Source organism: Polynucleobacter sp. 78F-HAINBA, from assembly GCF_018882325.1.
GTDB lineage: Bacteria > Pseudomonadota > Gammaproteobacteria > Burkholderiales > Burkholderiaceae > Polynucleobacter.
In genome coordinates this window covers 1-44,711 of record NZ_JACVOQ010000012.1, presented here as the reverse complement: position 1 = coordinate 44,711, position 44,711 = coordinate 1, and the positions used below count along the sequence as shown (strand labels likewise).

Genomic DNA, 44,711 nt, shown 5'->3' with positions numbered 1-44,711 from the left:
GCTTTAAAACCACCCTTACCGGAGAGGTAATGCTGAATAACTTCTAGCTTGAACTCTTTGCTGTATTTGGACATGAGACTGACCCCCTTGAGTTGGATTTGGTGTCCAACTTTTGTGGGTCAGTTCAAATAGACCCTTTTTACTTTTCAAAATGACTACTCGCCTTATTTCTTAATGGCACTCTTGGGTCTAAAAGCCTTGATGATAGATTCATCCGTTTCGATATAGGGGCCACCGATCAAGTCGATGCAGTAGGGGACTGCGGCAAAGATACCGGGAACAATGGATTTACCTTCGGCATCCTTTAATCCTTCGAGTGTTTCTTTGATGGATTTAGGTTGACCTGGCAAATTGATAACCAGGGCGGTGTGACCATCGATTTCTCGTAAAACAGCCGTTTGGCGCGACAAAATGGCGGTGGGTACAAAGCGTAGGCTAATTTGGCGCATTTGCTCGCCAAATCCGGGCATTTCCCGGGTTCCGGCATCCATAGTGGCTTCAGGTGTCACATCTCTACGAGAAGGTCCTGTACCGCCTGTGGTGAGGACTAAATCACAGCCGAGATCGTCAGTCAGCTCCACGATTGTTTCGGTAATGATCTCCCGCTCATCGGCAATAAGGCGCTCATGAAAGACGCAGGGGGTGCTGATAGCAGTTTGTAGCCACATTTGCAGGGCAGGGATACCCTCGTCGGTGTAGACGCCCTTGCTCGCTCTGTCGGAGATCGAGATTAGGCCGATTTTGATTTCGTTTGGGAAGGATCTTTTCCAGGCTTCGGTATGCTTCATGTTTCTATTCTAGCTATTATTAGGGCATGTTTACATACTCATCAAATCAGTTTCAAGAAATCATTGATTTCATGCTCACGGAAGCCAAAAGGCGGGGTGCCTCGGATGCTGTGGCAGAGGTTTCAGAGGGGCAAGGCCTTTCGGTCACCGTTCGCAAGGGCGAGGTTGAAACCATTGAGCAAAGCTTGGATAAACAAGTTGGCGTCACAGTCTTTTTAGGTCATCGTCGCGGCAATGCCAGTACCAGTGATTTTTCTAAAGATTCTTTAAAGGCGACGGTTGAGGCTGCGTACCATATTGCCCAACATACAGCCGAAGATTTATGCGCAGGCCCTGCTGAAAAAGAGCTGCTTGAAAAACATCCGCGCGACTTAGATTTATTTCATCCATGGGATTTGGATTCGGCAACAGCAATTGATATTGCGCGCACCGCCGAAGGCGCTGCCTTTGCAGTCAGCAAACAAATTAAAAATAGCGACGGTGCTTCGGTATCGGCGCATCATGCGCATTTCATGATGGGGACAAGCCACGGCTTTATGGGGGGCTATCCATTCTCACGTCATTACATTTCGTGCGCACCAATTGCAAATGAAGGCGGTAAGAAGTCACTCATGCAACGAGATGACTGGTATTCCAGTTCGCGCATCCCTGAGGAGCTGGCTGATCCAGCTTCGATTGGAAAATATGCTGCAGAGCGTGCGCTCTCACGTCTCAAGGCAAGGTCATTAACTACTCGACGCTGCCCTGTGATCTTTGAAGCACCTTTGGCGGCTGGCCTACTAGGTGGATTGGTACAGGCTGTTTCTGGTGGTGCTCTTTATCGTCGTTCTAGCTTTTTATTGGATAGTTTGGGTAAACAAGTCTTACCAAAGCACGTTAGCCTTTTTGAAAATCCTCATCTGAAGTCGATGACAGGTAGCGCACCTTTTGATGAAGAGGGTGTAAAGACAAGCGCAAGGACGGTAGTTGATAAGGGCGTGTTGCAAGGCTATTTCTTATCTACCTACTCCGCTAGAAAGCTGGGTATGAAAACTACAGGTAATGCTGGTGGTTCTCATCACCTGACATTACAAAGTCGCAAGACACCTAAGGGTGGATTGCCTGCGCTCCTTAAAGAGATGGGTACAGGCTTGCTCGTGACTGAACTTATGGGGCAGGGCGTGAACTATGTCACCGGTGATTACTCTCGTGGCGCTTTTGGTTACTGGGTAGAGAACGGTGAGATCCAGTATCCAGTCGAAGGAATTACGATTGCGAGTAACCTGCGCGATATGCTGATGGATATTCAGATGATCGGCAGCGATTCATTAATTCGGGGAACCAAAGAAACAGGCTCTATTCTGATTGGATCCATGACGGTTGGTGGTAAATAATTTTGGAGGAGAAGAAGATGCAAAGACGTTCCTTTTTGAAGAAGGCCACTATTGGTGCAGGTGCAGCCGCATTGGCTGCCCCATCAATTGCGCAGAGCTTGCCAACCCTTAATTGGCGCTTGGTCTCGAGCTTTCCTAAATCATTAGATACTTTGTATGGCACCCCAGAGGTATTTGCCAATGCTTTGCGTAAAGCTACTGATGGCAAGTTCAATGTCAAAGTGTTTGCCGCTGGTGAAGTGGTCCCAGCATTGCAAGTATTAGATGCCGTGCAAAACGGGACGGTGGAGTGCGGTCATACCGCCAGCTACTACTACTTGGGCAAGAACAGTGCATTTATTTTTGATACGGCCGCGCCATTTGGTATGACGGCACGCCAGCAATCTGCTTGGATGTTGCATGGCAATGGCATGAAGTTAATGCGTGAGCTCTATGCAAGTTACAACATCGTGAACTTCTTGGGTGGCCAAACTGGCACTCAAATGGGTGGCTGGTTCCGCAAAGAGATTAAGTCTCCAGAGGATCTCAAGGGGCTTAAATTCCGTATCGCTGGCTTTGCTGGACAGGTGCTTGCGAAGTTAGGTGTAGTGCCACAACAGTTACCTGCTGGTGAAATTTATTCAGCTCTAGAAAAAGGCACGATTGATGCCGCTGAATTTGTGGGCCCTTACGATGATGAGAAATTAGGTTTAGCTAAAGTAGCTAAAAATTATTACTACCCTGCATTTTGGGAGGGGGCAGCTGGCCTCTCATTCTTGGTAAATAAAAAGCAGTGGGATTCATTGCCGCCTGCATACCAGGCAGCATGGCAGGCAGCCTGCTTTGAGGCTCACACTGATATGTGTGCCAAGTACGATGCTTTGAATCCACCGGCATTGCAACGCCTTGTTCAGGGTGGCGCAGTATTGCGTAAGTTCAATACCTCAGTCATGGATGCCTGCTTTAAGGCTAGCCAAGAGACCTATGCTGAGGAATCTGCAAAGAATCCCCAGTTCAAGAAAATCTTCGAAGATTATCGGGCCTTCAGAAATATGGAAGCGCAGTGGTTTAACGTGGCCGAGCAAGCATTTGCACAATACAGTTTTGCTAAGAAGCTGTGATGCTAAAAGTGCAATCAGTAGATTAGGAAAGGGCCCCTCAGGGCCCTTTATCTTTTAAAGCTCAGTCCGTCTAATTACTTGCGCTCAAGCGTAATGAAATTAAACGTAATTTCGCCTTCAGATGCTGGAGTACGCTCAATCTCTTTCCATTCGGATTGGTTTGGAACTTCAAAGAAGGTGTCGCCACCATCTACATCGATTTCAATCTCGGTGATGTAAAGGCGGTCCGCCTTGGGAAAAGCTTGGGTAAAGAGTTGTTCTCCACCAATCACAAATACGCGGGGGAATTCATTTAAAGTGACAAGTGCTGCATCGAGTGAGTTAACTACTTCTGCGCCGGTCAATTTGAGATCGGTATTGCGACTCACAACGATATTGCGGCGTCCAGGAAGCGGGCGACCGATAGATTCCCAAGTCTTGCGACCCATGATGACGGGATGGCCCATTGTTACTTTTTTGAAGAACTGCAAATCAGCAGAAATCTTCCAAGGCATTTGATTGTCACGACCAATCACGTGATTACGTGAGCGGGCAACAATCATTGAGATAGCGGGATGCTTGGCTACAGTCATGAGGATCTAATTTCTTAAACAGCTACAGGAGCTTTAATGGCGGGATGGGATTCGTAGCCAGCGATTTCAAAATCTTCGAATTCATAATCGAAGATGGAATCTGGCTTGCGTAGAATATTGAGCTTAGGTAACGGGAAGAAGTCTCTGGATAGCTGAAGATCAACTTGCTCTAAGTGGTTGCTATAGAGATGACAATCACCACCAGTCCATACAAAGTCACCCACTTCTAAATTGCATTGCTGAGCCATCATGTGGGTCAGTAGAGCGTAGCTAGCAATATTGAAAGGTACGCCCAAGAAGATATCCGCACTACGTTGATACAGTTGGCAAGACAACTTGCCATCAGCAACGTAGAACTGAAAGAAAGCATGGCAAGGTGCTAAAGCCATGCGAGGAATATCAGCTACGTTCCACGCAGAAACAACAATGCGACGTGAGTCAGGATTCTTTTTAAGGGTCTCTACAACCTCTGCGATTTGGTCAATATGCTCACCATTAGGTGCAGGCCATGAACGCCACTGGTAGCCGTAAATCGGACCTAGGTCACCATCTGGGGCTGCCCATTCATTCCAAATAGAAACGCCACGCTCTTTGAGCCAGTTGTTGTCGGTACTACCTTTGAGAAACCATAGTAGCTCCAAGATGATGGACTTGAGATGGAGCTTCTTAGTGGTGACCATCGGAAAGCCTTCTGCCAGATTAAAGCGCATCTGGTGGCCGAAGATAGATATCGTTCCGGTTCCGGTTCTATCGGATTTTTGGACGCCCTTTTCGAGGACTTCCTTCATAAGATTGTGATATTGACGCATAGGTATATTCAGCTAAATGATTCAGTGATATTAAGAGCTTACTCGAATGTTGGTGGACTTACCCCAAGCGCTTTATGTAGCTTTGGTGAGGTGGTGGTGTACTGGAGTTGAATCTGCTTTTCAGGGGCTAGATAGGCTGCTGCGGCAAAGGCTGCCAAGGCTGCCTCATGAAAGCCTGACAGAATCAGCTTTTTCTTGCCTGGGTAAATATTGATATCGCCAACGGCGTAAATACCGGGCGTGCTGGTCTGAAAGCAGGCCGTATCCACAGCAATTTGCTTGCGATCAATATCGAGACCCCAGTCGGCAATGGGGCCTAATTTCGGGGAGAGGCCATAAAACAATAAGAGCGCATCTAGACCAATGTCTTGCACTTCACCATCAATATTGGTGACGGCAATTTCCGTGAGAATGTCATTGGAGGCCTCAAGACCGGTAATTTGTCCAATGATGAGTTGCATCTTACCGGCCGCGCAAAGCGCGCGCATCTTAGTGATTGATTGAGGTGCTGCTTTGAATTCATCTCTGCGGTGAATCAGTATCACACTTGCGGCTTGATCGATAAAATGTAAGGCCCAGTCCAGAGCAGAGTCGCCACCACCACAAATGACGATGTGCTTACCAGTAAATTGCTCAGGATTTCTGACGCGATAGAAGACTTGTTTATCTACTAATGCCTCAATGCCATCCAGATTGAGTGTGCGCGGTTGAAAGGCGCCAACACCAGCAGCAATGAAAACCGTTTTTGTTAAAAACTGCTGATCTTGGGAGGTCTTAATTAGAAAGCGGCTATCAGCTTGCTTCTCAAGGGTGGAGACCTCTTGATTTAGGTGGAACTGTGGCTTGAACGGCTCAATTTGTTTGAGCAGATTGCTCACCAGCTCACGACCAGTACAAATCGGAATCGCCGGAATGTCGTAGATTGGTTTGTCTGGATACAGCTCGATGCACTGACCGCCTACTTCAGGTAGGGAGTCAATGACATGCGCTTTGATTTCTAGGAGTCCAAGCTCGAAGACTTGGAAGAGTCCCACCGGACCGGCGCCAATAATGACTGCATCGGTTTCAATGGGGGAGTGCAATTTACTTTACCAGTTGGTCGAGTTTATTTTTAACGTCTTTCCACTCTTCAGCTTCTGGCAATGCAGCTTTGGATTTAGTGATGGATGTCCATGATGGAGACAACTCAGCATTTAATTTAATGAATGCCTGTTGATCTCCTGGCACATCATCTTCAGCATAAATTGCATTGACTGGGCACTCAGGTACGCATACTGCGCAATCGATGCACTCATCGGGATCGATTACTAAAAAGTTAGGACCTTCGCGAAAACAATCGACTGGGCAGACATCAACGCAATCGGTATATTTGCAGCGGATACAAGCTTCGGTAACAACGTAAGTCATGATGGTTAACAGGTGAGGAGTCCAGATCAATGGACTGCTAAGTTATAAAACTCAATTTTAGCCGAATCAGCCTATTTTTCAGGCAAAAGCATCAATTTACTTGAGGTAAAGTCACGCTATGAATACATCAGCCATTACCCCCACAAGCACCTCCAAACCGAAGATTTTGGTTGCAAGGGCCATATTTCCTGAGGCATTAGCCAAATTAGAGGAATCCTATGAGGTTCACTCCAACCAGTCCGACAAAATTTTGACCCCTGAGGAGCTTCAAAAGGCACTTTCAGAGGTGGAGGGCGCCCTGGTGGCGGGAAGTGATCGAATTGATGCTACAGCCCTTGCTCAGGCTAAGAATTTGAAAGTGGTCGCTAATATTTCTGTCGGTTACAACAATTTTGATGTCCCAGCGATTACTGCTGCTGGCGTCATGGCTACTAATACCCCTGATGTTCTTACGGATACAACAGCGGATTTTGGTTTTGCATTGTTGATGGCAACTGCAAGGCGTATTACAGAATCAGAGCATTGGGTTAGGGCGGGCAAGTGGGATCAGTGGTCGATTGTGAATAATCCATTAGGCATGGACCTGCATCACAGTACTGTTGGCATTATTGGCATGGGCCGTATTGGTCAAGGGATCGCTAAGCGCGCTTTGGGTTTTGGTATGAAAGTGATTTATCATAACCGCAGCCATCTCTCTGATGCTGATGAAAAAGCGTGTGGCGCCACTTATGTTTCAAAAGAAGAATTACTCCGCACTGCTGATCATGTGGTGTTGGTACTACCTTACACCGCACAAAATCATCACACGATTGGCGCTGTAGAAATTGCGATGATGAAACCGTCTGCAACCCTGATTAACATTGCCCGTGGCGGCATTGTGGATGATGCGGCTTTGGCACAAGCATTGCAAAGTGGATGGATCTTTGCAGCCGGCTTAGATGTTTTTGAAGGTGAGCCTCAAGTACATCCCGAGTTACTCAAGTGCAGCAATATTGTGCTGGCTCCGCACATCGCGAGCGCCACAGAAAAAACGCGTAGAGCGATGGTAGATCTCGCAGTAGAAAATTTACGAGCAGCGCTTGATGGAAAAAAACCGCCAAGCTTAATTAATGCTGAAGTGCTAGAGGGTAAAAGTCAGACTTAAGAAATGAAACGAAGTCGACTGAATAATTAGTCGGCTTCGATTTCTTCTGGGAGCTCGCGAAGAGCAAGCTCAATCCCACCAAATTTACCTGCTACCCAGTTGTAAACCTTGCAGGCAATCCAGAGCAAAGCGAAACCAAGTAAGGCATTAAGAATTAATGCGGAGAGAACGGTAAATCCAGGAATAGCGCCGTCACGAATGAAGGCTACAAACAAGGCCAACAACACAATCGGTACAGAGAAGCAGAGGTAAACCAAAACCAGGGTTTTGGCGGTATGCATTGGATCTACGAAGGCAATTTCTTTTTTGGTGAGTTTCATGAGGTGCAATCTTAAAGCAGTCCGTCGAAAAGCGCCACATCTACCCAGTCACCAGCTGCAACATTTCCTTGGTCGTGAGCCAGGATGACAAAGCAATTTGCCTCACTCATAGATCGTAAAATTCCGGCACCTTGGCTACCAGTCAGTTTGACTGTAGGCTTTCCATCTGGACCACGCACCAAGATGGCACGTTGATACTCTGTTCTTCCGGGACGCTTTCGAATGGGGGTCTCTGCAATCGCCTGCATCATTGGCGGCTCAGTCTGACTTGTACCATTGAGTTGCAATAATGCAGAACGGACAAACTGGTAGAAAGTCACCATGACCGCTACTGGGTTGCCAGGCAAACCAAAGAAGAGTGTCTTATGCTTTGACCCCTGAACTGGCTTCAATACTCCAAAAGCCATGGGGCGACCTGGACGCATGGCGATTTTCCAAAAACCCACATCACCCAGTTCTTGCATGATTTGCTTGGTGAAGTCTGCTTCGCCAGCGGAGACTCCTCCAGATGAGATGAGTACATCCGCTTTGCTGGCCGCCTCTATAAATGCCGCCTTGAGTGAGCTTGGATCATCTCGCACAATCCCGCAATCAATGATTTCGAGATCAAGACGTTTCAGTAGTCCGATTAAGCTATAACGATTGCTGTCATAAATATTGCCAGCCTCTAAAGCTTGTCCTAGTGGGCGCAATTCATCGCCTGAAGAGAGAATGGCGACCCGCAATTTTCGATGCACATGAAGTTCGGACAAGCCAAGGGAGGCTGCTAGACCCAGATCAGAAGGCCGCAATAAACGTCCTGCAGTAATTGCTGGCTTGCCGCTTTGTAAGTCTTCGCCACGCAAGCGACGGTTTTCTCCGCGCTTCACTCGGTTTTGCTTAAATGAAACGATCGAGCTATTGTCAGGAGTCTGGGGTTCTGTAAATTCTTGGGGAATCACGGTATCGCAGTCACTCGGCATTAGAGCGCCGGTCATGATTTTGAGACATTCGCCATGAGCAATGCTGCCTTCATAGGGCTTGCCAGCATAGGCAGTGCCCACCACCTTCAGGGTTACGAGATCCTCGCCATCGCCCAGGCAATCACCATTGAATGCAAAGCCATCCATGGCCGAGTTATCGGCGACCGGAACATCAATCGGCGAAAGCAAGTCTTTCGCAAGAATGCGATTAATTGCTTGATCTAGGGTGATGCATTCAATTGCATCAGACTCAGATCTCTCATGAGATTCTGCGATCAAGTCTTTTACTAAGTCGGAAATCGCTATGCGAGCTTGATCGACATGTAGTGAGCCGCTGATATAAATGGGGTCGCTTGGGGGAATACGCTTTAGGTCGGACATGGAGAAATTCTTTCTAAAGCAGCTAACTCTTCTGGAGTGTTGACGTTAGAAAATGCTTGCGGGTTTTCAAAAACCACTGTGCCCGAACGCAATTCCTTAAACCAGCGATCAATCTTTAAGTCGCCCTTACTTAAAAAGGTATTCAAAGAATCCTGCAAGCTACTTTTCATTAAGCAAAAAACAGGTTGTGACCAAATCTTTCCATCCTCTTCTTTTGAGGAGGCAAAGACGAGCTCTAAATTATTGCCTTCTAGTTCGGCTGCCATTTTTTGGGCAAGATCGAATGGCAATAAAGGGGAGTCGCAAGGCGATGTTAGTAGGTAGGGTGTTTTGCAATGCTTCAAGCCGACTGAGAACCCAGCTAATGGGCCAGAGAAGTCTGGGGTTTCATCCATGAGTACTGGATAGCCATAGTGCGAATACTTTGTAATGCTGCGGTTGGCATTAATCAAAATAGTACTGACCTGGGGCTTGAGTCTGCTAATAGCGGATTCAATGAGGGGTTTACCATGAAAGGGGATTAAGCCCTTATCTATGCCACCCATTCTTTGGGCGCGGCCACCTGCCAGAATAAGTCCAGTAATTTGTGCTGAAGTAATCATTAGCCGCCGATGTAGGACATCTCTACTTTGCGAGAAGATTTCGATCCTGCGGTATTGGATCCCCGAATTTCCGAATAGTGATCATTGCGTCCGGACCATGTTGACATGATGGCGTTGGCAATTTCTAAATCACTTCTATCGGAACGTAATAGCGTTTTGAAATCAAAACCTTCGTTTGCAAATAGGCAAAGATAGAGCTGACCATCTGTAGAGATGCGAGCACGCGTGCACTCGTGACAAAAAGTTTGTGTGACGCTAGAGATAAAACCAATTTCGCCGGAGCCATCAACATAGCGCCAGCGCTGAGCCACTTCACCTGGATAGTTGGCCTCAATAGGCTCTATCGGAAACATGGCATTAATACGATTTGCCACTTCTTGCGATGGAAGCACTTGTGACATATCCCAGCCGTTAGAGCTGCCCACATCCATGAACTCAATAAAGCGCAGCGTTACACCGCTACCTTTGAAATGCTTGGCCATACCAATAATCTCTTGATCGTTTGTGCCCTTCTTAACAACCATATTAACTTTGAGATTGGTAAAACCCGCCTCTTGAGCGGCTGCAATTCCGTCGAGCACATCCGTAACGGGAAAGTCGACATCATTCATTTTTTTGAAGACATCATCATTCAAGCCATCAAGGCTAATGGTTAAGCGATGCAAGCCTGCTGCTTTTAATGCAGCCGCCTTCTTGCGCAAAATGCTGCCATTGGTAGTGAGTGTTAGATCAAGGGGTTGATCTGCCGTAGTGCGAATCTTCGCTAGCATCTCAATCAGCACTTCGAGATTTTTACGTAGCAAAGGCTCGCCACCAGTGAGGCGAATTTTTTCCACGCCTAGAGAAGCAAAGATATTCGTTAAGCGAGTGATCTCTTCAAAGCTGAGTAATTCATTATGAGAGAGGTAGGGATAGTCTTTGTCGAAGATTTCCTTAGGCATGCAATAGGTGCAGCGGAAATTGCATCGATCCGTTACGGAGATTCGTAAATCACGTAGAGGACGTCCCCGAGTATCTTTGGTTGAAGTATTGGCGGCAACAAGCTGTCCAGGAATGGACGGCGTCAGGCCTTTGCCTTCATCTAAACGTATGGGGATTACTTTTTCAACCATGCCTAATTATGGCTGTGAAACGGTGTTTCTGCCAAACTGCCAAATATCCTTGTGGGATAAATAGCAGTCTGGAGAAATTGGATTAAACCGTTTTTTCTTGGCCGCCGGTTTCAACTAAAACCATTGGACCATTTTGCAAGCTAACTGGAGCTTTAGGAGTTCTGCCCGTAGGCAAAACTTCTGGCTCAGCTTTGATTTGCGATTGTGCTTCTTGATGCTTGCTGGAGTCTGTAGCTACCCAAACCATGCCAGCAGATTGAACTACGCTATGCAATGGAGTTTCCTCGAGTGCCTGGAAGGCAACCTTAGGAAGCTCAGGCATCGGCTTTGCAATTACCTCAATAGCTGGCGCTGGCTTAGCTGCTGCCTGTGGGGCAGGAGCTGCAGCAGCGTTATCAGGGCGATTGCTTTGACGTGGTGCACGTTGCTCCCTTGGCTCTCTAGGTGCGCGGGGTGCGCGCTCTTTTACTTCGTTAGAGGCTGTAGGCGCAACAGTATTTCCAAAGCTTTGAGCAATGTTCTGAATCGGCATGGAAGCAGATGCTCCCGCCATTCCTACTGGTGGGCCTGAGAATGAGGTTGCTACTGCAACAACAGAAGCAATCGCTGCATCACCGTTGGACTCAGTGCGCTCGCCACGTTGACCACGGCCACGACCACGACGGTTGCGACCACGACCACGACGCTCTTCGCCATCCGCGCTTGGTGCTGTATCAGTACCGGGTGCAGCCTCAGTAGCTGGAGTTACCGCAGCTTGATTTTCTGGTTTTGGATTTTGATTGTTTTGGTTGCGATTGCCGTTATTCCCGTTGCGGTTACGACCGTCTTGACGACCTCTGCCTGAACCTGCTTCGCGTGGAGCATTTCCACCTTCAGTATTTGCTGCACCTTCAGCTGGACGTTCAGCGCGATCGTTACGTTCGCCACGACGACCGCGATTGCGGTTATTGCCATTGCGATTGTTTTGATTGCGACCACGTGGTGCGCTAGGAGCAGGTTTTACTTCTGGCGCAGGCGCTGAAGAGAATAAGCTCTTGATGAATCCGAAGAATCCACCAGTGCTTGCAGTTTCAGTGCTCGCTTTTTCAGTGCGCGCAGGACGTGGCTGGCTTACTGGTGCTGGTGCATTTGGCGTAATACCTTTTACAGCAGCTTCAGGGCGAACTTTAACGTCGGCATCTTTACGACTGACCGCAGTATCGGTCTCGAGTTCAGCAGCAGCTTCTTCAGCCATTACATAACTCGCTTTTTGATCATCAAGACGTGGATCGTCATGGCGCAAACGCTCAAGCTTGTAATGTGGAGTTTCGAGATGCTTGTTCGGAATCATCAAGACGTTGACCTTGAAGCGTGTCTCAATCTTGATAACTTCAGCGCGCTTCTCATTGAGCAAGAATGCAGCCACTTCGACTGGAACTTGACTATGAATAGCGGCAGTGTTTTCTTTCATTGCTTCTTCTTGGATGATGCGCAAGACTTGCAATGCAGAAGATTCGGTATCACGGATATGGCCTGTGCCGTTACAACGTGGGCAGGTTACGTGGCTGCCTTCAGAGAGGGCAGGGCGTAAACGCTGGCGTGACATCTCCATCAAGCCAAACTTGGAGATCTTGCCCATTTGAACGCGAGCACGGTCATGACGCAGAGCATCACGTAGGCGATTCTCAACATCTTTCTGAGCCTTGCTCGATTCCATATCAATGAAGTCGATCACGATCAAGCCACCCAAGTCACGTAAACGTGCTTGACGGGCAATTTCATCGGCAGCTTCTAGGTTGGTGCGAGTAGCAGTCTCTTCAATATCGGAGCCGCGGGTTGCACGTGCAGAGTTAACGTCAACTGAAACCAAAGCTTCAGTGTGGTCAATCACGATCGCGCCGCCAGATGGCAATGGCACGGTACGTGAGTAAGCAGTTTCAATCTGATGCTCGATTTGGAAGCGGGAGAACAATGGAACATCGTCCTGGTAACGCTTCACTCTAGGTAAGTTATCTGGCATTACTACGGACATAAAGGCTGCAGCTTGCTCGTAGATGTCATCCGTATCGATGAGGATCTCGCCGATATCTGGTTGGAAGTAATCACGAATCGCACGAATCACTAAGCTGGATTCGAGGTAAATCAATAATGGTGCTGAGTTGCCTTTAGCGGCCTCATCAATCGCTGTCCACAACTGCATGAGATAACTTAAATCCCATTGCAATTCAGTAGCGTCACGGCCAATACCGGCTGTACGAGCAATGATGCTCATGCCATCTGGTACGTGTAATTGGGACATTGCTTCACGGAGTTCTTGACGATCTTCGCCTTCAATGCGACGAGAAACACCGCCTCCACGTGGGTTATTTGGCATCAATACCAAATAACGACCTGCCAGGGAGATAAAGGAGGTTAGGGCGGCACCTTTTTGGCCACGCTCTTCTTTTTCTACCTGAACAATGATTTCTTGGCCTTCGCGTAAGGCATCTTTAATAGAGGCATTACGGACATCAATACCTTCTTTAAAGTAGGTGCGGGCGACTTCTTTAAATGGCAGAAAGCCATGACGTTCTTCGCCGTAATTTACAAAGCAAGCTTCGAGCGAAGGCTCAATGCGAGTAATAACACCTTTGTAAATATTGCCTTTGCGTTGTTCACGACCGGCAGCTTCGATATCGATATCGATGAGTTTTTGACCATCGACGATGGCAACTCGCAACTCTTCTTGTTGAGTTGCATTAAATAACATGCGTTTCATAACACTCTCCTATTGGGAGTGCGTCGTTGCGCGCTGCGTTAGGGACAGGTTAGATACCGCTTGGGGCATAGCCCATTGGCGGCTTTGGAGTGTGGATCAAACAAATCCAGGCATTTATTGCCTGGTACACCAAGTTCAATGTTGTTAAACCGGTGCCACACTTGACGATCGCCGCAGAGACCTCCTTTAGGTCATCAATGCAGGCGCGCGCCTGAAAACTGTCTTCTAATCGCGGGTCGCGGCATACGGCACACCAACCCTGCGCCTCATTACAACGGGGGAGGGGCAACCCCGGGAGTCTATTAAGGGCGACTCCAAGCTCCACGATTCGAACCTGAATCAGGTCAGTCTCGGGCCAATAAATTGGCTAGAGCGTTGATTATACGGCACAAGTTGAACGACAATGGGGTATTGTTGAGTCCCTTGTCGACCCCTGTCGAGGCGACAAAAGAGATAAATCATGAAATCCGAACCCATTTCCAAGCCTTCACAGGTAAAAACCACCGCTCCGGCTGCCGTTCATCTTCAGACCATTGGTCCGGAAGAGGCTGGCCAGCGACTGGATAACTACCTCTTGCGTTGGGCTAAAGGGGTTCCCAAAAGCCACGTTTACCGGATTATTCGCTCTGGCGAAGTTCGGGTGAATAAGAAAAGAGCTGAACCAACTACACGCTTAATTGAAGGGGATGTTGTTAGGGTTCCCCCAGTTAGGATTGCCGAGCCAGCCCAAATGGCGGCGGTCAATACCGCCCAAACCAAGTCTCGGGCACAGGGATATTCCGACAAAATGCCAATTTTGTATGAGGATGAAGCGCTATTAATAGTTAATAAACCAGCAGGTTTGGCGGTTCATGGTGGTTCAGGTATCGCCCTGGGTGTAATTGAAACCCTGCGCATTACCCGTCCTGAGCTCAAATTCTTGGAATTGGTTCACCGTTTAGATCGAGATACTTCGGGTGTCTTGCTTTTGGCAAAGAAGCGCAGCGCCTTGGTGGAATTGCATCGCCAAATCCGTGAAGGTCAAACGGACAAGCGTTACTACTTGCTAGCCCATGGAGAAATTGCTCAGAGTGCGGGCACGATGCAACTGAAGTTTGCATTACATAAATACCTATTGGCCAATGGTGAGCGTCGTGTTCGTGTTGATCCAGATGGTCTACCAAGCCACACTGCTTTGCGTGTTACGAAAGTAATGAAGCGCGGAGAGCTAGCCATTACCTTGGCTGAGGCTCAGTTGAAAACTGGGCGTACCCACCAAATCCGCGTGCACCTCCAAAAATTAGGTCATTCCATTTTGGGTGACGATAAATACGGCTTTGAAGACCGAGACAAGGCTGTGAAATCTAAACGCTTGTATTTGCATGCCCACTTGGCTGGCTTTACTCATCCACGTACTGGCGAGAAAATGCGCATTGAATCACCACTACCCGCTGAATTTACAGCGATGATGAAAACTTTTGAAGTGCCTAGTAATGCCTGAAGAGCAAAAGCCCGATAGACGTTATGACCTGATTGTGTGGGATTGGGATGGAACCATTATGGATTCCACGCCGACGATCGTGAGCTGTATTCAGCAGGCGTGTCGTGATTTGGGTTTCAAAGAGCCAGACGACACTTTGGCCAGCTCTGTTATTGGCTTGGGTATTCAGGATTCACTCAGAAGAGCGGTGCCATGGATTGAGCCAGCGCATTTCCCAAAATTGACTGAACGCTTTCGTTATCACTACCTCGCCAAAGATCACGAACTCGATTTATTTCCGGGTATTCGTGAGTTACTTCACAGCTTGCGCGAGGATGGTTATCTTTTAGGTGTTGCCACGGGTAAATCTCGCGTGGGATTAGATCGATCTTTAAAGCATCACCAGCTTGAGCAGATGTTCCATGAAACGCGCACTGCAGATGAATCCTTCTCTAAGCCCCACCCTGGGATGCTTCTAGAGCTTTCGGATGTCATGCAGGTGCCGATGCGTCGCATGTTGATGATTGGTGATACCACCCATGATTTAGATATGGCGGCAAATGCTGGAGTTGATGCGGTCGCGGTAACTTATGGGGCGCACCCACCGAGCACTTTAAAAGAAGCGCCATCACTGATTCATGTTGATGATGTCTCACAGCTGGCGAGTTGGTTAAGTCAGAATCTCACTGTTAAAAACTAGTTAGTCATTAAGGATTAAAAAGATGGATCAAAATCAATCCGAGAACGCCAATCAAAATTGGGAGCGTCAAGCTCTCGAGCATTTATTGCTAGAGAATTTAAAAGAGACTCGTAAGGCGCGTCGCTGGAAAGCGGTGTTTCGTATTCTGACGCTCATTGTGTTTGTTGGCGCAGTGCTAGCAGTATTTGATTTCCATCTGCCAGGGCGCGGCATGGGAATGGAGAAGCACACGGCTTTAGTTACTCTGGAAGGGGAGATTTCTTCTAGCTCGATGGCCAATGCTTTGGATATCAATTCATCTTTAACAGCTGCTTTTGAAAATGAAAATAGTGCTGGCGTAGTCTTGCGCATCAATAGTCCTGGGGGCTCTCCAGTTCAAGCGGGCATGATGAATGACGAGATTCATCGCTTACGCAAACTCTATCCAAGTAAGCCGTTTTATGTAGTCGTGGAAGATATCTGCGCTTCAGGTGGTTACTACGTTGCTGTTGCGGGCGACCAAATTTTGGTTGATAAGGCTAGCTTGGTGGGATCTATTGGCGTGATCATGGAGGGCTTTGGTTTCACTGGCTTGATGGATAAGTTAGGTGTAACTCGTCGCATGATTGCTGCGGGCTCGAACAAGGGAATGATGGATCCGTTCTCCAAAGAAAATCCACAGCAAGTGGAGATGATCAAAACCATGATCGATGAGATTCATCAGCAATTTATTGCGGTGGTTAAAGCGGGTCGTGGCGATCGCTTAAAAGAAACGCCAGAGATTTTCTCAGGCCGCGTTTGGAATGGCGAGCAGGCAATCAAAATTGGCTTGGTAGATGGCTATGGAACAGTAGAGACTGTAGCGCGCGATATCTTTAAAGCGCCGGATATTCTGGACTACACCATGAAAGAGAATTTCGCGGAACGTGTTGCTAAACGTTTTGGTGCTGAAGTAGGTTCTGCAGCTGGCAAGGCGCTAATTAAGACTCCTGATCTAAAGTAAAAAACGATAGATCAATAAGGCGGCAAAAAAACACCTAGGCCAGCAATAGAAATACTGCTGGCCTATTTTGTAATGAAGCGCAGGCAGCTTCATTCGGAAAGCGCTTACGCCAGTCTGCAATTGATAGCGTAGTGACCATCTCCGTTGGTAGGCTCAAATCCATTCCCATGCAAAGCATCGATTGCGGTGAAAGTGCACTCAGGCAAGCCATCAGCATCGCAGTATTGCGATACGGTGTCTCAATCCAAATTTGCGTTTGCTGCAACTTTCTAGATTCCACTTCCAACTGCTTCAATCGCGCGATGCGATCTTGTGCATCATGCGGAACATAGCCCTGAAACGCAAAGCGCTGCCCATTCAAACCGCTAGCCATAAGACCTAACAAAATCGAGCTTGGGCCAACCATTGGTTTTACTTTAGCGCCTAGCTTATGTGCTGCTAGTACAAGCTCTGCACCAGGATCCGCAACACCGGGAACACCTGCCTCTGACATGAGTCCCATGTCTTTACCAGCGATTAGCGGCTTGAGTAAATCCATTGGTTTAACGGCATCGCCGTACTTAGCATTGCGCGCCACGCCACGCCACTCACTCATCTGCATTTCTTGTATGGTGCACGCTAAGGGTGAGACGCTATCGACTGCTTTTAAAAAAGCACGGGCGGTTTTTGCATCCTCAACAATCCAATGAGTCAGCTTGGCAGTTTGAGTAATCGTTTGGCTTGGTAACACCCACGGTAATTGTTCAACTCGAGAATCATCACCCAAAGTATTGGGAATTAAAAAGAGGGTGCCTAAGGTTGAGCTCATTTATTTAGTTTCACTTTTTATTTTTTTACTTCTTTGCTGGAATGACAAAACCAGCTTCACGCAAGAGGCCGCTCAGCGCAATTAATGGCAGGCCGATCAAGGCTGTAGGATCATCGCTCTTAATGGATTCCAAGAGTGAAATTCCCAAGCCTTCGGATTTGGCACTACCAGCGCAATCGTAGGGTTCTTCGGCGTGGAGATATGCCTCTAGAACATCATCCGATAGTTTGCGAAAGGTAACTTCCGTAGGAACATTGATTGTGGTTTCGACATCGCCATGCATCAGACATAGCGCCGTTTGAAAAGTGACTGTTGCACCACGCATGAGTTGCAGCTGCGCCATGGCTCGCTCAAAGTTTCCTGGTTTACCAATTGCAGCTCCACAAAGGTCGGCTACTTGATCGGAGCCAATGACCCAAGCTTCAGGGCAATCTTTTGCAACTGCGGCAGCTTTGGCTTTTGCTAGGCGCAAGGCTAAATCTAAAGTGCTTTCACCAGGTAAGGGGGTTTCATCCACTTTGGGTGAGATGACGTCAAAAGGAATGCGCAGGCGCTCTAAGAGCTCTCGACGATAGACCGAGGTAGATGCCAGAATTAGTTTTTTTGCAGAATTACTCATCACTACTTGTACTTTCGCTGAAGCCTTCATTTAGACTGATGTCATGAATCGTAATCAAGTTTTACCTCAAGTTGAGCTATCCACCGATCCCAAGGCTTTGAGCCGGATCGATTTTTGCGCCCCCCAGTCTTATCAAGGGTCTGGTTTTTTGGAGATTTCAGCCTTGCCAAGGGTAGCTGAGGAGGCCTCCAGCATCGAGCCTGGCGATGGCTTTCGTTGGGAGGTAAAGACCCATTTTGCCGATTCTCCGGGTTCCGAGCCCCGGCAAATTCTGGAATTAGCCGTAAAAGGGCGTATTCACCTGGTTTGTCAGAGTTGTTTGCAGGACTGCGGCCTAGATTTGGCTCAAGAGAGTCGATTTGTCATGGTGGCCTCTGAGGAGGAAGCGGATGCCTTCCCAATGGAGGATGACCAACAAGAGCCTTTGGTAGCTAGCCAGCACTTTGACCTTTTGGGGCTAATTGAGGACGAAATTCTCCTCTCTATGCCCTTAATTCCAAAGCATCCAGATGGCACTTGTAAGCCACATGCCTCTTCATTCGGGGAGGGCGGAGAAACTGCGGAAGCCTCTGAAAAGCCCCAAAATCCCTTTAACATATTGAAAAATATGAAGAAAAATTGATTAGACCACTCGCATTAGGAGTGGCTTTTCAAACCTGTTTTATCAATTAATCAAGCATTTAGCGCAATTTTCATGCTAGAATGTCGCCTTGCTTAGGAGTTCAATATGGCCGTCCAACAGAATAAAAAATCCCCATCCAAACGTGGCATGCACCGTGCGCACGACTTTTTGACCGCACCTGCTACGGCTGTTGAAGCCACAACTGGTGAGGCTCATTTGCGCCACCACATTTCACCAAACGGCTACTACCGTGGTCGTAAAGTTGTTAAAACTAAAAACGACTAATTTTTTAGTCTAAAAGATAGAAGCGGCTCCATTAAAAGCCGCTTTTTTCTTTGAAAAATACCACTTGCAGCAATACTTGATTTTATGAGTGTCACTCTTGCTATCGATGCCATGGGCGGAGATCACGGGGCAGTTGTTACGGTTCCCGCTTGTTGCGATTTTCTCGAAAAACATGCTGATGTGAAGATTGCCTTGGTTGGCAATCCGGAAGTGCTCAAGCAAGCCTTGAGTAAATTTCCAAAAGCGCCAATGGAGCGCATTCAAATTATTCCCGCTGCTGAAGTTGTCTTGATGGATGACCCCATTGAGGTGGCATTGCGTCGTAAAAAAGATTCTTCTATGCGCGTTGCTATTCAGCAGGTAAAAGAAGGTCTGGCTGACGCGATCATCTCTTCTGGCAATACGGGCGCCTTAATGGCGATCTCCCGCTACATCCTCAAAACCCTTGATGGTGTTGATCGTCCTGCAATTGCTACTGCGATCCCCAACGAAAAAGGGCGCGGTACTACCATGCTGGATCTCGGTGCTAATGCGGATTGTGAGCCAATGCACTTGGTGCAATTTGCACAAATGGCTAACGTAATGGTTCAGGTTGTAGATGGCACACAAAACCCTTCAATCGGTCTTCTCAATATTGGTGAAGAGGTGATTAAAGGGAATGAAGTGGTTAAGCAAACGAGTGAGTTGCTACGCCAAACGAACTTAAACTTTTACGGCAACGTAGAGGGTAATGATATTTTTAAAGGCACTACGGATATCGTGGTGTGCGACGGCTTTGTTGGTAACGTTGTTCTCAAGGCAAGCGAGGGCTTGGCGAAAATGATGAGTGGCTTAATCAAACAAGAATTCAATCGATCATGGCTTACTAAGCTAATGGCGATTTGCGCCATGGTGCCATTGTTGCGTGTACGTAAGCGTGTGGATCATCGTCGTTACAACGGCGCAGTACTTTTAGGTTTGCGCGGTTGTGTAATTAAGAGTCATGGCTCAGCAGATCGTTTTGCATTTGGTTTTGCGCTCGATAGGGCATATGAAGCAGCAAAAAATCGCATGGTAGAGCGTATCGCTCAAGCTTTTGTGGCGGAGACAAAATAATCATGAGTACTTATTCACGGATAGCGGGCACTGGAAGTTATCTTCCGGAGCAGCGTTTAAGCAATCAAGATCTCGTTGAGCGTTTGGCGAAGATTGGTCTTGAGACTAGCGATGAATGGATTGTGACTCGTAGCGGCATTTCTGCTCGTCACTTTGCTGCAGAGAATCAACTTACCAGTGACTTAGCAGTTAAAGCCGCTGAAGCTGCATTAGAGGCGGCTGGCTGCACCTCAGAAGATCTTGACCTTATTATTTTGGCAACATCTACACCAGATCATTTAGGTGGCTTTCCAAGCACTGCTTGCGTAGTGCAGGATAAGTTGGGCGCTCATACCAATTGCGCAGCATTTGATGTCCAGGCGGTATGTGCTGGCTTTACTTATGCTCTCGCGATTGCGGATGCATTTATTCGCACAGGCACTTACAAAAAAGTTTTGGTTCTTGGTGCAGAAACCTTTTCCCGTATTTTGGATTTCCAAGATCGCACTACTTCCGTTTTATTTGGTGATGGTGCTGGGGCAGTGGTTCTTGAAGCTTCGAAAGAGCCTGGCATTTTGGCTACTGCCTTGCATGCTGACGGCAGTCAACGCGACATCCTCTGTGTCCCAGGACGTGCAAAGCAGGGTGGCGTAGAAGGATCCGCTTACTTAACCATGGATGGTCCTGCGGTATTTAAGCTGGCAGTCAAGGTGCTAGAGCAGGTTGCGCATGAGGCTTTAGAAAAAGCCAACCTCAAGCCAGAGCAAATTGATTGGTTAGTGCCACATCAAGCCAACATTCGCATCATGGAGAGCACAGCTCGCAAGATGGGTATGTCAATGGATAAAGTAATTGTGACCGTGCATGAGCATGGCAACACTTCCGCTGCATCTATTCCGCTTGCCTTAGATGCTGGCGTGCGCTCTGGTCAAATTCAACGTGGTCAACATCTCTTATTAGAGGGTGTAGGCGGTGGCTTTGCTTGGGGTGCAGCAGCAATTAAGTACTAAGCTAAAAATACATTAATAACCATTCTTCAGCGATTATTCCTATGACATTTGCATTTGTATTTCCTGGCCAAGGCTCCCAATCAGTTGGGATGCTCAACTCTATTGCTGATCGCCCAGAAGTTCGTGCGACTTTGCAGGAAGCTTCAGAAGCTTTGGGTGAAGATGTGGCAAAACTCATTGCCGAAGGTCCTGCAGAAGCATTGTCTTTAACAACTAATACCCAGCCAGTAATGTTGACTGCAGCGATCGCGTTTTACCGCGCTTGGTTGGCCTCTGGGGGCGCTGTTCCTCAGATGATGGCGGGTCACAGTTTGGGTGAATACTCCGCTTTAGTTGCTGCCGGCGTAATCTCTTTTAAAGATGCAGTGCCTTTGGTGCGCTTTCGTGCTGAAGCAATGCAGACGGCTGTACCAGTTGGTACGGGCGGTATGGCTGCGATCTTAGGTTTAGATGATGCGATTGTGAAGACGGTTTGTGCTGAAGCTGCTGCAGCCTCTGGTGGTGTAGTAGAGGCAGTGAACTTCAATGCGCCAGGACAAGTAGTGATTGCGGGTGGAAGTGATGCGGTGACTAAGGCCTGTGAATTACTCAAAGCAGCTGGCGCGAAACGCGCTCTGCCCTTGCCAGTATCCGCACCATTCCATTCATCATTACTGCAACCTGCCTCTGAAAAACTCAAAGGCTACTTAGCGGATATTGAATTTAAGGTTCCCTCTATTTCTGTAGTCAATAACGTTGACGTCAATGTCCTCAATGACCCAGCAGCTATTAAAGATGCCTTAGTGCGTCAAGCTGCTAAGCCTGTACGTTGGCAAGAGACTATTAATGCCATGGCTCAGCAGGGCATCACTCAAGTAGTGGAATGTGGTCCTGGCAAGGTATTGGCAGGGCTGACTAAGCGTATTAATGAGAATGTTGTTGGCATTCCTATTTTCGATGAAGCCAGCCTTACCGAAGCCTTGGCTACAGTAAAGTAAAAATACAAATAAGAAACATCAAAGAAGCATCAAAGAAATAACAAAGAAACGACGGAAGACAAATATGAATCTCGACTTAAGCGGACAAATTGCATTGGTAACCGGCGCTTCGCGCGGTATTGGTCAAGCCATTGCGGATGAGCTAGTGAAATGTGGTGCCAAGGTAATTGGTACTGCAACTTCTGAGGATGGCGCCAAGGCTATCAATGCGCGCTTACAGGCGAGCGGTGGTCGTGGTGAAGTATTGAATGTGACTGACCCAAAGGCTTGCGAGGACATCATTGATTTGATCGTTAAGGATTTTGGCGGCATCAATATTTTGGTAAATAACGCAGGTATCACACGCGATAACCTAGCCATGCGCATGAAAACAGATGAGTGGACCGACGTTATTGATACCAATTTAAGTGCGGTTTTCCGCTTGTCGCAGGCGGTAATGCGCCCAATGATGAAGGCACGCGCTGGCCGCATTATCAATATCACCTCGATTGTTGGTCATATGGGCAACCCTGGGCAGGCCAATTACGCAGCTGCTAAATCAGGCGTTTCTGGCATGACTCGTGCCTTGGCTCGTGAAATCGGCAGCCGCAATATCACCGTGAATTGTGTTGCGCCCGGATTTATTGATACCGATATGACTCGTGCTTTGAGCGAAGAGCAGCAAAATAGCCTAAAAGCGAACATTCCCTTGGCTCGCCTGGGTAGCCCAGAAGATGTGGCCCAGGCAGTGGCATTTTTGGCGTCCCCGGCGGCTGGGTACATTACGGGTAATACCTTACATGTCAATGGCGGCCTTTATTTAGCCTAAAAATAAAGCAGAAATTTGATCATTTTTTGGCGGAATTGCTAATTCGGTCCGCCAAGCTGATAAAATTCTTTTCATCGTTTTTTTACAACCCTTGGGGGAATTAATGGATAACATCGAACAACGCGTTAAGAAGATCGTCGCTGAGCAATTGGGTGTCGCAGAAGCAGATATCAAGAATGAATCTTCTTTTGTGAACGACTTGGGCGCAGACTCTCTTGACACTGTTGAATTGGTAATGGCTTTGGAAGATGAATTCGGGATTGAAATTCCGGATGAAGAAGCTGAAAAAATTACTACTGTTCAGCTCGCTATCGATTTTGCTCAGTCAAAAGCTCAGGGTTAATTCCCTAGCTTAGTTAAAAGCTATTACTGTGTCAGCATCAAATGGCCGTCGCCGGGTTGTTGTTACCGGCTTAGGCCTTATTTCACCAGTTGGTAACTCGGTTGATGTAGCTTGGTCTAATTTGCTCGCGGGCAAATCAGGCATCGCTACCATCACGAAGTTTGACCACACTCCGCTGAGCGTGCATTTCGCCGGCGAGGTGAAAGATTTCAATGTCGAAGAATATGTTTCTGCCAAAGAGGCGCGCCATATGGATACTTTTATCCATTACGGTATCGCTGCTGGTACGCAAGCAATTCGCGATAGCGGTTTACAGATAACCGAAGAGAACGCCGAGCGCGTTGGTGTCATGGTTGGTTCAGGTATCGGTGGTTTGCCGATGATTGAAGAGACTGGCGCTGAGTTGCTTGCTCGCGGCCCTCGTCGCATCTCCCCATTCTTTGTACCAGGCTCAATCATTAATATGATTTCTGGCCACCTCAGTATCTTGTTTGGTCTTAAAGGTCCAAACGTTGCCGCGGTGACTGCCTGCACTACAGGTTTACACAGCATTGGATTGGCTGCACGCTTAATTCAGTATGGCGATGCTGATGTGATGGTTGCCGGTGGTGCCGAATCTACAATTTCCGCATTGGGTGTTGGTGGCTTTGCTTCAGCAAGAGCGCTATCTACCCGTAATGATGACCCTGCAACAGCTTCACGCCCATGGGATAGAGACCGTGATGGTTTCGTTCTAGGTGAGGGTGCTGGTGTTGTTGTGCTTGAAGAGTATGAGCACGCTAAAGCGCGTGGCGCAAAAATCTACTGTGAGCTCTTAGGCTTCGGTATGAGTGGTGATGCGTATCACATGACTGCCCCAAATATGGATGGCCCACGTCGTTGCATGGTGAATGCAATGCGCGATGCTGGTTTGAATGCTGATCAGATTCAATACATTAATGCGCACGGCACTTCGACACCGTTGGGTGATAAGAATGAAACTGGCGCTATCAAGGCTGCCCTTGGCGATCACGCTAAGAAGACGCTGATTAACTCTACTAAGTCGATGACTGGCCACCTTTTAGGCGGTGCGGGCGGCTTGGAATCTGTATTTACTATTCTGGCCTTACATAACCAGAAGTCTCCACCAACAATCAACATCTTCAATCAAGATCCAGAGTGTGATTTGGACTACTGCGCCAATACTGCTCGTGACGTGAAGATCGACCATGCCGTCAAAAACAACTTTGGCTTTGGGGGTACTAACGGTACCTTGATTTTTGGCAAACTGACCTAATATTCTTACTAGGTTATTTCCTTTCTTCGTTTCTTTAATTATTGGTTTTTACCAAGCAGGTCTATAGCATTATGAAAAAGTATCTTATTGCACTCTTGGCTATCTTTAGCTTGGGGCAAATTGCATTCATTCCTCAGGCCAGCGCCCAGAGCCCACGCGTCTCTATTCCAGATTTTGCTGATTTAGTTGAGCGAGCTAGTCCAGCCGTAGTCAATATTCGTACTACTGAAAAAGTAATGCAGCAGCAAGCTCAAGGTGGTTTCCCTGGAATGCCCGAGGATCAAGCCGAGTTCTTCCGTCGCTTCTTCGGGGTACCTATTCCAGGTTTGCCTGGAGCACCTAAACAAGCTCAGCCCAATCCTGGCAAGCCTCAAGAAGCAGATCGTGGTGTAGGTTCAGGATTTATTATTGAATCCAATGGTTTGATTTTGACGAACGCGCACGTGGTTGAAGGTGCAAATACTATTTACGTTACCTTGACTGACAAGCGTGAGTACAAGGCAAAGTTACTGGGTATGGATAAGCGCACCGATGTAGCGGTTGTCAAAATCGATGCGCGCGATTTACCTAAGTTGCCACTGGGTGACTCATCTCGTGTGAGGGTGGGTGAGTGGGTATTGGCGATTGGTTCCCCATTTGGTTTGGAAAATACTGTGACCGCAGGCATCGTATCCGCTAAAAGTCGCGACACTGGCGACTACTTGCCATTCATTCAGACTGACGTGGCAGTAAATCCTGGTAATTCGGGTGGCCCTTTATTGAATACGGCCGGACAAGTTATCGGCATTAACTCACAAATCTTTAGCCGCTCTGGCGGTTATATGGGTATCTCATTTGCGATTCCGATTGATGAGGCTATGCGAGTGGCAGATCAATTGCGTACCAATGGAAAAATGACTCGTGGTCGTATTGGCGTCGCTTTAGGTGAAATGACTAAAGAGATTGCTGAGAGCTTAGGCTTGGGCAAGCCGCGTGGAGCCTACGTTCGCAATGTTGAGCCGGGTGGTCCAGCGGCAGCGGGTGGCATTGAGTCGGGCGACGTGATTCTGAGCTTCAATGGCCGTGATATTGGAAAATCCACCGACCTGCCTAGAACAGTTGGTGAAACCAAGCCTGGAACTAGTGCAACAGTTCAAGTCTGGCGCAAAGGGGGCACCAAGGATTTGATGGTGACTGTGGCCGATACCGAAGCTGGTCAGGCCGCCGTCAAGAAGTCGGATAACTCCGGGTCATCTGGTGGGAATACCAACTCTCTTGGAGTGGCGGTTTCTGAGCCCTCGGATAGCAAGAAGAAGGAGCTCAATATCCGTGGTGGTGTTGAGGTTACGGGCCTGGGAGACGGCCCTCTGGCGCGTGCGGGGGTGCGTCCTGGCGATGTCATTATCCGGATAGCGGATGCTGACATTACCGGGGTAAAGCAGTTTGAGAGCCTGGTTAAGGGCTTAGACGCCAATAAGGCGGTCCCAGTTTTTGTCCGCAGGGCTGATAGCACCATGATTATTCCAGTTAGGCCAAAATAAGCCAAAACCTGGGTTTTTGCATGGAATAAACGGGTTCGGCGCTAATTTAGCGCCACCCATTACAATCACTTTAAGACGGCTTTTTGCAGCGCATCATTGTGGTGCGTTCTGACAAGGCGTTTTTTGAAGACCACATAAGACGCTATGGATTTAATCCGCAATTTTTCTATCATCGCCCACATTGATCACGGCAAATCAACGCTCGCTGATCGCATTATTCAACTTTGTGGCGGTCTATCTGATCGTGAAATGGAAGCCCAAGTACTTGACTCGATGGATATCGAGCGGGAGCGTGGCATCACGATTAAAGCTCAAACAGCAGCGCTGACCTATAAATCTAAGGACGGCAAAACCTACAACATCAATTTGATCGACACGCCGGGACACGTCGACTTCTCTTATGAAGTTAGCCGCTCTCTATCAGCATGTGAAGGTGCATTGTTGGTGGTAGATGCCAGCCAGGGTGTTGAAGCTCAAACGGTTGCTAACTGTTATATGGCGCTGGAGTTGGGCGTTGAAGTAGTGCCGGTACTTAACAAGATTGATTTGCCACAGGCTGATCCTGAGCGCGCCAAAAAAGAAATTGAAGATGTGATTGGTATTGATGCATCTGAAGCGGTGACCTGCTCAGCCAAAACTGGCTTAGGCGTTCAAGATGTCATCGAAGAAATGATTGCTCGTGTACCCCCACCAAAGGGTAATGCAGCAGATCCACTTCAAGCTTTAATCATTGACTCCTGGTTCGATAACTACGTTGGTGTGGTGATGTTGGTGCGGGTTGTGAACGGCACCTTGAAGCCAAAAGAAAAAATTACTTTGATGGCCAATGGCTCAAGCCACCTCGTCGAGCATGTTGGTGTATTTAGTCCAAAGTCGGTAGATCGCCCAGAACTGTCTGCTGGTCAGGTGGGCTTTGTGATTGCCGGCATTAAAGAGTTAAAAGCCGCCAAGGTGGGTGACACAGTCACCCATACTCCTGGGCAGCAAGGCCGAGTTCCTGCTACTGAGCCACTTCCAGGCTTTAAAGAAGTGAAGCCTCAGGTTTTTGCAGGTCTATACCCAGTAGAGTCGAGTGAGTACGATCAACTGCGCGAATCTTTAGAGAAGCTTCAATTAAACGATGCCTCACTCTTGTATGAGCCTGAGGTTTCGCAAGCCCTTGGTTTTGGATTCCGCTGCGGTTTCTTAGGTTTGCTTCACATGGAGATCGTACAAGAGCGCTTGGAGCGTCAGTACGGCATGAATCTCATTACTACCGCACCAACAGTGGTGTATCAGGTAGAGCAATCTGATGGCACGATCCTGTCGGTAGACAACCCATCGAAGATGCCTGAGGCTAGCAAGATCAATACGATTCTTGAGCCGATCGTGACAGTTAATCTGTATATGCCGCAAGAGTACGTGGGCGCGATCATTACCTTGTGCGTCGGCAAGCGTGGCATACAGATGGATATGAATTACCTCGGTCGCCAAGTAAAGCTCACATATGAGTTGCCTATGGCCGAGATTGTTTTGGATTTCTTCGACAAAATGAAATCCATCTCTCGTGGTTATGCATCCATGGATTACGAGTTCAAAGAATATCGTCCGGCCGATGTGGTGAAGGTCGATATCCTGATTAATGGCGAGCGAGTTGATGCGTTGTCGGTAATCGTTCACCGCAGTAATAGTCAGCATCGTGGGCGCGAAGTGGTTGCTAAGATGCGCGGGATTATTCCGCGTCAAATGTTTGATGTTGCTATTCAGGCAGCAATTGGTAGCAACATCGTTGCTCGTGAAAACGTAAAAGCTTTGCGTAAGAACGTATTGGCTAAGTGTTACGGTGGCGACATTTCTCGGAAACGCAAATTGTTGGAGAAGCAAAAAGAAGGTAAGAAGCGCATGAAGCAGGTGGGTAATGTGGAGATTCCACAAGAGGCCTTCTTAGCCATTTTGCAGGTAGACGACTAATGAACTTTGCGCTCATCCTATTTATCTTGGTAGTGGTTTCGGGCATCGCCTGGATTGCTGACCGTTACTACTTTGCTCCGCAAAGACGTATGGCTGGTATCGATCGCATGCCGTTGTGGTTGGAATATACAGCTGGTTTCTTCCCGGTAATCTGCGCGGTATTTGTATTGCGCTCTTTTATTGTGGAGCCATTCAAAATTCCATCAGGCTCGATGATTCCAACCCTGCAGATTGGTGACTTTATTCTGGTAAATAAATTTACTTATGGCATTCGTTTGCCAGTAATCAATCAGAAGGTAGTTGAACTAGGCTCTCCAAAGCGTGGTGATGTAGTTGTATTCCGCTATCCTCGTGATGAGTCTGTTGACTACATTAAGCGCGTTGTAGCTTTGCCTGGTGACACCATTACTTACCAAGATAAACGGTTAACAGTAAATGGTCAGTCGCTTCAATATAGCGGCGGAGAGTCTTACTTAGACCCAGAAAATATGCGTTATGCCAAACGGTTTGCAGAATCCTTTCCTGCGGATTTAGGTGGCAATAAGCATGAGATTCTGAATGATCCTGATCGTCCTGCCGGCATGTTCCCTGCGGAACGTTTTCCTGGATTTGAAAATTGCCAATATATCAATGCTGGCCTTACATGTAAGGTACCTGCGGGGCATTACTTTGCCATGGGCGATAACCGCGATAACAGTGCCGATTCTCGTTATTGGGGATTCGTGCCGGATAAAAATATTGTTGGCAAGGCATTCTTTGTTTGGTTAAATCTCGGAAATCTGGGTCGCATTGGCGGCTTCGAATAAAGTCATGAACGCCCGCGCCGTCATCGAAACCGCACCGCTACAAGCGCAACTGGGCTACACGTTTAAAAAACTAGAGCTACTGAATCAAGCTCTAACGCATCGTAGTCACAGTAAGAAAAATAATGAGCGCTTGGAATTTTTGGGCGACTCCATTCTCAATTGCGTCGTCGCTGAAATGCTTTATGAGCGTTATTCAGATCTAGATGAGGGTGATCTCTCGCGCGTGAGGGCTAATTTAGTTAAGCAGCAAGCGCTCTATGAGATTGCCCAAACTCTATCGCTGTCTGACTACCTTCGCTTAGGTGAAGGCGAGCTGAAGAGTGGAGGCTTTCGCCGCCCATCCATTTTGGCCGACACGCTTGAGGCAGTCACTGGTGCAATATTCTTAGATGGCGGGTTTGATGCTGCCAAGACTTGTTTGCGCAAACTCTATTCCATCATTCTGGCCAATGTTGATCCCAAAACATTGGGTAAGGACGACAAAACTTTATTGCAAGAGTGTTTGCAAAGCTATCAACTGCCATTGCCAACCTATAACGTTACTGGCACAAGCGGTGCGGCCCATAACCAGCAATTTGAGGTGGAGTGTTTAATCCCCAACCTCAAGGTATCGGTTAAGGGTGAGGGCGCGTCTAGACGTGCAGCAGAGCAGGCAGCTGCGAAGATTGCTTTAATCGCCGCATTAAAAGCCTTGCCACAAGCGCTAGGTAAACCTAAAAAGACTCGGTCGGCTAAAAAGAAAGCAGCAAAAAAAGTAGCAACCGAAGAGCAGTTAAATCTTAAGCTGAAGGGCTAATCGTGTTTAGATGCGGCACTATCGCCATTGTTGGCCGTCCCAATATGGGCAAATCAACCCTCTTGAATGCTTTGGTTGGTCAGAAGATCAGTATTACTTCTCGTAAAGCACAAACGACGCGTCACCGTATTTTGGGTATTCAGAATCGTGAAGAGGCGCAGTTCATCTTCATTGATACGCCAGGCTTTCAGACGCGTTTAATGAATACGTTGAATAAGGCACTCAACCGCACGGTAACTACAGCTCTGCAAGATGTGAATGTAGCTTGCTTTGTAGTTGAGGCTGGTTACTTTGGTGAAGATGACAAGAAGGTTTTGAAATTACTGCCAGATGACTTACCGATTGTCTTGGTTCTAAATAAATTAGATCTATTTAATAGTCGCTTTCAGACTCCTTCTGAACGTGATCAGGCGCTACTGAACTTTATTAAAGAGATGGCCCGCCCTTGGTGTGAATTAGGTGGCCACGAAGATCAGAAGTCTGAGTTCGCTGAAATCGTGCCGATGAGCGCCAAGAGCCCTGGGGATGTTGAAAGATTACTGGACGTTCTGGAGGGTTACTTGCCAGAGGCGCCAGCAGTATACGATGGCGATACCATCACTGATCGCAGTGAGCGCTTCTTGGCCGCTGAGATCCTGCGTGAGAAGGTCTTCCGCTTTACAGGTGAAGAGTTGCCTTACACCAGTACCGTTGTAATTGATCAGTTCAAGATGGATGGCAAGATGCGCCGTATCGCAGCAACAATTTTGGTTGACCGTGATAGCCACAAGGCGATGATTATTGGCGCCAAGGGTGAGCGACTGAAGAAGATTTCTACCGATGCCCGCATTGATATGGAAAAGCTCTTTGATGGCAAGGTCTTCCTGGAGACTTGGGTAAAGGTCAAACGTGGCTGGGCAGATGATCGCGCTGAATTACGGGCGCAAGGTCTAGAGTAATTATTCATGGCCTCCATTCGTGTTGCTGACGAACCCGCTTTTGTATTGCACAGCATTCCTTACAAGGAAACCAGCTTAATTCTGGATGTCTTTACGCGTCAGCATGGTCGTATGGCCTTGATTGCGAAGGGTGCGAAGCGCCCACACTCGGTATTGCGTCCAGTCTTACAGCGCTTTCAGCCCTTGCTCGTTTCATGGAGCGGGAAGTCTGAATTACGGACTTTAACGAAGTCAGAGTGGGTTGGTGGTACCCCTTCACTAGTGGGTGATGCGCTGCTCTGCGGCTTTTATCTCAATGAGTTGTTGGTCAAGTTTCTCGCGCGTGAAGACGACTATGAAAAACTCTACGACCATTACACCGATACGATTTCTGCTTTATCTAATCTCGAATTTGAATCTAAGGGCTTAGAAGAAATTCTGCGGCCTTTTGAGCTAACCCTATTACAAGAGACGGGTTATGCGGCAGCGCTGGATCGCTGTGTCGAAACGAATAGTGCCCCTATATCCGATGAGCAGTATGTCTATCAGCCAGAGCGCGGTGTCAGGCCAGCACAAGGGGATGATCCCGGACATTGGCCGGTCTTAAGCGGTAAATCTCTCCTGGCAATTGCTGCGGGAAATTTCTCTGATGCTGAGACCCTATCGGAAAGCAAGCAACTGATGCGCTTTCTATTGGGGCTCCATCTCCAGGATCAAGTGTTAACTACCCGTCAGATTTTGATTGATCTCAAGAAAATCTAGTAATCTACAAGCATGAGTCATTCCAGCCCCCTTGAATTAGGCATTAACATTGACCACGTCGCCACCTTACGCAATGCGCGTGGCACCGTGTACCCTGACCCTTTAAGGGCGGCGCGTTTGGCTGAAGAGGCGGGTGCTGATCTTATTACTCTGCATTTACGCGAGGATCGTCGCCATATTAAAGACGCCGATTTGTTGGCTTTGCGCCCACTCATTCAGACACGCATGAATCTGGAGTGCGCCGTTACTCCGGAGATGATCAATATCGCTTGCCAAGTAAAGCCTCACGACGTTTGCCTTGTTCCTGAAAAGCGTGAAGAGGTCACAACGGAGGGCGGTCTAGATGTATTGGGTCACTTTGATGCTGTGAAAGCTGCAACTACCCAATTAATTCATGCGGGCATTCGGGTGTCATTATTTATTGATCCTGAAGAAAAGCAAATTCAAGCCGCTAAAGATGTTGGTGCTACGGTAGTGGAGCTGCACACCGGACGCTATGCCGACCTCTCTGGTGAGCGGCAGACTCAAGAGCTGGAGCGCATTCGAAAAGCGGCTCAGTTTGGCAAGAGCATTGGCTTGAGAGTAAATGCGGGCCATGGCCTGCACGAGGGCAATGTGATGCCGGTCGCCGCCATTGAAGAACTCTCTGAGTTAAATATTGGACATGCCATTGTTGCTGGGGCCTTATTTAAGGGCTGGCAAAAAGCCATTGTGGATATGAAAACTCTGATGGCTCAGGGTAGAGCAAACTCTTCCAAGTAAAGATCCACAAATGATCATCGGTATTGGCACGGATATTTTGCAAATCGAGCGCCTTCAAGCTGCCTACGACCGCACCAATGGTCGCTTGGCGGAGAAGGTGCTTGGTCCAGATGAGTTGATCATCTTTAAGCAGCGTTTAGCTAGAAATCATCAGCGGGGCATTGCATTTTTGGCAACCCGTTTTGCAGCTAAAGAAGCGTTCTCCAAAGCAATCGGCCTAGGCATGAGAATGCCTATGACCTGGAGATCGCTGCAAACGCTCAATGATCCCAGTGGTAAGCCAGTGACATCATATTTAGGCGCACTCGCACAATTTATGCAGGACAAAAATTGGGAAGCTCAGGTCACTGTGAGTGACGAGCAAGATATGGCAATAGCTCATGTCATCGTTGTTCAAAAATAAACAAGCATCTGAAATATATAAAACAAAAAATTTCGAGGAATACATGACTAAGTCGACTATGAAACCGGGCCCAGTTACTTTGGATGTTGTTGGTCTTGAGTTAAATGCAGAAGATCGTCGTCGCATCTTGCACCCGCTTACTGGCGGTGTAATTTTATTTGGCAGAAACTTTGCTAATCGCAAGCAGCTCACCAAACTCACTGCAGAAATCAAAAAACTCCGTTCAGACGTATTGATCTCGATTGATCATGAGGGTGGACGTGTTCAGCGCTGCAGGGCCGATGGCTTTACCCATTTGCCTGCTATGCGTAAGCTCGGTGAGCTTTGGGGTTCTAAAAATAAGTCATCTCATTCCGCTGAATCAGCTGCGATTGCGATGGCAGCTGCAACAGCTTGCGGTTATATCCTGGCCGCCGAGTTGCGTGCTTGCGGTGTGGACTTTAGTTTTACCCCGGTTCTAGATCTCGATTTTGGTCGCAGCGGTGTCATTGGGGATCGCGCATTTAGTCGTGATCCGCAAATTACTTTTGCTTTGGCTAAGAGTCTGAATGAAGGCCTGCGCCTTGCAGGTATGGCGAACTGCGGTAAGCACTTCCCGGGCCATGGCTGGGCGGAAGCGGATTCTCATGTGGCCATTCCGGTGGATGAGCGTCCGTTGAAGCAAATTCTGAATGACGATGCCAAGCCTTATGAGTGGTTAGACCTCAGTTTGACTGCAGTGATGCCGGCCCATGTGATCTATCCAAAAGTCGATAAGAATCCAGCCGGATTTTCTAAGGTTTGGTTGCATTCCATTCTCCGTCAAGAGTTAGGCTTTGAAGGCGTTATCTTTAGTGATGACCTTTCAATGGAGGGTGCGAGCGTTGCCGGGTCCGTGGTTAAGGGTGCGGATATGGCGCTGGAGGCGGGATGCGATGCAGTGTTGATTTGCAATCGTCCTGATCTCGCAGATCAATTGCTAAGTCAGTTGAAAGTTTCAAAAGCAAAACAAGCGGAGTCTGCTATTCGATTAAACCGCTTGATGCCAACTGCCACAGCTCCAGCCTGGGATGAGTTGCAGTCTGAAGCGCAGTATCAACATGCCAAAGGCTTGCTCCAGCAGCTAAAACTAATTGCCTAGGTGGTAGGCAAGTACTTTAGGCAATAAAAAAGCCCGGCATGCCGGGCTTTTTGCTATCGAGCGAGCTAATTAGTTAGCGCGGCTACGATATTCACCAGTGCGAGTATCGATCTCAATCTTGTCACCAGTGTTGCAGAACAATGGAACTTGCAATTCATAGCCAGTAGCCAATTTTGCAGTCTTCAATACCTTGCCTGAGCTGGTATCACCTTTAACTGCTGGCTCTGTGTAAATGATTTCACGTACCAAAGAGTTTGGCATTGCTACTGAGAGTGCTTTACCTTCGTAGAACACGACTTCGCAAGGCATGCTTTCTTCAAGGTAATGCAATGCATCTCCCATGAATTCAGCTTCAACTTCGTATTGGTTGTATTCAGTATCCATAAATACATACATTGGATCTGCGAAGTAAGAGTAGGTGCAATCTTTCTTATCTAAGATCACTACATCAAACTTGTCATCTGCTTTGAATACGCCTTCGTTGGGCGCACCAGTTAACAAGTTCTTAAATTTCATTTTTACAACAGAAGAGTTGCGGCCTGAGCGGCTGTATTCTGCTTTTAAAACGACCATGGCATCAGTGCCGATCATTACTACGTTACCAACGCGGAGTTCTTGTGCTGTTTTCATCTTGCTATTCCTGGGTGCAGAGCTGATTTTCTGCGGTTTTTATCAAAAACAAGATTGTAACCGCCCGCAGGCAGATTTCGCACAAGATCAGGCTACAAAGCCCATTAGACGGGCAGCAAGGCCACCGTCAGCTTGTTTTTCAAGTAAATCTGCTCGCCAAGCCTTGGAATGGGTGGTCCATTCATCTATAGATTGATACCACTCGCTAGGCATTGCCCAAGTCATCGCAGCTATTACAGCGTGTTTAAGCTCTTGTGATGCATCTTCGAGGTAGAGATCTAAAAATGCAGCCAACTTAGTTTTGTGAGCGCCATCTTCCTGGGGGTAGATATGCCAAATGAAGGGCTTGCCAGCTAACTGCGCTCGAACAAAAGAATCTTCACCTCGAACGATATTGAAGTCGCATTGTGGAAGCACCCAATCGTATTCATCTTGAGAAACAAAAGGAATCGAGATCAACTGAATGGAGTCGGGCAAAGCAAGTGGCTGAGTAGGGTGGGCAGAGCTGAACTGCAATTGCTCGCGTTGACCATGTGTCAAAACAATGTCGAAGTTCTCATCTAAGGTGGCCAGATCCTCCAACCATTTCAGGAGCGGCACTCCTGGGTAGCAAAAAACGCTGATACGTTTTGTATTGGGTCGCAATAGCTTCCAACTGGCCTCGAGGCTTTTGGGAATCCATTGTGCAGTCAGTGATTGCTCCTTAGGGATTGGGTCAATCAAAATACCGCCCGCATTCTTCTGGAAGCCTGGGAAGAAGAAGTACTTCGGAATGCCGTGGGCTTGAGGGGATGGCTTCTGATGAAAGTCCACAATCCAGGGCTCCGCACTCAAATACTCTAGATTGATGATGATGGGTTTTTTGGGGGCAATCAGTAGGCCCGCAAGGTAGCGCTCAGGCAGGTCGCACCCGAATGCTTCAATCACCACGTCAGGGGTTTCTACCGGATGGCGGCTATTGTGATGACTTGCTTCCCAGGGCTGGATATCGATACGGCGCTTGATTTCCGGATCTACCCCAGAAGCGAGTAAATTAAGGGTTGGCAGATCGTCACAGAAAATGCGCACGTCTTGTCCATGAAGACTTGTTAAGCTTCTTGCTAGACGCCAGCAAACACCAGCATCACCATAGTTGTCTACGATTTGACAGAAAATATCCCAACGCATGAGCAATTCGCTTTTTGAAACCCTTCAGCAGGATGTTAAACGGCTACCCGGATTGCCGGGGGTGTATCGCTTCTTTGATGAGGCGGGACATATTTTGTATGTCGGTAAAGCGCGCAACCTCAAAAAGCGTGTATCTAGTTACTTTCAGCGAACTCAGCTTTCACCACGAATAGAGCTGATGGTGGGAAAAATTGCCCGCTACGAAACTACAGTAACACGCTCAGAAACCGAAGCCTTAATTCTAGAGAACAATCTCATCAAGGAGTTGGCTCCTCCATTCAACATTCTCTTTCGAGATGATAAGTCCTATCCCTACGTCATGTTGACGGGGCATCAATTTCCTCGCTTGGCCTCATATCGAGGAAAAACGGATAAGCGTAATCATTACTTTGGCCCATTTCCTAATTCATGGGCGGTGCGTAATAGTGTGCAGATTTTGCAGAAAGTATTTCGCCTGAGAACTTGCGAAGACTCTGTATTTAAAAACCGCAGTCGTCCATGTTTGTTGCATCAAATTCATCGCTGCAGTGCGCCTTGTGTTGGTCGTCTAAACGCAGAGCAGTATGGGCAGGATGTAGCCCAAGCAACCCGTTTTTTAGAAGGCGATCATAGTCGCGTGCTTTCTGAGCTTGAAAAGAAAATGCACGCCTACAGTGACGCCATGGAATTTGAAATGGCTGCAGTGTTGAGGGATCGCATTGCAGATCTTTCGAGTGTCTTACAACAACAGTCGATGGATACCGTTGCCGATGGTGAGGGCGATGTGGATGTGATAGCTGTTGCTCAAATGGAGGGCGTGGTCTGCGTCAATCTGGCAATGATTCGTGGCGGTCGCCATTTAGGTGATCGCGCTTACTTCCCTAAGGGCTTGCGCTCAACGTCTGGAGAACTGCCGCCACCAGCTGAAATTCTAGAAGCATTTATTGCCCAGCATTATTTGGAGGAGAAGTCAGGCGATGGTGAGGCAACTACCAATTTAATTCCGCCCGTACTGATTCTGAATCATCCCCTGAGAAAGCTGGTTGATGACATTGCAGCTCCTGAAGAAGGTGTTGAAGATGCTTCTGAGCAATCAGCCCCGGAAGGTTTGCACGATTTATTGAATGCACAAGCTGGCAAGCGTATTACCTTCTTGCACCAGCCACAAGGTCAGAGACGTCATTGGTTGGCTATGGCTGAAGGTAATGCCAAGATTGCGATCGCAAAGCGTTTGGTGGAGACGGGCGGCCAACTAGCAAGAGCAAGAGCGCTAGCGGATGTCTTAGCTTTGGAATTAGAAAGTCTTGAGCAATTGCGCATTGAATGTTTTGATATTAGCCATACCTCTGGTGAGGCCACCCAAGCTTCTTGTGTGGTGTATTCCAAAAATGCGATGCAGCCTAGCGAATACCGCCGATTTAATATCAATGACATTACACCGGGTGATGACTATGCAGCAATGCGTCAGGTCTTGCAACGCCGTTACGCAAACTTTCAAGAACTCCCTGTTGAGAAGATGCCGCAAGTCATATTGATCGACGGTGGTAAAGGTCAGGTTGAAATGGCAAGACAAGTCCTTTCTGAATTCGGTATGGATATTGGATTGATTGTTGGCGTTGCCAAAGGGGAGGGTCGTAAGGTGGGTCTAGAGACCCTGATCTTTGCGGATGGACGTCAATCACTCGAGCTTGGTATTGATAGCGCTGCTTTGTTGCTGGTGGCGCAGATACGTGACGAGGCACATCGCTTTGCTATCACTGGCATGCGTGCAAAGCGAGCAAAAGCCAGAACGGTTTCCCAATTGGAGGAGATTGAAGGGATTGGCGCTAAGAGGCGTCAAAAATTGCTCGCTCGTTTTGGGGGTTTGCGTGGTGTTTCCAATGCCACTATTGAAGAGCTATCTAGTGTTGAGGGAATATCCACCGCATTGGCCGAGCAAATCTATAAACAACTTCATTGATTTCCCAGCGGGCTCACATTGGTTTATGCTTGAGTCATGCCTTTTAATCTACCCATTGCCCTGACCTGGTTGCGCGTTGCCGCAATTCCACTGGTCGTTGCAGTGTTCTACTTGCCCAGTAACTGGCTTACCCCCTTCGACCAGAATTTGACTGCCACCATTATTTTTGTGTTTGCGGCTGTCACTGATTGGCTAGATGGATTTTTGGCTAGACGCATGAAGCAAGAGTCAGCATTTGGCCAATTCTTAGATCCAGTAGCCGATAAATTAATTGTGGCTGCTTCATTGCTGGTTCTGCTTAATATGGATCGTGTCCAAGTCTGGGTGGCTTTGATCATTATTGGTCGTGAAATTACTATCTCAGCATTAAGAGAGTGGATGGCGCTCTTGGGTGCTGGAAAAAGCGTTGCTGTACACATGGTCGGTAAGCTAAAAACTACCGCTCAACTTGTAGCTATTCCATTTTTATTACTAAATGACACTTTATTTGGATGGCTCAATTGCGCAAAGGTTGGCACTTGGCTCATTTGGATTGCATGCTTTTTGACGCTTTGGTCCATGTTCTATTACATGAAAAAGGCTTTACCTCAGCTGGTAGATAAGGCTAAATAAACGCCACAAACCCATGGCTGATAAGGGTTTGGTTGAAGTGTGAGTCTCATATATTTTTAGGCTTACTCATAAATAATGCGTCCTCCCAAATAGTTTGTTAAACTACTGCCCTGTTATGCGGGAATAGCTCAGCTGGTAGAGCGATACCTTGCCAAGGTATAGGTCGGGAGTTCGAACCTCCTTTCCCGCTCCAAGTTCGATGGGAAGCCCTAAAAAGCTTCCCATTTTTGATTCAAGCATATGGCGCGTTGGCCGAGTGGTTAGGCAGGAGCCTGCAAAGCTTCGTACGGGGGTTCGATTCCCTCACGCGCCTCCAGTAATTTAGATTGATTACCAGGGCAAGAACATGATCCAACTGAAACGAATCCAATTAATTGCATCAGCTTTAGTGCTATCTGCGCTCTTGGTTGCCTGCGCATCTTCAGGCGATTCCCCAACTGGCACGCCTAGTGAAGTCCAAGAAATTCAGTCGCAACTTTTGGGTGACATGCCCTTGCCAGCAGCATCAAAAATTATTGGTTCAGATTCTTTAATTATTGGTCGTGGTGATAACTGGGTCGGTAGAGTTGTTTTGTCTGGCGTTCAATCTCCAACCGATATTTATGCTTTCTTCCAAGCCGAATATCCTAAAGTGGGTTGGACGACTGTGAGCGCTGTGAAATCAAAAACCAGTATTTTGGTTTTCACTAAAGGTGATCGCACTTCAACCATCGAGGTGAATGAAGGATCATTTGGCGGACCCAAAACAATCATCACGATTACAGCATCGCCAAAAAATGCAAACGTTGTTGCACCGACTAAGAAATAGTAAAAGCTACATCAGTCAGCAATAGAAAAAGGCCTCTGAACGAGGCCTTATGTTTTATCAGCCTGGGTGGCTTAGAGGCCGCCAGCCCTGATTAGGCCAACAGCCTGACCCTCTACGGCAAAGTTCGGTTGACGTCTATCTACCAAAATATTTTTGAAGTCTGGGTTCTCGGCTTGTAATTCAATAACCATGCCATCCGCAGTCTTCTTTTGGTTCCAGCGCTTCACTGTGACTTCATCGTCTAGGCGCGCAACCACAATATCGCCATTGCGTACTTCAGAAGTTTTTCTTACTGCAAGATAGTCGCCATCCAAAATTCCGGCATCGCGCATACTCATACCAACTACTTTTAATAAGTAATCAGCACCTTTGCTAAATAAACTTGGATCAATCGGCACTTGTTTTTCAATGTGCTCGATAGCTGTGATTGGAGAGCCTGCGGCAACACGACCAATGAGTGGCAATGTAAGTTGCTGAAGCGCGCCAGAAGGTAAAGACATCTGACGATATTTGTTTGGATTGTGCGTCTGGTTAAAGCGTTGTGGAATCCGAATTCCGCGCGAGGTTCCTGGCGTCAGCTCGATATATCCTTTTTTTGCCAGGGCGCGTAAATGTTCTTCAGCTGCGTTGGCAGAAGCAAAACCTAGTTGCGTTGCAATCTCAGCGCGCGTTGGAGGTGAGCCACTTTCATCAATGGCCTTGGTGATTAACTCCAAAATCTCACTTTGACGTGAGGTGAGTTTGGGGAGGGTAGTCAGCTCCTCTTGAAAATCGACTGTATTTATGTCCATACTGGGATTGTATACAGCACTATTTGAATATTCAAGCAATTTGGAGGCGGATAATGGAGGAATGAGCTCAAAACCCAGCATTTCTGAAAATACTCCACACCTTCTGGTTTTAGGCATGGGAGGCACCATTGCGGGCCTCGCGCCAAACCCTGAAGAAAGCCCTCTCCAATACCAGGCTGGCCAGGTAGGGGTTGATGCATTGGTGGCGCAGGTTCAGTCAGTCGTCCCTGAGGGGGTCAAGCTAGTGTCACGTCAGGTGGCAAACATCAATAGTCGCAATTTGACTGATGCCCATCTCACCGAGCTAGGGCTTGCAGTTAGGGAGGCTCTCTTGGATATTGCCGTGAAGGGGATTGTGATCACCCACGGCACAGATACGATTGAAGAAACAGGCTTATTTTTGCAAGCAACTTGTGGAAAGCTGGCTCTGACACAAGGCAAGCGGGTCATTTTGACGGGGGCAATGCTGCCAAGTAATGCGCCTGGGGCTGACGGTCCTTCCAATCTATTGGATGCCTTGCGCTGGGCTTCTACATCCATTGATAACTGTCCTGGTGGCATCTATGCGGTTATGGACGGGCGTGGATGTATGGCGCTTGATCTGGCTAAGCGCCACGCTACAGCCCTTAATGCTCCGTTGCAAGACGCCCCATCAAGCTCAGTGGGCCTCATTAATCCTTCTTGGTTGTCTGGCGTCAAGGCTGTACAGGCTGCCTGGAATGAGGATTTACCCATTCCTCTGGAAGCTGAATGGCCATGGGTTGAAATTCTGACAAGCCATGCAGGCGCACGGCCTGAAACTATCCAGCTGTGGCTCGGTAGCGCTGTACAGGGCTTTGTGCTCGCTGGGTCAGGCCATGGCGGCTTTCATGATGCATGGATGAAGCCTTTAGATGAGGCAATGGCTCAAGGAATTGCCTTGGTGAGAACAACTAGAACCGGTGCAGGCGCTACTTTGCGAAACATTCCTGAGCTTGATGCCCCTGGATGCTGTGCATCTGGGGCATTGACTGCACCTAGGGCGAGAATTGCGCTCCAATTGGCTTTAAATGCGGCAAAGCAGGCAAATAAAGCTGGTAAACCCCTGACTTGGCAGGATTTTTTTGCTAGAATAGCGGACTTACCCGAAATTCGGTAAGGACTTAAAAGTTGTCAATTTCTGTAGTTAGTTTTACCTACAATTTGTTACTACCTTGTCACACTGGCGCTAACTTTAAAACCATCGGAAGTTAGCAAGACGCCCAGGTGACTTTATCCTTAAGGAGTGTTAGATGCGTCATTATGAAATCGTCTTTATCGTCCACCCGGACCAAAGCGAGCAAGTGCCTGCGATGATCGATCGCTACAAAGCGACACTAGCTGCTGCTGGCGGCAAAATTCATCGTATGGAAGATTGGGGTCGTCGTCAGATGGCTTACATGATCGACAAACTTGCTAAAGCCCATTACGTTTGTATGAATATTGAGTGCGACCAGAAAACTCTGGACGAGCTCGAGCACGCATTCAAATTTAACGATGCTGTTTTGCGTCACCTCATCATCAAGACTAAGAAAGCTGAAACAGAGCCTTCCATCATGATGAAAGAAGTGCAACGTGAAGAAGCGCGCAAATCAGCTCAATCCGACGCTCCTGTAGCAGCGGCTTAAGTTAGAAATTTGAAGAGGAATACACAGACTAGAAAACGTATCAGAGTGACGGAGCGGCGTTGAATCATTTCACCCTAACTGCATTCTTGGTAGCTAAAGACGCGATTCGATTTACACCAGCAGGAATACCGGTGATGCATTGCCAGCTAGAACATAGCGGCGAAGTAAGCGAGGTAGGAAACGCAAGGAAAATTCAGATGAGTGTTGAAGCCATGGCAATAGGTCCGATACAAAAGGGCTTGGAGCAAATGGATTTAGGAGCCGAGGCAGTGTTTGAGGGATTCTTAGCACCCAAGACTCTACGTAATCAAAGACTTGTTTTCCATATCACCCATATTCAATTGAAAAATTAAAGAGGAAATCATCATGGCGTTTGGAAAGAAACCCGATTTCAAAAAGAAACCAGCTCAGAACCCATTGTTCAAGCGTAAGCGTTATTGCCGTTTCACTGTTGCTGGCGTAGAACAGATTGACTACAAAGATGTAGACACATTGAAGGATTTCATTGGCGAAAACGCCAAGATCACTCCTGCACGTTTGACAGGCACAAAAGCTAAATATCAGCGTCAGTTAGACACTGCTATTAAGCGTGCTCGTTACTTGGCTTTGTTGCCATTCTCCGATCAACACAAGAAATAATTGGGAGCCCTCAATGCAAATCATTCTTTTAGAAAAAGTAATTAACCTGGGCAACCTCGGTGACATCGTTCGTGTTAAAGACGGTTACGCTCGTAATTTCCTAATCCCACAACGCAAAGCTCGTCGTGCAACTGAAACAGCTATCGCTGACTTTGCAGTACGTCGCGCTGAGTTGGAAAAATTAGCTGCTGAGAAATTGGCTGCTGCTGAAGCGGTTGGCACAAAGCTCAAAGACTTGGTTCTTGAAATCGGTCAAAAAGCGGGTGTTGACGGTCGTTTGTTTGGTTCTGTAACCAATCATGACATCGCTGATGCTTTGAAAGCTAAAGGCTTTGTAATTGAAAAAGCTTCTGTACGTATGCCTACTGGCCCGTTGAAGATGGTTGGTGATCACCCTGTAGCGGTAGCTGTTCATACCGATGTAGTGTCTGACATCACTATCCGCGTAGTTGGTGAGCAAGCGTAAGTTTTAGATCTGTAAGCTAGCCTCATGGCTGAATCCCGCTCACGCTCTCTTATGTCAAATCCTGGCATGATGGGTTCTGGGGATGCAGCCTTGCAGGCTTTAAAAGTACCGCCGCATTCTGTAGAAGCCGAGCAATCTTTGCTCGGCGGTCTACTGATCGACAACACAGCCTGGGATCGCCTGGGTGGAGTGTTAACTGATAAAGATTTCTATCGCCCTGAACATGCTCTGATCTATAAGGTCATTCAGCGTTTAGTTGGCGACAATCATCCTGCTGACGTCATTACTGTTCATGAGGCTGTTAAGTCCGAACAGGGTGGTGATTTAGTTGGGATTGATTACCTTAATTCATTAGCGCAAAGCACTCCAAGTGCAGCGAACATTAAAGGCTATGCCGACATTGTTCGTGACCGCAGTATTCTGCGTCGCCTAATCGAAGTGTCTGACAACATCGTGAACTCTGCATTTGTTCCAGAGGGCCGTTCAGTGAGAACGCTCTTGGATGAAGCTGAATCACGCATTTTACAAATCGGTGAAGAGGGTAGTCGCAAAGCCGATTACCTCGAGATTGAGCCCTTGCTCAAAACGGTTGTCGCTCGTATTGATGAGCTCTATAACCGTCAGGGCGGAAGCGACATCACCGGCATTGCAACTGGCTTCATTGACCTAGATAAGCAAACTAGCGGTCTGCAAAAGGGCGACTTAGTGATTGTTGCTGGAAGACCGTCGATGGGTAAGGCGCAGCCGCTAGATGCAAAAGTCAAAACGGTGGATGGCTGGAAGTTAATGGGGGATTTACGTTTTGGTGATCGCCTCGCTTCTGTGGATGGCCGGCATTCTATGGTCACTGGCATCTACCCGCAGGGTGTAAAGCAGATATACAAAGTTATTTTTTCTGATGGTCGTGAGGCTGAGTGCTGTGATGAGCATTTATGGCGTGTCATGTACCGCGATTGGGATGCTCCCAAAGTGATTAATACTGCACGTTTAATGGAAATGCTTTCCTGTGTTCGCTACAAGAATCGTCTGTGGATAGATCCTGTCTCGGGTGATTTTGGTCACTCAAATGCATTGCCAATTAACCCATGGGTTTTGGGTGCATTACTCGGAGATGGAACTTTAGCCTTATCCCATGGCAGCGTCATGTTCTCGACCAAGTCTCCAGAGCTGATTGAGCGTATGAATGCGTTAGCCGGATATGAGATGGAGTTGGTTCATGCCAATGCATATGACTGGAGATTGGTTTCCAAAACCAGAATTGCTGCCAATGGCCAACGTCAGTCAGTGCCAACAAATTATTTCCGCTCTGCCTTACAAGATATAGGTGTGTTGGGCTGCAGGAGTTTTGATAAATATATTCCTGCTACTTATCTTGAGGCAAATAAGACTTCTCGTCTCGCACTGTTTCAGGGTCTGATGGACACTGATGGCTGGATTGAGAAGTGGGGCTCGATTCGCTTTTGTACTTCAAGTAAGCAGTTGTCAGAGGACGTTGCCTCTTTGGCTAGATCATTGGGTGGCTTTTGCTCAATCGCTCATAAGCAAACAAGCTATACCTATAAGGGTGAGAAGAAGCAGGGACGCCTATCTTATGTGCTAAATATGAGTTTTGGCCCTGGCTTTCAAGCGTTTACTTTGCCTGAAAAGAAGGAAAGACTTAGATCAACTTGGGATCGCCAACGTAGACTTTCATTTAAGAGTATTGAGCCATCTAGAGTTGCTGAGGCTCAATGCATCTCTGTTAGCCACCCAGATAGAACCTACGTAACCAATGATTACGTAGTGACCCACAACACTGCATTTGCACTCAATATTGCAGAGAACGTCGCACTAGCCGAAGGATTGCCGGTTGTAGTGTTCTCTATGGAGATGTCGGGTGAGCAATTAGCAGCTCGTTTGCTGGGCTCGGTAGGGCGCGTTGACCAAGGTCGTATGCGTACTGGTAAGTTGCAGGATGATGAGTGGCCGCGCGTTACAGATGCGATCGCCCGCTTAAGTAATACCCAAATTTTGATTGATGAGACTGGTGCTCTTTCAAGTTTAGAGTTGCGTGCACGCGCACGCCGTATTGCTCGTAACTTTGGTGGAACACTTGGTCTCGTCGTAATTGATTACTTGCAGTTGATGAGCGGCTCTGGTTCTGAGAACCGTGCAACGGAGATTTCTGAGATCTCTCGCTCGCTCAAATCCCTTGCAAAAGAATTGCAGTGCCCAGTAGTTGCGTTGTCACAGTTAAATCGTGGCCTTGAACAACGGCCTAATAAACGTCCAATCATGTCTGACTTGCGTGAGTCGGGCGCGATCGAGCAGGACGCCGACTTAATTATGTTTATCTATCGTGATGAGGTTTATCACCCAGATACCACGCAGGACAAAGGTATGGCGGAGATCATTATTGGTAAGCAGCGTAATGGACCAATTGGTACTGTGCGCTTAAGTTGGCAAGGCCCGTACACCAAGTTTGATAACTTGGCGATGGGATCAGTTGGCTACTCTTCTGGTGGATATGAGCCGTTCTAACTCAATAGAAAAAAGCTGAAATCAGTAAGAAAAAATAGACAAGAATAAAAAAAGCCTCGCAATTGAACTGACCCACAAAAGTTGGACAGTTTAGTTAGGTTACCAGAAGGGATTGAGTTCGGTATTGCACTGGGCTCAATCCCTTTAGTTTTTGTTTGATCCGATCATGGTTGTAGTAGTGGATATA

General features: G+C 47.7%; 49 protein-coding genes and 2 tRNA genes. 34 read left to right on the top strand and 17 right to left on the bottom strand.

Annotated elements, in window-relative coordinates; genetic code table 11:
* Nucleotides 1-164: 164 nt before the first annotated feature.
* Nucleotides 165-788: a molybdopterin adenylyltransferase gene (gene mog, locus ICN11_RS10025; protein ID WP_216230263.1), complete on the bottom strand. Its 624-nt coding sequence runs from the start codon at nucleotides 786-788 to the stop codon at nucleotides 165-167.
* Nucleotides 789-814: 26 nt separating this feature from the next.
* On the opposite strand from mog, the gene pmbA reads away from it, so the two are divergent.
* Together pmbA and ICN11_RS10015 are read left to right on the top strand one after the other, a co-directional pair.
* Nucleotides 815-2,161, top strand: coding sequence for a metalloprotease PmbA (gene pmbA, locus ICN11_RS10020; protein ID WP_216230262.1), 1,347 nt, complete (start codon nucleotides 815-817; stop codon nucleotides 2,159-2,161).
* Nucleotides 2,162-2,178: 17 nt separating this feature from the next.
* Entirely contained in the window at nucleotides 2,179-3,261 is a 1,083-nt protein-coding gene (locus ICN11_RS10015; protein WP_216180211.1) for a TRAP transporter substrate-binding protein, read from the top strand.
* 74 nt (nucleotides 3,262-3,335) lie between these two features.
* Here ICN11_RS10015 and ICN11_RS10010 read toward each other — a convergent pair whose 3' ends face one another.
* The 4 genes from ICN11_RS10010 to fdxA are packed head-to-tail and all read right to left on the bottom strand — an operon-like array spanning nucleotide 3,336 to nucleotide 6,049.
* Nucleotides 3,336-3,833, bottom strand: coding sequence for a dihydrofolate reductase (locus ICN11_RS10010; protein WP_216230261.1), 498 nt, complete (start codon nucleotides 3,831-3,833; stop codon nucleotides 3,336-3,338).
* Nucleotides 3,834-3,847: 14 nt separating this feature from the next.
* Nucleotides 3,848-4,642 (bottom strand): thymidylate synthase, encoded by a 795-nt coding sequence (locus ICN11_RS10005; RefSeq protein ID WP_216230260.1) that lies wholly within the window; start codon nucleotides 4,640-4,642, stop codon nucleotides 3,848-3,850.
* A gap of 38 nt (nucleotides 4,643-4,680) precedes the next feature.
* Nucleotides 4,681-5,724, bottom strand: coding sequence for an NAD(P)/FAD-dependent oxidoreductase (locus ICN11_RS10000; protein ID WP_216230259.1), 1,044 nt, complete (start codon nucleotides 5,722-5,724; stop codon nucleotides 4,681-4,683).
* Between the two features lies 1 nt (nucleotide 5,725).
* Nucleotides 5,726-6,049, bottom strand: a complete 324-nt coding sequence (gene fdxA / locus ICN11_RS09995; RefSeq protein ID WP_041485149.1) for a ferredoxin FdxA — start codon at nucleotides 6,047-6,049, stop codon at nucleotides 5,726-5,728.
* A gap of 118 nt (nucleotides 6,050-6,167) precedes the next feature.
* Between fdxA and ICN11_RS09990 the strand changes: the two genes are divergently transcribed.
* Complete coding sequence (locus ICN11_RS09990) at nucleotides 6,168-7,193, top strand: D-glycerate dehydrogenase (RefSeq protein ID WP_216230258.1); 1,026 nt, start codon at nucleotides 6,168-6,170, stop codon at nucleotides 7,191-7,193.
* 26 nt (nucleotides 7,194-7,219) lie between these two features.
* Here ICN11_RS09990 and ICN11_RS09985 read toward each other — a convergent pair whose 3' ends face one another.
* From ICN11_RS09985 to ICN11_RS09960, 6 genes are all read right to left on the bottom strand, one after another.
* On the bottom strand, nucleotides 7,220-7,513 hold the full coding sequence (locus ICN11_RS09985; RefSeq protein WP_015421612.1) for a hypothetical protein: 294 nt from the start codon (nucleotides 7,511-7,513) through the stop codon (nucleotides 7,220-7,222).
* 11 nt (nucleotides 7,514-7,524) lie between these two features.
* Entirely contained in the window at nucleotides 7,525-8,856 is a 1,332-nt protein-coding gene (glp, locus tag ICN11_RS09980) for a gephyrin-like molybdotransferase Glp (protein ID WP_216230257.1), read from the bottom strand.
* Complete coding sequence (gene mobA / locus ICN11_RS09975; protein WP_216230256.1) at nucleotides 8,844-9,458, bottom strand: molybdenum cofactor guanylyltransferase MobA; 615 nt, start codon at nucleotides 9,456-9,458, stop codon at nucleotides 8,844-8,846. Before mobA ends, glp begins: the two co-directional genes overlap by 13 nt.
* Nucleotides 9,458-10,570, bottom strand: coding sequence for a GTP 3',8-cyclase MoaA (gene moaA, locus ICN11_RS09970; RefSeq protein ID WP_216230255.1), 1,113 nt, complete (start codon nucleotides 10,568-10,570; stop codon nucleotides 9,458-9,460). Before moaA ends, mobA begins: the two co-directional genes overlap by 1 nt.
* Nucleotides 10,571-10,652: 82 nt before the next feature.
* Nucleotides 10,653-13,307, bottom strand: a complete 2,655-nt coding sequence (locus ICN11_RS09965) for an Rne/Rng family ribonuclease (protein WP_216230254.1) — start codon at nucleotides 13,305-13,307, stop codon at nucleotides 10,653-10,655.
* A gap of 49 nt (nucleotides 13,308-13,356) precedes the next feature.
* Nucleotides 13,357-13,596, bottom strand: a complete 240-nt coding sequence (locus ICN11_RS09960) for a hypothetical protein (protein WP_216230253.1) — start codon at nucleotides 13,594-13,596, stop codon at nucleotides 13,357-13,359.
* Between the two features lie 171 nt (nucleotides 13,597-13,767).
* Here ICN11_RS09960 and ICN11_RS09955 point away from each other — a divergent pair, with 171 nt between their 5' ends.
* The 3 genes from ICN11_RS09955 to ICN11_RS09945 are packed head-to-tail and all read left to right on the top strand — an operon-like array spanning nucleotide 13,768 to nucleotide 16,448.
* Nucleotides 13,768-14,787, top strand: a complete 1,020-nt coding sequence (locus tag ICN11_RS09955) for an RluA family pseudouridine synthase (RefSeq protein ID WP_216230252.1) — start codon at nucleotides 13,768-13,770, stop codon at nucleotides 14,785-14,787.
* Nucleotides 14,780-15,466, top strand: coding sequence for an HAD-IIIA family hydrolase (locus ICN11_RS09950; RefSeq protein ID WP_216230251.1), 687 nt, complete (start codon nucleotides 14,780-14,782; stop codon nucleotides 15,464-15,466). Before ICN11_RS09955 ends, ICN11_RS09950 begins: the two co-directional genes overlap by 8 nt.
* 22 nt (nucleotides 15,467-15,488) lie before the next feature.
* Entirely contained in the window at nucleotides 15,489-16,448 is a 960-nt protein-coding gene (locus tag ICN11_RS09945) for a S49 family peptidase (RefSeq protein ID WP_216230250.1), read from the top strand.
* Nucleotides 16,449-16,482: 34 nt separating this feature from the next.
* Here ICN11_RS09945 and ICN11_RS09940 read toward each other — a convergent pair whose 3' ends face one another.
* On the bottom strand, nucleotides 16,483-17,256 hold the full coding sequence (locus ICN11_RS09940; RefSeq protein ID WP_216230249.1) for an SAM-dependent methyltransferase: 774 nt from the start codon (nucleotides 17,254-17,256) through the stop codon (nucleotides 16,483-16,485).
* Nucleotides 17,257-17,281: 25 nt separating this feature from the next.
* Nucleotides 17,282-17,905, bottom strand: a complete 624-nt coding sequence (locus ICN11_RS09935; protein ID WP_370623627.1) for a Maf family nucleotide pyrophosphatase — start codon at nucleotides 17,903-17,905, stop codon at nucleotides 17,282-17,284.
* Between the two features lie 13 nt (nucleotides 17,906-17,918).
* On the opposite strand from ICN11_RS09935, the gene ICN11_RS09930 reads away from it, so the two are divergent.
* The 17 genes from ICN11_RS09930 (at nucleotide 17,919) to nagZ (ending at nucleotide 33,306) form a co-directional block, all read left to right on the top strand.
* A complete protein-coding gene (locus tag ICN11_RS09930) occupies nucleotides 17,919-18,497 on the top strand; it encodes a DUF177 domain-containing protein (RefSeq protein WP_216230248.1) in 579 nt (192 codons plus the stop codon).
* A gap of 105 nt (nucleotides 18,498-18,602) precedes the next feature.
* Entirely contained in the window at nucleotides 18,603-18,782 is a 180-nt protein-coding gene (rpmF, locus tag ICN11_RS09925) for a 50S ribosomal protein L32 (protein ID WP_011902241.1), read from the top strand.
* 84 nt (nucleotides 18,783-18,866) lie between these two features.
* The gene (gene plsX, locus ICN11_RS09920; protein ID WP_216230247.1) at nucleotides 18,867-19,877 is read left to right on the top strand and encodes a phosphate acyltransferase PlsX; all 1,011 of its coding nucleotides are present in this window, start codon (nucleotides 18,867-18,869) and stop codon (nucleotides 19,875-19,877) included.
* A 2-nt stretch (nucleotides 19,878-19,879) separates the two neighbouring features.
* A complete protein-coding gene (locus tag ICN11_RS09915) occupies nucleotides 19,880-20,866 on the top strand; it encodes a beta-ketoacyl-ACP synthase III (protein ID WP_216230246.1) in 987 nt (328 codons plus the stop codon).
* Between the two features lie 41 nt (nucleotides 20,867-20,907).
* Nucleotides 20,908-21,843, top strand: a complete 936-nt coding sequence (fabD, locus tag ICN11_RS09910) for an ACP S-malonyltransferase (protein ID WP_216230245.1) — start codon at nucleotides 20,908-20,910, stop codon at nucleotides 21,841-21,843.
* Between the two features lie 64 nt (nucleotides 21,844-21,907).
* Nucleotides 21,908-22,651, top strand: a complete 744-nt coding sequence (fabG, locus tag ICN11_RS09905) for a 3-oxoacyl-ACP reductase FabG (protein WP_015421598.1) — start codon at nucleotides 21,908-21,910, stop codon at nucleotides 22,649-22,651.
* Nucleotides 22,652-22,754: 103 nt separating this feature from the next.
* The gene (gene acpP / locus ICN11_RS09900; protein WP_015421596.1) at nucleotides 22,755-22,994 is read left to right on the top strand and encodes an acyl carrier protein; all 240 of its coding nucleotides are present in this window, start codon (nucleotides 22,755-22,757) and stop codon (nucleotides 22,992-22,994) included.
* A gap of 28 nt (nucleotides 22,995-23,022) precedes the next feature.
* Complete coding sequence (gene fabF, locus ICN11_RS09895) at nucleotides 23,023-24,270, top strand: beta-ketoacyl-ACP synthase II (RefSeq protein ID WP_216230244.1); 1,248 nt, start codon at nucleotides 23,023-23,025, stop codon at nucleotides 24,268-24,270.
* Nucleotides 24,271-24,341: 71 nt separating this feature from the next.
* Entirely contained in the window at nucleotides 24,342-25,790 is a 1,449-nt protein-coding gene (locus tag ICN11_RS09890) for a DegQ family serine endoprotease (protein WP_216230243.1), read from the top strand.
* A 144-nt stretch (nucleotides 25,791-25,934) separates the two neighbouring features.
* A complete protein-coding gene (gene lepA / locus ICN11_RS09885; RefSeq protein WP_216230242.1) occupies nucleotides 25,935-27,740 on the top strand; it encodes a translation elongation factor 4 in 1,806 nt (601 codons plus the stop codon).
* Nucleotides 27,740-28,546 carry a signal peptidase I gene (gene lepB, locus ICN11_RS09880; protein WP_216230241.1) on the top strand — a complete coding sequence of 269 codons (807 nt, stop codon included), beginning with the start codon at nucleotides 27,740-27,742 and terminating at the stop codon, nucleotides 28,544-28,546. Before lepA ends, lepB begins: the two co-directional genes overlap by 1 nt.
* A gap of 4 nt (nucleotides 28,547-28,550) precedes the next feature.
* The gene (gene rnc, locus ICN11_RS09875; protein WP_216180271.1) at nucleotides 28,551-29,342 is read left to right on the top strand and encodes a ribonuclease III; all 792 of its coding nucleotides are present in this window, start codon (nucleotides 28,551-28,553) and stop codon (nucleotides 29,340-29,342) included.
* A 2-nt stretch (nucleotides 29,343-29,344) separates the two neighbouring features.
* Nucleotides 29,345-30,280 carry a GTPase Era gene (era, locus tag ICN11_RS09870; RefSeq protein WP_216180274.1) on the top strand — a complete coding sequence of 312 codons (936 nt, stop codon included), beginning with the start codon at nucleotides 29,345-29,347 and terminating at the stop codon, nucleotides 30,278-30,280.
* 6 nt (nucleotides 30,281-30,286) lie between these two features.
* Nucleotides 30,287-31,021 carry a DNA repair protein RecO gene (gene recO / locus ICN11_RS09865; protein ID WP_216230240.1) on the top strand — a complete coding sequence of 245 codons (735 nt, stop codon included), beginning with the start codon at nucleotides 30,287-30,289 and terminating at the stop codon, nucleotides 31,019-31,021.
* Between the two features lie 12 nt (nucleotides 31,022-31,033).
* Complete coding sequence (gene pdxJ, locus ICN11_RS09860) at nucleotides 31,034-31,783, top strand: pyridoxine 5'-phosphate synthase (RefSeq protein ID WP_216230239.1); 750 nt, start codon at nucleotides 31,034-31,036, stop codon at nucleotides 31,781-31,783.
* A gap of 10 nt (nucleotides 31,784-31,793) precedes the next feature.
* Nucleotides 31,794-32,186, top strand: a complete 393-nt coding sequence (gene acpS, locus ICN11_RS09855) for a holo-ACP synthase (protein ID WP_216230238.1) — start codon at nucleotides 31,794-31,796, stop codon at nucleotides 32,184-32,186.
* Nucleotides 32,187-32,229: 43 nt separating this feature from the next.
* Nucleotides 32,230-33,306, top strand: coding sequence for a beta-N-acetylhexosaminidase (gene nagZ, locus ICN11_RS09850; RefSeq protein ID WP_216230237.1), 1,077 nt, complete (start codon nucleotides 32,230-32,232; stop codon nucleotides 33,304-33,306).
* A 69-nt stretch (nucleotides 33,307-33,375) separates the two neighbouring features.
* On the opposite strand, the gene efp is transcribed toward nagZ, so the two are convergent.
* Together efp and earP are read right to left on the bottom strand one after the other, a co-directional pair.
* Complete coding sequence (gene efp, locus ICN11_RS09845) at nucleotides 33,376-33,936, bottom strand: elongation factor P (protein WP_046330550.1); 561 nt, start codon at nucleotides 33,934-33,936, stop codon at nucleotides 33,376-33,378.
* An 87-nt stretch (nucleotides 33,937-34,023) separates the two neighbouring features.
* On the bottom strand, nucleotides 34,024-35,103 hold the full coding sequence (gene earP, locus ICN11_RS09840) for an elongation factor P maturation arginine rhamnosyltransferase EarP (RefSeq protein WP_216230236.1): 1,080 nt from the start codon (nucleotides 35,101-35,103) through the stop codon (nucleotides 34,024-34,026).
* Between earP and uvrC the strand changes: the two genes are divergently transcribed.
* The 5 genes from uvrC to ICN11_RS09815 all read left to right on the top strand — a co-directional run bounded on the left by uvrC (nucleotide 35,102) and on the right by ICN11_RS09815 (nucleotide 38,462).
* Complete coding sequence (gene uvrC, locus ICN11_RS09835; RefSeq protein ID WP_216230235.1) at nucleotides 35,102-37,042, top strand: excinuclease ABC subunit UvrC; 1,941 nt, start codon at nucleotides 35,102-35,104, stop codon at nucleotides 37,040-37,042. The two genes, earP and uvrC, sit on opposite strands and share 2 nt — an antisense overlap.
* Before the next feature lie 36 nt (nucleotides 37,043-37,078).
* Entirely contained in the window at nucleotides 37,079-37,654 is a 576-nt protein-coding gene (pgsA, locus tag ICN11_RS09830) for a CDP-diacylglycerol--glycerol-3-phosphate 3-phosphatidyltransferase (RefSeq protein WP_216230234.1), read from the top strand.
* 117 nt (nucleotides 37,655-37,771) lie between these two features.
* Nucleotides 37,772-37,847: transfer RNA gene (locus ICN11_RS09825), tRNA-Gly, on the top strand.
* Nucleotides 37,848-37,896: 49 nt separating this feature from the next.
* Nucleotides 37,897-37,970, top strand: a tRNA-Cys gene (locus ICN11_RS09820).
* Nucleotides 37,971-38,000: 30 nt separating this feature from the next.
* Complete coding sequence (locus tag ICN11_RS09815; RefSeq protein ID WP_216230233.1) at nucleotides 38,001-38,462, top strand: hypothetical protein; 462 nt, start codon at nucleotides 38,001-38,003, stop codon at nucleotides 38,460-38,462.
* A 71-nt stretch (nucleotides 38,463-38,533) separates the two neighbouring features.
* Here ICN11_RS09815 and lexA read toward each other — a convergent pair whose 3' ends face one another.
* On the bottom strand, nucleotides 38,534-39,253 hold the full coding sequence (gene lexA, locus ICN11_RS09810; protein WP_216230232.1) for a transcriptional repressor LexA: 720 nt from the start codon (nucleotides 39,251-39,253) through the stop codon (nucleotides 38,534-38,536).
* A gap of 61 nt (nucleotides 39,254-39,314) precedes the next feature.
* Here lexA and ICN11_RS09805 point away from each other — a divergent pair, with 61 nt between their 5' ends.
* The 6 genes from ICN11_RS09805 (at nucleotide 39,315) to dnaB (ending at nucleotide 44,524) form a co-directional block, all read left to right on the top strand.
* The gene (locus ICN11_RS09805; RefSeq protein ID WP_216230231.1) at nucleotides 39,315-40,391 is read left to right on the top strand and encodes an asparaginase; all 1,077 of its coding nucleotides are present in this window, start codon (nucleotides 39,315-39,317) and stop codon (nucleotides 40,389-40,391) included.
* A gap of 133 nt (nucleotides 40,392-40,524) precedes the next feature.
* Complete coding sequence (gene rpsF, locus ICN11_RS09800) at nucleotides 40,525-40,899, top strand: 30S ribosomal protein S6 (protein WP_015421573.1); 375 nt, start codon at nucleotides 40,525-40,527, stop codon at nucleotides 40,897-40,899.
* Between the two features lie 59 nt (nucleotides 40,900-40,958).
* Nucleotides 40,959-41,252 carry a primosomal replication protein N gene (gene priB, locus ICN11_RS09795; RefSeq protein ID WP_216230230.1) on the top strand — a complete coding sequence of 98 codons (294 nt, stop codon included), beginning with the start codon at nucleotides 40,959-40,961 and terminating at the stop codon, nucleotides 41,250-41,252.
* A 13-nt stretch (nucleotides 41,253-41,265) separates the two neighbouring features.
* Nucleotides 41,266-41,538, top strand: coding sequence for a 30S ribosomal protein S18 (gene rpsR / locus ICN11_RS09790; protein ID WP_011902267.1), 273 nt, complete (start codon nucleotides 41,266-41,268; stop codon nucleotides 41,536-41,538).
* 13 nt (nucleotides 41,539-41,551) lie between these two features.
* Nucleotides 41,552-42,004, top strand: a complete 453-nt coding sequence (gene rplI / locus ICN11_RS09785; protein WP_216230229.1) for a 50S ribosomal protein L9 — start codon at nucleotides 41,552-41,554, stop codon at nucleotides 42,002-42,004.
* 24 nt (nucleotides 42,005-42,028) lie between these two features.
* The gene (gene dnaB, locus ICN11_RS09780) at nucleotides 42,029-44,524 is read left to right on the top strand and encodes a replicative DNA helicase (protein WP_370623626.1); all 2,496 of its coding nucleotides are present in this window, start codon (nucleotides 42,029-42,031) and stop codon (nucleotides 44,522-44,524) included.
* A 94-nt stretch (nucleotides 44,525-44,618) separates the two neighbouring features.
* On the opposite strand, the gene ICN11_RS09775 is transcribed toward dnaB, so the two are convergent.
* The coding region (locus ICN11_RS09775; protein ID WP_216217838.1) for an IS3 family transposase at nucleotides 44,619-44,711 on the bottom strand (93 nt) is incomplete at its 5' end.

Bases quoted from the DNA above. Each gene is read 5' to 3' on its own strand.
- mog (WP_216230263.1), bottom strand. From the start codon at position 788: ATGAAGCATACCGAAGCCTGGAAAAGATCCTTCCCAAACGAAATCAAA.
- pmbA (WP_216230262.1), top strand. From the start codon at position 815: ATGTTTACATACTCATCAAATCAGTTTCAAGAAATCATTGATTTCATG.
- ICN11_RS10015 (WP_216180211.1), top strand. From the start codon at position 2,179: ATGCAAAGACGTTCCTTTTTGAAGAAGGCCACTATTGGTGCAGGTGCA.
- ICN11_RS10010 (WP_216230261.1), bottom strand. From the start codon at position 3,833: ATGACTGTAGCCAAGCATCCCGCTATCTCAATGATTGTTGCCCGCTCA.
- ICN11_RS10005 (WP_216230260.1), bottom strand. From the start codon at position 4,642: ATGCGTCAATATCACAATCTTATGAAGGAAGTCCTCGAAAAGGGCGTC.
- fdxA (WP_041485149.1), bottom strand. From the start codon at position 6,049: ATGACTTACGTTGTTACCGAAGCTTGTATCCGCTGCAAATATACCGAT.
- ICN11_RS09990 (WP_216230258.1), top strand. From the start codon at position 6,168: ATGAATACATCAGCCATTACCCCCACAAGCACCTCCAAACCGAAGATT.
- ICN11_RS09985 (WP_015421612.1), bottom strand. From the start codon at position 7,513: ATGAAACTCACCAAAAAAGAAATTGCCTTCGTAGATCCAATGCATACC.
- glp (WP_216230257.1), bottom strand. From the start codon at position 8,856: ATGTCCGACCTAAAGCGTATTCCCCCAAGCGACCCCATTTATATCAGC.
- mobA (WP_216230256.1), bottom strand. From the start codon at position 9,458: ATGATTACTTCAGCACAAATTACTGGACTTATTCTGGCAGGTGGCCGC.
- moaA (WP_216230255.1), bottom strand. From the start codon at position 10,570: ATGGTTGAAAAAGTAATCCCCATACGTTTAGATGAAGGCAAAGGCCTG.
- ICN11_RS09965 (WP_216230254.1), bottom strand. From the start codon at position 13,307: ATGAAACGCATGTTATTTAATGCAACTCAACAAGAAGAGTTGCGAGTT.
- ICN11_RS09955 (WP_216230252.1), top strand. From the start codon at position 13,768: ATGAAATCCGAACCCATTTCCAAGCCTTCACAGGTAAAAACCACCGCT.
- ICN11_RS09950 (WP_216230251.1), top strand. From the start codon at position 14,780: ATGCCTGAAGAGCAAAAGCCCGATAGACGTTATGACCTGATTGTGTGG.
- ICN11_RS09945 (WP_216230250.1), top strand. From the start codon at position 15,489: ATGGATCAAAATCAATCCGAGAACGCCAATCAAAATTGGGAGCGTCAA.
- ICN11_RS09940 (WP_216230249.1), bottom strand. From the start codon at position 17,256: ATGAGCTCAACCTTAGGCACCCTCTTTTTAATTCCCAATACTTTGGGT.
- ICN11_RS09935 (WP_370623627.1), bottom strand. From the start codon at position 17,905: ATGAAGGCTTCAGCGAAAGTACAAGTAGTGATGAGTAATTCTGCAAAA.
- ICN11_RS09930 (WP_216230248.1), top strand. From the start codon at position 17,919: ATGAATCGTAATCAAGTTTTACCTCAAGTTGAGCTATCCACCGATCCC.
- rpmF (WP_011902241.1), top strand. From the start codon at position 18,603: ATGGCCGTCCAACAGAATAAAAAATCCCCATCCAAACGTGGCATGCAC.
- plsX (WP_216230247.1), top strand. From the start codon at position 18,867: ATGAGTGTCACTCTTGCTATCGATGCCATGGGCGGAGATCACGGGGCA.
- ICN11_RS09915 (WP_216230246.1), top strand. From the start codon at position 19,880: ATGAGTACTTATTCACGGATAGCGGGCACTGGAAGTTATCTTCCGGAG.
- fabD (WP_216230245.1), top strand. From the start codon at position 20,908: ATGACATTTGCATTTGTATTTCCTGGCCAAGGCTCCCAATCAGTTGGG.
- fabG (WP_015421598.1), top strand. From the start codon at position 21,908: ATGAATCTCGACTTAAGCGGACAAATTGCATTGGTAACCGGCGCTTCG.
- acpP (WP_015421596.1), top strand. From the start codon at position 22,755: ATGGATAACATCGAACAACGCGTTAAGAAGATCGTCGCTGAGCAATTG.
- ICN11_RS09890 (WP_216230243.1), top strand. From the start codon at position 24,342: ATGAAAAAGTATCTTATTGCACTCTTGGCTATCTTTAGCTTGGGGCAA.
- lepA (WP_216230242.1), top strand. From the start codon at position 25,935: ATGGATTTAATCCGCAATTTTTCTATCATCGCCCACATTGATCACGGC.
- lepB (WP_216230241.1), top strand. From the start codon at position 27,740: ATGAACTTTGCGCTCATCCTATTTATCTTGGTAGTGGTTTCGGGCATC.
- rnc (WP_216180271.1), top strand. From the start codon at position 28,551: ATGAACGCCCGCGCCGTCATCGAAACCGCACCGCTACAAGCGCAACTG.
- recO (WP_216230240.1), top strand. From the start codon at position 30,287: ATGGCCTCCATTCGTGTTGCTGACGAACCCGCTTTTGTATTGCACAGC.
- pdxJ (WP_216230239.1), top strand. From the start codon at position 31,034: ATGAGTCATTCCAGCCCCCTTGAATTAGGCATTAACATTGACCACGTC.
- acpS (WP_216230238.1), top strand. From the start codon at position 31,794: ATGATCATCGGTATTGGCACGGATATTTTGCAAATCGAGCGCCTTCAA.
- nagZ (WP_216230237.1), top strand. From the start codon at position 32,230: ATGACTAAGTCGACTATGAAACCGGGCCCAGTTACTTTGGATGTTGTT.
- efp (WP_046330550.1), bottom strand. From the start codon at position 33,936: ATGAAAACAGCACAAGAACTCCGCGTTGGTAACGTAGTAATGATCGGC.
- uvrC (WP_216230235.1), top strand. From the start codon at position 35,102: ATGAGCAATTCGCTTTTTGAAACCCTTCAGCAGGATGTTAAACGGCTA.
- earP (WP_216230236.1), bottom strand. From the start codon at position 35,103: ATGCGTTGGGATATTTTCTGTCAAATCGTAGACAACTATGGTGATGCT.
- pgsA (WP_216230234.1), top strand. From the start codon at position 37,079: ATGCCTTTTAATCTACCCATTGCCCTGACCTGGTTGCGCGTTGCCGCA.
- ICN11_RS09815 (WP_216230233.1), top strand. From the start codon at position 38,001: ATGATCCAACTGAAACGAATCCAATTAATTGCATCAGCTTTAGTGCTA.
- lexA (WP_216230232.1), bottom strand. From the start codon at position 39,253: ATGGACATAAATACAGTCGATTTTCAAGAGGAGCTGACTACCCTCCCC.
- ICN11_RS09805 (WP_216230231.1), top strand. From the start codon at position 39,315: ATGAGCTCAAAACCCAGCATTTCTGAAAATACTCCACACCTTCTGGTT.
- rpsF (WP_015421573.1), top strand. From the start codon at position 40,525: ATGCGTCATTATGAAATCGTCTTTATCGTCCACCCGGACCAAAGCGAG.
- rpsR (WP_011902267.1), top strand. From the start codon at position 41,266: ATGGCGTTTGGAAAGAAACCCGATTTCAAAAAGAAACCAGCTCAGAAC.
- rplI (WP_216230229.1), top strand. From the start codon at position 41,552: ATGCAAATCATTCTTTTAGAAAAAGTAATTAACCTGGGCAACCTCGGT.
- dnaB (WP_370623626.1), top strand. From the start codon at position 42,029: ATGGCTGAATCCCGCTCACGCTCTCTTATGTCAAATCCTGGCATGATG.